The sequence below is a fragment of the Rhizobium sp. YS-1r genome, from assembly GCF_000757525.1.
Classification (GTDB): domain Bacteria; phylum Pseudomonadota; class Alphaproteobacteria; order Rhizobiales; family Rhizobiaceae; genus Neorhizobium; species Neorhizobium petrolearium.
The window spans coordinates 580,656-635,963 of record NZ_JPYQ01000056.1; the positions used below are offsets into that span (position 1 = coordinate 580,656).

The following is a 55,308-nucleotide window of genomic DNA, read 5'->3' on the forward strand; positions in this document are numbered from 1 at the left end:
GAGCGAATAGGAAACGCCGCTGGTGGCTGTCGCGCCGGCCGAGAAGTCGTAACCTTCGGTCGTGTAGACGGCATCGATGTAAGCACCGCCGACCTTGATGAGGTAGGTGCCGCTTGCGCCGGTCGTGAAGACGCCGTTGGTGTCGCCCTTCATGAAGACGCCGCCGCCAACATCCTTCCACTGAGCGGTGGTGTCGTAGATGGCCGTCGTGTTGACGGTACCGTAGTACTGGACGGAGTTGGTCGTGCCATCGTCATAGTCGATCGCGCGCATACCCTTCATCATGTTCGCGTCGAGAAGACCGGCATTGCCGCCCGAAAGGTCGAACAGGACGTTCGATTCATCGAGTTCGACGTCGACAGTCTTGACCGCGACATTGCCGTCGGCATCGCGCGTGAAGGAACCAACGATCTGCTTGGTGATCGCGCTGCCGGCTTCGACGACGCCGGTGGTCGCGTTGGCGGCGCCGCCGATTTCGGCCTGCAGCCAGTTTTCGCCGGAGAAGGAGGCGGAGGAAGCAATGCTCTTCAGCTGATCCTGGAGCTGCGTGATTTCTTCCTGGATCTTGGCCTTGTCGGCGCTGCCTTCGGCAGCCGTAACGAGCTTGTTCTTGATTTCCTGAACAACGTCGATAGCAGCTTCCATGCCGGAATAGGCCGTATCGACCTTGGCTGCGCCGAGGCCCATCGCGTCCTGGACGGACGAAAGAGACGCGTTGTCGGAACGCATGGTGGTTGCGATCGACCAGTAGGCAGCGTTGTCGGAAGCGGTGCCGACGCGCATGCCGGTCGAAATACGGTCCTGCGTCGTCTCCATGTCGGAGCTGATGGTCCGCAGCGTCTGGAGAGCCGCCATCGCGTTGATGTTGGTAAGAATGCTAGCCATGATTTGATTGTCCCTTTGAACGAAATACTTTTGGGGGGACATACCGGACTGGATGTTTTACCGGTCACTTCGGTCCGGCATCATGCCAACTCGGTTCCTTCGCTCGGAAGGGATACCAAACCCGTCGTGTGCGGAAAATCTCGCAGCCAATCCTTGCCAAGTCCTTTAAGCGAGACCGGTACGAAGAGCGTGTTGGCGGACGTAGTTAATCATTGGTTTATGTCGACGGGAATTTGCCGAAGTCGGCTTCATGCAAGCTTGGCCTGCCACGATGGGTGGAAAGCGGGCCTGTCGCGATGCCCGGCACAGCTATGATTTGGAGTGGGACGGTTGAACAGCATTAAGTTGAAACGGCAGTATCTCAATGCCCAGAAACATTTTGACAAAGCCCAATATCATGATGTCCTGGCCATTCTGAACAGGCTGCTGGATGTTCAAAAGGACCCAAGGCACTACGCGCTATTGGGTGCAACGCTCGTAAAGCTCAAGATGAAGGCCGAAGCTGCCCAGGCGTTTCAGCTTGCCGGAGAACAGAATTCTCCCCATCGGATCAAGTACCTGCGTGAAGCCATGAGACTTCATCTGTCGAACGGCGACGACATAAGCCTGCTTCGCCTCGGCAAACGAATTCTCAATGAAGCGCTCGCCGATCCGGACATGGCGCTCATGATGTCGGCCGCGCTGATGCGACAAAACCTGGAAGGGACGGAAGCCTTCCGGAAGACTCTCGGTGAAAGCACGGAACGGCCCCACCGGCAGCTTGCGGTGCGCTCGATCAAGCTCCAGGATCGCAGCGACGAGGAAAATCAGTTCATTCTGGATGTCTTCGCAAAGGACCGTGACGACAAGATCGTCCGCAATTTCTATCTCTCTGTCATTCGCGACAGCCTTAACTACGACGTGCTCGCGGAATATGACCCGATCCTCAAGCAGGAGATTGCGGCCGGCGACTTTGAAGCGATCCTGGACGAGGTTTCGCTCTACAACATCCGCTGGTGCGATGACGAAAAGGCAAACTCCATGGCGGGCGCCGGTCGCGGCGAAAGAAAGCCGTGGCATGGGTCTGCGAAAAGGCTCTCAATGCCTCACAAGTGGGGCGACAAGCTCCGCATCGGCTATCTCTCTGCCGACCTTTGGACAGAACACGCGGTTATGAAAGCCTTCCGCGGCGTTCTCGAAGCGCATGACAGGGACCGTTTCGAGATCACGATCTTCTGCAATGCCGACCCGGAGCATCTTCGCGACCATAACAAGGCCAATCGCGACGAATGGGGCAAGATCGTCAGAATTCGCGACATGACGGACGACGAGGCAGCCGACGCCGTCAAGGCCGAGAATATCGATATCCTCGTCGACCTGCACGGCCATACGGCCGAGAACCGGGTGTGGGTGATGAACCGCTTCACCGCGCCTGTGCATGCCACCTGGCTCGGCTACCCCGGCACCGTCTGCAATGTCGATATCGACTATCTGATCTGCGACCACACGGTGGTGCCCGAAACCTCGATCCCCAACTACTATGAAAAGCTCTGCTGGATGCCGGAGACCTTCTTTCCGAACGATGCGATCCATCGGCCGCTTCCGCGGTCGATCGATCGGGCAATCTGCAAGATGCCGAAGGATGCTTTCATCTACTCATGCTTCCACAGCCATTGGAAGTTCACTCCCGCGACCGTCCAACTTTGGATACGTATCCTGACGGAGGCTCCCGAGAGCTATCTTTTCCTCATCTGCCGGGAAAGGTTCGGGGCACGCAAGAATTTGCTCAAGGCGTTCACCGACGCAGGCATTTCCGCCGATCGCATCCTCTTCGGGGATCGTGTTCACGACTACGCTGCGTATCTCGATCGCGTGGCGGTTACAGATCTCGGCCTGGATACCTATCCTTACAACGGTCACACGACGACCTCGGAAAAGCTATGGGCCGGCCTGCCGATGCTCACCCACAAGGGCGTCAACTTCGCTTCCCGCGTCAGCGAAAGCCTGTTGAATGCCCTGGGCCTGCCGGAAATGATCGCCGACGACGCCGACGACTATGTCCGCCGCGCAGTTCATTATTACAACAACAGGGAAGAACTCGCACAGATCAGAAAGCGGCTGGAAGCCAACCGCTTCACGCATCCGCTTTTCGATGCCGAGCGCTTCTGCCGCCACCTCGAAACGGCCTACACAAGGATGGCGGACCGCGCGAAGGCAAAGTTGCCGCCCGATCACTTCGACGTACCCGTCTTGCCACCGCGGAACGGCCCGTTCATCTCGCGCGAAGCCTGACGCAAGCTCGAAACGGCCGGGAACCACCCGGCCGTTTCCTTTCGAAGGACCTTGCGGTCAGTTGAATGAGCGAATCAGGCTGCCGACCAGCAGATTCCAGCCGTCGATCAGCACAAAGAAAAGAATCTTGAAGGGCAATGAGATCGACGTCGGCGGCAGCATCATCATCCCCATCGCCATGGTGATCGCCGCAACGATCATGTCGATCACCAGGAACGGCAAGATGATCAGAAAGCCGATTTCGAACCCGCGACGGATCTCCGACAGCATGAAAGCCGGGATCAATACTCGATAGTCGATCGCTTCAGGCGTTCCGACGGATTGACTACGCTCGCGGGCAATCTCGACAAAGAGTTCCAGATCCTTGTCACGGGTATTCGCAGACATGAAGGCACGGAAAGGTTCGGCAATCCGCTGCACGGCCTCAGCCTCCGTCACCTGGTTTTGCAGAAGCGGCTGAACGCCTTCATTCCAGGCGCGATCGAAGGTTGGTGACATGACATAAAAAGTCATGAACAGCGCCATCGAGACCAGCACCATGTTGGAAGGCGCCGTCGCAAGCCCCATGCCGGATCGAAGAATTGAAAAGGCGATCACGAAGCGTGGAAAGCTTGTAACCATGATCAGGATGCCCGGAGCGACCGACAGGACTGTCAGCAGGCCGAAAGTGCGAATGATCCACGCGGCAGCGGAGCCGTCGACCGGCAGATTGAGAAGGTCCGCAGGCGATTGCTGGGCAAGCGCAAGCCCGGGTGCCGCGATCAACGCGACGAATAGATAGATCAACCGAATCATGCGATCACGAAGGTCCTCGATGTCATCTTCGATAGCCACCCTCGCGGACGCAGGTCAACACTCAAAGGCCGGACGCGGAAGGTCGTGAACAGGAAGATGGTCCTGTCTGCGCTTCCCCTGCTGAGCGCACCGTCTCCATTCGCATTGGCCGAACATGCGCTTCAGTTTTGCGCAAGTCTCAACCGTTAGCGTCAGCTCAATAATCTCACAATGGCGCCGGGAGCCTGAATGCGAGCAACACGTGGTGCATCTGGACAAACGACTTTGCCGGGAGGGACGCCGGCACCGGAGGAACCTGCATCGCATCAACATGGCCGAGTTGCTCTCGACGAGTGCAAGCCGTGCCGCCTGGCAAACTCCTGTCGAAGGAAATATCAGTGAATTCGATCAAGCTCAGCATCTGCATTCCGACGTATAACCGAGCTCAGCATCTCCGCTCGTGTCTGGAACGCATCAAGGGGTTCGATTTCGAATTCCCTTACGAGATTGTTATCTCCGACAACGCGTCAACGGATAACACCGCCGAAATCGCCCGGGAATTCGCCTCGCAACTTCCGATCAACTATTATGTAAGAGCCGAAAATCATGGCGCGGTCGTCAACGTGAACGCCGTCTTTCGGCGAGCGCGCGGCGAGTATGCCGTCTACCTGGCCGACGATGATCGCCTCGTTCACGAGGGCCTCCTCAACGCCATGAAATTTCTCGATGAACACCCGAATGTGCTTGTCTGCCATGCTCCCTGGTATCTCTATGACGGCATTCTGGAGGCCGATACCGGGAAATTCTACGACATAAAGGAAGACGTCGTCTTCGAACGCCGGAGTTTTGGCCAAGTCTTCAACTTCATGGTCAAAGGGCATATTTTCCCGGAGATCGCCATCTTCCGCACCCAGGCATTAAGGACGACATGGGTGCCGCGCGATGTCTGCTTCTATGCTTTCCCCATGCTGGCGCATCTGCTCGACCAGGGGGACGTCGCGTTCCTGAAAGAGCCTTTCTACAAGCAGGTCGGCCGGTCCGAGCATGGCCGGGACAGGCGCCAGGGGGGCCACGACATTGCGATGTCCGGTTGGGACCAGTATCGCGGCGGGCTGGAATATTTCCTCTATTTCGGCATGAAACGAGGTCAGATTTCGCGCGACGCCGAGGACCGAGCGACGCAGGAACAGATGTGTCGAACGTTCACTTTGTTGCGCATGACGGTCGCGTTGCGATTGCTCATCAGCTTCAGAGAATTCGTCAAGGCCTACGAGGTATATACACGATTGTGCTTTGGCGGCTTCGATGATTTTCCGGAAGTCGTTGCGGCACGGGAAGGGTTGCTGATTGCAGCCGCTCTCGAAACGCTGGCCTGGCAGGTCAATGCCGCGGCGGAAATCGATCACCTCATCGTTCACGGCTTTCCAGACCCGCAAACCGTTAAAGAGCGTATCGCCAAGGTCAATTTCCCTGAACGAATCAAAGTCATCGACGAACCAGTCGAGCATACGCCGGATTTTGCAAACAAGACGGCAGTCCTCGTCGCACTGCCCAAACAGCGCGAGCAGTTTCTGGAGCTCGGCTATCCCCCGAATCTCGTTTTTGCCCAGGATGACCTCATACAGACCATCCTGCTGTAGGACTGCAAATCATCCCAATAGATGGGATAGGGACAATATGGGACTCCAAGACACGAGACCCGCCCCTGAGGGCTGAGAGAGAAAGAAGTGAAAGCTGTTATTCTGGCCGGCGGGCTCGGGACCCGCATCTCCGAGGAAACCCATCTGAGGCCGAAGCCGATGATCGAGATCGGCGGCCGACCGATCCTCTGGCATATCATGAAGCTCTATTCCGCCCACGGCGTGAACGAGTTCATCATCTGCTGCGGATACAAGGGCTATGTCATCAAGGAGTATTTCGCGAACTACTTCCTGCATATGTCGGATATCACCTTCGACATGGCCTATAACGAGATGCAGGTTCACCGCCGCACGGCCGAGCCGTGGAAGGTCACGCTGATCGATACCGGCGAAGCCACGATGACCGGCGGCCGCCTAAGACGCGTCGCAGATTATCTGCGCTACGAGGATTGCTTCTGCTTCACCTATGGCGACGGGTTGAGCGATGTGAACATTACCGAAGTGATCAAGTTCCATCGCGCCCATGGCAGGCTGGCAACGGTAACGGCCGTTCATCCGCCTGGCCGCTACGGTGCCCTGGAGCGTGACGGCAGCCAGGTCACCGGCTTCGTGGAAAAGCCGCGTGGTGACGGCGGCATGATCAACGGCGGCTTTTTCGTCCTGTCTCCCAAGTCCATCGATCTCATCGACGCCGACAGCACGCCGTGGGAAGCCGCGCCGATGACATCTCTCGCCGCCATGAGCGAGCTGATGGCCTACGAGCACGAGGGCTTCTGGCAGCCGATGGACACGTTGCGCGAAAAGAACCTGCTCGAGGATCTCTGGGCATCGGGACAAGCACCGTGGAAGATCTGGCCGTGACAGCTTGTGTTCGGCCAAACTCCGATTTCTGGGCGGGCAAGCGTGTTCTGCTGACCGGACATACCGGCTTCAAGGGAACCTGGCTCTCCATCTGGCTTGCGCGACTCGGCGCAAGCGTCACCGGCATTTCGCTGCCGCCGGAAACCGAGCCGAACCTGTTTACGCTCGCACGGCCGGAACTTGCGGCAAGCCATTTCCAGGATATCCGCGACGCGGCAAGGCTGGCCGAACTCGTCCGGATGGCCTCGCCCGAGATCGTGCTGCATCTTGCCGCGCAGGCCCTGGTGCGGCCGAGTTATCAGGACCCGCTCGGCACGTTCGCGACGAATGTGCTCGGCACGGCGAACCTGCTTGAAGCCATTCGTTCGGTCCCGTCGGCGCGCGTCGTCGTGGCAATCACGACGGACAAGGTCTACCGGAACCTCGAACATGCCTTCCCTTATCGGGAAACGGACCAGATCGGCGGTCATGATCCCTACAGCGCCAGCAAGGCGGCGGCAGAGATCACCATTTCAAGCTATCGCGACTCCTTTCTGCGCGAGCAAGGCGTCGCTGTCGCCAGCGCCCGAGCCGGCAACGTGATCGGCGGCGGCGACTGGTCTATGGACCGGCTGCTGCCGGATGCGGCGCGCGCATGGCAGTCCGGCAAGGTCCTGCATGTCCGGCGGCCGGAGGCTAAAGGCCCGTGGCAGCATGTGCTGGAGCCCCTTTCAGCCTATCTCGTGCTCGCGGAACGACTCTACGACGATCCGACCCTTGCTCAGGCATATAACTTCGGACCGGTGAGCCACGAGGCGGCATCCGTGCGTCAGGTGATCGAGATCGCCCGAGCCTCCTACGGCTCAGGAGACGTCCAATATGGCGATGGCACCGAGGGACCGCACGAGGCGCGCTGGCTTGCGCTGGAAACGGCCAAGGCGCGGCACATGTTGAATATCGAGCCGCGTTGGCTGCTTAAGGAAGCCGTCGACCGGACCATGACATGGTATCGCGCACAGCACGGCGGCGCCGATGCACGTGCGCTCTGCGAAGCCGAAATCACCGACTACGAGGCATGTCCTTGAGCCGCTTCGCAACTACCGATCTGCCGCTTGCCGGCCTGAAGCTCATCGAACGCCAGAACCTTGGCGATTCACGTGGCTTCCTGTCGCGCATGTTCTGTGCCGAGGAGCTCGCTGCGGCAGGCTGGGCCAAGCCGGTCGCGCAGATCAACCTGACGATGACCGCGCGCAAAGGCACGGTGCGCGGCATGCATTTTCAGCATCCGCCACATTCCGAAATGAAGCTGGTCAACTGCATCCGCGGCGCTGTCTGGGATGTCGCCGTCGATCTGAGGGCCGATTCGTCAACCTACCTCAAATGGCATGCGGAAGAGCTTTCCGCAGACAATCGCCGGTCGCTGCTGATACCCGAGGGCTTTGCGCACGGTTTTCAGACGCTTACCGGTGATTGCGAACTCCTCTATCTGCATTCGGTGCCCTACGTGCCAGGCGCAGAAGGAGCACTGAATTCGCAGGATGCGGCGCTTGGCATCAACTGGCCGCTGGAGATCACCGAAATGTCCGAGCGGGATCGTCGCCATCCATACCTGACAGAAAAATTTACGGGACTGACGCCATGAAATGCCGGCATTGCGGCAGCGCTCTTCGCTGCAACTTCCTCGACCTTGGCTTCGCGCCACCGTCCAACGCCTATCTCACCGCTGCGGACCTCTCCAAGCCGGAAGTCTATTTCCCGCTGAGGCTGAAGGTCTGCGAGGAATGCTGGCTCGTACAGACAGAGGATTACGCCTCCGCGGAATCGCTTTTCAGTGCCGAATATGCCTACTTCTCCAGCGCATCGAGGAGCTGGCTCGCCCATGCGGCCCGCTATGTCGAGACGATTACCACACGGCTTGGCCTTGGTCAGCAAAGCATGGTCATCGAAGTCGCCTCGAACGACGGTTACCTTCTGAAGAATTTCGTCGCCGCCAACATTCCCTGCCTCGGGATCGAGCCGACAGCAAGCACGGCCGAGGCTGCAGAGGCATTGGGTATCCCGGTGCTCCGGGAATTCTTCGGTGAAGCCCTCGGCAAGACGCTTGCCGATGAAGGCAGGAGCGCCGACCTCATTCTCGGCAACAATGTCTATGCCCATGTTCCGGACATCAATGATTTCACACGGGGCCTGAAGGCGGTGCTCAAGCCCGGCGGTACGATCACACTGGAATTCCCGCATCTCATGCGGCTGATCGAGCAGAACCAGTTCGACACCGTCTATCACGAACACTTCTCCTACCTCTCCCTGTTCACCGTCGGACGGATCTTCGAAAGCGCGGGCTTGCGCGTTTTCGACGTCGAAGAATTGCCGACCCATGGCGGAAGCCTGCGGGTTTACGGCTGCCACACGGATGATCCGAGGCAGACGACCGATGCGGTCGGTCTGCTGCTCACCGAGGAGGAATATCGCGGCCTGCGGACAGCCGCGACTTATGCTCAATTCCAGGTCAAGGCGGAGCAGGTCAAGAACGACGCGCTTGCCTTCCTGCTGCAGGCGAGACGCGAGGGAAAAACAGTGGCAGCCTATGGAGCTGCGGCCAAGGGCAACACGCTCCTGAACTTCGCGGGCGTCAAGCCCGATCTCCTGTCCTTCGTCTGCGATGCCGCTGCCGCCAAACGGGACAAGTTCATGCCCGGGAGCCATATTCCCATCCTGCACCCGGACGTCATTTTCGAGCGCCGGCCGGATTATGTAATGATCCTGCCCTGGAACATCGCAGCAGAAGTCCGTCAGCAGCTCGCCTCTTTGTCCGAGCAAGGAACGAAGTTCGTGACTGCGGTTCCGCATTTGGAAATCAGATAATGTGAGCTGCGATCGCGGTCGAAGGCCCCTCAAGAGGCCATGCGGTGCATTTTGCTATTCCATGCGGAAGAAAATTGGCTGCGGCTTAGCCGGCCGCGTGAGCCCAGGGATAAAGTCGACGGAAGCGTTCTGCCGATATCTCCATCCGCAGGTAGTCGAAACCGGCCGCCGAGCCGTGGTCGGCCTGCGTGGTGTAGCGGATCATATCCGGCTCATCGATGCGCCGGAGCGGCGTGCGCTCGACCTCTTCGAATCCCAGACGGTCATAGAGCCTGATCGCTCCCGTATTGAGCGAGAGCACGCACAGTTGCGTAACCGGCACCCGAAGCGTTCCGAATATCCAGGCGATGAGCGCCACGCTGCTATAGAACATCATGCGCCTTTCGCCGGAACGGCGCCCGCGCATGACGTTGTCGATCTCGGCCTTTTCGTCGGAGATGTTGCTGATCCCGATATGACCGATGCGTTCGCCGCCGGTGCTTCTGACGATAAACAGGATACGATCGGGAGCAGCGAGAACGACATTCCGGAGCCATGTGGCCGTTCTATCAGGCCTTGCCTCGAACTGCGTCAGGAATGACGTTCTGGCGGCGTTGCGCCAATCCGTCAGATCCTCGACCAGGCCGGTCTCGCTTGCCAGCGCTTTGTCCAGACATTGCAACTCTCCGAGCTGCCGGCCCGTCTCGTCGTGGATAGCAATGGCAAGCCGTGTGCTCGGATCGGCATTGTCCTTGAACAGAAGCATATCGGAAAGCACCATCCGACGATGTCCTTCTGGCCGGAGAGGCCTCTTTCGCCTTACTTCGCGCTCTTGCGGACGCAATAGCCACCCGGCGAAGAGGACAGGACAAGTTTGCCGTTCAGCACCGGATCGACTTCGAAGAGGTCGTTTTCGGCCATGTAGTCCTTGAGTGCCTGCAATGGCTCATCACCCTGCAGCCAGACCTTCGAGCGCTTCGTGAAGGCCTGTTCGGGCGTCAGATGACCAATAAGCGTATCGGCCACGACCAGATAACATCCCTCCGTCACCAGCGGGCCGTAAGCGCGGCACTCAGCGAGAACATGATTACGCGAATGGTCGCTATCCAGAACCACCATCACGCGCGCGCCGGCAGGAATTTCGGCTTTCACCGCCTCGAGGATATCCGCATCCACCGAACCGCCCTGGATCATCGTGATGTGGCGGGAAAGCGGATGGGATTCGATCGCTTCGCGATTATGCGCGCGAATGTCTATATCGACGCCGATCACCTTTCCGTCGGTTTTGCCCATCGCCGCGAAGAGCGACGCCATGAAGATCAGTGAACCGCCGCGGGCAATGCCGGTCTCGATGATCACATCCGGCTTGGTGTTCCAGATCACTTCCTGGGTCGCCATGATATCCGCCGGCGTCTGGATGATCGGCAGTCCCATCCAGGACCACAGATAGAAGTAATCGTGTTTGTCGAGCGTGATGAGAGTATCCAGCGACTGCCGGAAAGCGGCTTCGTCCTTGCCCAAAGCCAGAGACATCTGCCTCTTGTGCTCTTCAAATTCGAGGCGATCATCCTTGGTGGTCATTTGATTCCGAAGCCCTGTCTTTAGGTGGATTATTCATTTCTTTCCGGCAACTGACCGGGATTGGCGGTCGTGGACCGCGAGGAGATCAAGAAGCGTGTTCGCCACTCGGTTGAGGTCGTCTTCCGTCATGTCATGGTAGCTGGGAAGATTGATGGCACGCTGCGGAATACTCCAGGCGTTCACATTATAGACATTCCCTTCGTGCCGCTGTTCCTCGAACATCGGCAAGCTCGACAGAGGGTGAAAGAAGACGCGCGCGTCGATATCCGCGGCGTGGAAGGCCTTCTGCAGATCCTCGCTGGTTATTCCCCATGTCTCGGAGAATACGACCGTCGGCATCCAGGCGCCGTTGACGGTCCCTTCGTGTTCCGGATTGAGCGCGATGCCGGAAATGCCGGAGAGCTTCGCCTTGTATATCTTCAGGATGTCACGCTTGCGCGCGGTCAGTTCCTCTATGCGTTCGAGCTGCCCGCAGCCTATGGCGGCCTGAACATTCGACATCTTGTACTTGAAGCCGATCATATCCGGCCAGAACTGCCTGGTCTGGCCTCGTGCCCTGCCGTGATTGCTGAGGGTGAGGACACGTTCGTAAAGATCGGCATCATTGGTGACGAACATGCCGCCCTCGCCGGTCGTCACCGTTTTCGTGCCATGGAAGGAAAAGGTACCGAAGCGGCCCATCGAACCGGCCCGCCTGCCGTTTATGGCCGAGCCCAACGCCTCCGCCGCATCCTCGATGACCGCGACACCATGTCTTTCCCCGATCGCGAGCAGCGCCTCCATATCACACAGATTGCCGTAGATATGGGTTGCAACGATCGCCTTCGTCCGGGGTGTGATATGCCGTTCGACCTGAACCGGATCCAGACACCAGGTGTCGGGGAGAATATCGGCAAACACAGGCGTGGCGCCGAGATGTACGATCGGCGCTGCGGTTGCGATCCAGTTCGTATCGGCCAAGATCACCTCGTCGCCCGGGCCGACATCCAGCGCCGCAAGGCCCATATGCATGGCGCCGGTGCAGCTCGATGTCGCGATCGCGTAGCGCACGCCTAGATGTTCGCAAAAAGTCCGCTCGAACCGGTTAATGTAGTCGTAGCACTTCGCACCCCAGCCGGTTGCGACCGCATCCGCCGCATAGCGCATTTCCAGCTCGGTGATGGAAGGCTTTGTGTAGAAGATTCTGGCGGTCATCTTGCGGCACGGTTCCGGAGTTTCAGGGCTGAACTAAGCAGCACACACTTGCACGGGGCTTGTGGTGTTCATATGACTTTCCGTCCCAGCGACCGAATACGGCTGACATGCCCAGTTGCGCTTTCCCGGACTGACGAAACGGCAACCATCATTCGATCACGAACGTTCGGAACATCACCTTGGCAACCTTACCCTGCGAGCGCAGGTCGATGCGCTCCTGGATATCGTCCTTGAGGTACTGAAAGCCGCGCGGCCCCTCGATCTGCTGCAGCGAAACGGTACGCATATAGGCAAGGATATCCTGATGGATATTCTCCGCGAGGGGCAGTTCCGGCGGCCCCTTGAAAGCAAGCGCCACTTCAAGCCGTATCCAGTTTTCCGACGGATAGGCGAGATTGGTCGTGATCGGCTCCAGAAGAACGACGCCATTCTCCGGCGTGGAGATATGCGGAAGCCCTTCGTCCTTCTTGCCTTCGCCATGCTCGCCGCCTGCAGCAGCGGCCTCCTGCTGAGGCTCGGGGGCCGGTTCCTTCGGCGCGATCATTCCGCCGACAACCCAGCCGCCGCCGGCGCCAACCAGCGTCAGGATCGCGACACCCGCAAGCACCATCACGGTATTCTTCTTGCTGCCGGCTTCGGCTGCCTGTGTTTCTTCCGCCATGGTCTTCAAACCTTCAAATCAAGAGACCCCATCCGCACTCATCAGAAGGGCGAGAACAGATCGACGACCTGCTGCCCCACCGGAGGTTGCTGGACCTCCATCAGGCGACCGCGGCCACCGTAAGAGATGCGGGCTTCGGCGATTTTCTCATAAGAGATCATGTTGTTGGAATCGACATCCTGGGGGCGAACGATACCGGCGACGTTCAGAATGCGGATTTCGTGATTGACACGGACCTCCTGAGAGCCGCTGATCAGCAGATTGCCGTTCTCAAGGATGCCGGTGACGACCGCAGCCACGAGCAGCTTCAGCCGTTCGGAACGTTCCGTCGAGCCCTTGCCGTGTGAATCCGTATTGGAATCGGAACCGAGATCACCGGTCGCCTCCGCCTCCGGCGTCCAGCCGAAAAGGTTGCTTACGCCCAGTTGCCAGGAGAGGCCGGTGGAATTCTCACGGGTGCGCTCCGTCTCGTTGTCGAAGGAGGCACGGTCGTTGATCTGGATATCGACGGTCAGGATATCGCCGACGTTCAGCGCGCGGGCATCCTTGAAGAGCGCTGCCTGGCTGTCACTCCAAAGCGAATAACCGCTTGCAAGGTGACGCGGCTGCTTCGGATAGGAGGACATCTGCGGCGTCTGTGCATATTGCAGGCCGCTGCCGATCGGGCTCATCGCCGGCGCATTGCCGATCTCCTTGATGGTCTGGCTGTTGCAGCCTGCAAGAAGGAGACAAGCCATGATGGCGGGAATGCGTTTCGTCATGAGGGCGCTTTCGGAGTATTGGGAGGTGTTTTCGACGTATTTGGATCGGAAGCGCTGGAAATGATCGTCGAGATCATGCCGGCCTTTTGCGGGTCCATCTCGCTCAGGAACAGGGCGGACTGGCGCGCCGGAAGCTGCATGATGATCGCCGCGGCGATCTCCATCCGCATCTCCTCGAGCTGCGGCGCGGCGGCGTCCGGTTTCATCGTCTTGAAGATGTCGACCAGACCGGCCTCGGCGCGTGCCAGGAAATCGTTGCGGCGCTTCAGCCAGTCCTGATATTCAGCCGTGCGGTCTTCAAGCGTCCTGATACGCTCGTCGACATCCGACTGCAGCTTCTCAAGCTCCTGCTTCTGCAGGAGGTAGCGCTGGTCGCGCGCCGCATCTGCAATATTGGTGCAGAATTTCTGGATCTCGTCGCCGGTCGAGGTTTCGGAAATCATCGCCGGCTGTTGTGCTCCCACCTGAGAGACCAGCGTCAGGACAGCCGCGGCGGCAAGAACGCGGCGAGCCAGCGTTTTTGATATGGAAACGGTGAACAGGGTCTCGGTCATTGCAGGACGAGCTCCGCTTGAAGGGCGCCAGCGGACTTGATGCCCTGCAGGATGGCGATGATGCCGTCCGGCTTGACGCCGATGCTGTTGAGGCCCGCGACAAGCGTGCGCAGATCCGGTCCGTTCAGGATCGCGACCTGACCACCGTCCTTCATGGCCATGATATCCGTTTGAGGCTGTACCGCCGTCTGACCACGGGAAAACGGCTCCGGCTGGATCACCTGCGGCGTCTCGGTGACCTGCACAGTCAGCGTGCCGTAGCTCACTGCGACGCGCGATATCTTCACGTCCGAACCGATGACGATCGTACCGGTGCGCTCGTTGACGACGACCTTGGCCGGGGTATCGGTTTCGACCACCAGATTTTCAATCTCGGCCATCAGCCGGGTGAGGTCGGCGGTCTTCGGCTTGGCGATGATTACCTCCTGGCTATCGCGCGGGTCGGCAATCGGTCCGCCATAACGGCGGGCCGCAAAAGCATTGACGGCATCGGACACCCGCACCGCCGTCGAGAAGTCCGGATTGCGAAGCTGCAGAACCAGGTTGACGGAATCCTTGAACCTGGAAGGCAGCTCGCGTTCGATGATGGCGCCGTTCGGAACCCGGCCTGCGGTCGTGACACCTTCCGTCAGCGTCGCCGCCTGGCCCTGCGCCGAGAAACCCGACACGACCAGCGCACCCTGGGCCACCGCATAGATCTGCCCGTCCGCACCCGAAAGTGAAGTCATGACCAAGGTGCCGCCGCGCAGCGACGTCGCGTCACCGAGCGAACTGGCAGTTACGTCGATGCGGCTGCCCGGGCTCGCGAAAGGCGGCAAGTTGGCCGTGACCATGACAGCCGCGACGTTCTTGGCATTCGACTGGCTGCCCTGCATCGAAATGCCGAGGTTCTGAAGCATGGCCCGCATGGACTGGTCGGTGAAAGGCGACGAGCGCAAGCTGTCGCCGGTGCCTTGCAGGCCGACGACAAGACCATAGCCGATGAGCTGGTTGTCGCGGCCGGATTGCAGCGATGCGATGTCCTTGATGCGCGCGGCGATGGGTGCGTTCTGGCCCGCAGCCGGTACGGCGCCCAAAAGAGAGCCGACGAGGGCAAGAATGGCGAGGAAGCAGTTCTTTCTCATTTCGCCATCACCTGTATCGTACCGTCGGCCATAACGGTGCCGCTCACCGTGACGCCCGAATCGATGTTGCGAACGCGGATGACATCACCAATCGCAGCGTTCTCGAGCGGCGTCCCGGAAGCGGAAATGTTCAAGTTGCCGATCGTAAACACGAGCCGGACAGATGAGCCCCGGGTCACAGCAAAGGCTTCGCGAAGTGCCGATGGCGGAATGGTGCGGCCGGGCAGCAGGGTCCGCTTCGCCACCATGCCGACGACTTCCCTGGACTCTCGCGCATATTCGCCGGAGAGATTCGGATTGGTGACATCGACCTCTTCGACGCTGCCCCTGCCGATCTCTTCGCCGGGATAAATGGTCCGGATCGGCACGACGGCCGTGCCCATCTGGGCCAGGACCGGTGTCCCCGCCCCGGCAAGGAGTGCGGCCAGAATGGGCGCAGCCAACCCGGCGCCAATCGCATTTTTCCGGCGAAACCTCATGTCTGCCTGCCTCCTGTTTTATTTCAGGTTCTTGCTGACGATCTGCGCCATCTCATCTGCGGTAGTGATGACCTTGGAATTCATCTCGTAAGCACGCTGGGCGGAGATCAGATCGGTGATCTCCTTGACCGCGTCGACGTTGGAGCTTTCCAGATAACCCTGCTTCAGGTAACCGAAGCCCGGATCCTCGGGCACAGCAACGATCGGCTCGCCGGATGCGGCAGTCTGCGCGAACAGGTTGTCGCCGAGCGGCTGGAGGCCAGCCTCGTTGACAAAATTGGCGACGGTGAGCTGACCGATTTCGGTGAAATCCGTGGAATTGCCGATGCGAACCATGACCTGGCCCGTGCGGGTGATCTGCGTTTCGCTCACATCCGCGGGGAAGGTAATGTTGGGAACGACCGCATAACCGTCGATCGTGACCAGTTGGCCCTCGGCATTCTTGTTGAAGGCGCCGGCGCGGCTGTAGAGCGTCGTGCCATCCGGAGCCTGGATCTGATACCAGCCGCGACCGACGATTGCGACGTCCAGATCGTTTTCAGTGTGCGCCAGTTCACCCTGTGTATGGATGTTGCGTACCGCAGACGTCTGCACACCGAGACCGATATTGGCGCCTTCCGGCACGATCGCCTGATTGGCGCGGTTCGGCACGCCCTGCGCGCGCTCGCTTTGATAGAGCAGATCGGAGAACTCTGCGCGAGCACGCTTGTAGCCCGTCGTATTGATGTTGGCGATATTGTTCGCAATGACTTCGAGATTGGTCTGCTGGGCATCCATGCCCGTTGCGGCGACGGAAAGCGCTCTCATGTCTTCGTCCTCAAAGCGTTAAATCGGCATTTTCGTGATTTCGAGATAGGCGGAGACGATCTTGTCCCGCAGCGCCATGGCCGTCTGCAGCGACTGCTGGGCCTCCAGCACCGCATCCACGACCTCACGCGTATTCGCCTTGCCCTGGATCGCCTTGAAGGACATCGCTTCGGCACCCTTCAGGCTGTTCATCGTGTCGGTTGCCATATCGCCAAGGACTTGTGCGAAGTTCATGCCGGTGTTCTGACCAGGCGTGAGCGCGGTCGATCCGAGCACGGAACTCTTCTCGGAAGAGATATCCTCAATCCCGTTGGAGAGCGAAAGGGAGCTTACGTTCTGAATCTTATCGATCATTGTCCGGCCTTCAGAAGATCAATCGTCGCGGCGATCAGCTCACGCGTCTGCTTGATGGTCTGGAGATTGGCGTCATAGGAGCGGTTCGCTTCCCGCATATCGGCCATCTCGATGAGCATGTTGACGTTTGGCAGCTTGACCATGCCCTTCTCGTCGGCGGCCGGATGGTCAGGATCATATTCCTCGACGAATTTGGACTGGTCGACGCCCAACTTCTTGACCTCGACCACGTCTACGCCGCTCGCCCGGTCCAGTTCGGCACCGAAGGTGATGAGCTTGCGACGGTAGGGGTCCGCACCCGGCGTATCGCCGGTGGAGCGGGCATTGGCGATGTTTTCGGAAACGATGCGCAGGCGCGTGGCCTGGGCCTCCATTCCCGATCCAGCGATCTTCAGGGAGGCTGAAAGCGGATCCATTTGCTTACCTCTTTACTGTCAGCAGCATCATGCTGTGAAACGACTTCACCAGACCTGTGCTCAGTTCGTATTGACGCTTGATTTCGCCCGTCTTCGACAGCTCTTCCGCAAGCGAGACGGTATTGCCGGATTCCTGCACGCCGATTTCTTCGTTCAGTTCCGATTCCTTGAGCTCGACCTCTTCGCTGAGATTGTTCGAGGCGATATGGCCGGGATGGGTGCGGGCCATGGGAATATATGCCTTGTCCAGAACGGCCTCGAACGGCGTTACGTCCATCGCCTTGTATTTGGGCGTGTTGGCATTGGCGATGTTGCCCGCAACAACTTCCTGGCGCACCGAGAGCCAATCGGCCTGACGTGCTGCCATTTCGAACAGTTGAATCGGTTGCATAGGCTTCTCTCCATCTTTTATCCGAAGCCTAGGCCGGTAACCTTGCGTCGGACTTACGGACCGGCCGCGCTTGTGTCCTGATAGACGTCTCCTGTGGACGTGATGATCACCCAGCGGCCGTCGCGCTGCTCCAGCGCGGCAAGCTTGCTATTGTCGGGCAGGCTCGAACCGACCCGAACCATGTACATACCGGAACCGTCCTCGATCAGCGCTCGACCGTTGGCTACATGCAGCAGCCGGAAACCACCCCTTCCGGGAAGCGGCTGTTCCTCTCGAAAGGTTCCGTTTTCGCGAGTCTCACCCAGCGAGGACGTGGTGGCCGTGGTCAGCGCATCAGCCGGCCCGATCGGAACAGGCCAGTCATCCTTGGAGCTGTCGGTCATGGCAAGTGGCGAGACGCTGACCACCGGCCGCCCTATGCCCGGAGGCAGGTCACGCGTGCGGCCAAGCGATTCCGTCCGGATTCCGAATTTGTCCGCGTTCAGGAAAACGTACCAGGGAAAGAAGGCGGACGCTGCAGCAAGTGCGATACCCGTCGCGGCCAGCATCCTGTCGCCCGTCCGCGACGACGATCCTGCTGTTTCCCTGTTCCTGTCACCGCTCATCATATCACCTTCTTGCTATGGCGGAGGGCGGATTGCCCTGCCCTGCCGCAGCCCTGAGCGCGGTTGCGAGATCCGTATAGGCGTCGAGAGCGGGCTTCTCTCCCGGTGTCTGCTTCAGGACCTCATAGATGACCGGGACCTGCTTGATCGCCATGTCCAGGTCAGGATCGCTGCCGGCCCGATAACCGCCGATCAGACGCAGGTCGCGCGTTTCCTCGTAGCGATGCACCAGCGACTTCAGCCGCGACACCAGCTTTTCCTGGTCGTCCGTCCAGGCCTTGCGGGCAAGACGCGAGATCGAGGCGAGCGGATTGATCGGCGGATAGCGCCCTTCCTCGGCAAGCGAGCGGTCGAGGACGATATGCCCGTCCAGAATGCCGCGCGTCGAATCGGCGATCGGATCGTTGTGGTTATCGCCGTCGACGAGGATCGAGATGATTGCCGTGATCGTGCCGGTGCCTTCGACGCCCGGACCGGCCCGTTCAAGCAGGCGCGGCAATTCGGTAAACACGGAAGCGGGATAGCCGCGGGCGATCGGCGGCTCGCCGGATGCGACCGCCACCTCGCGGATCGCATGGGCAAAGCGGGTGATGCTGTCGGCGATGAAGAGGACATTGTCCCCCTGGTCGCGGAAATGTTCTGCGATGGTGATTGCCACCAGCGGCGCCATCTTGCGCAGCATCGGACTCTCATCGCTGGTCGCGACGACCGCGATCGACTTCGCCATGTTGTCGCCCAGCGTATCCTCGATGAATTCGCGAACTTCGCGACCGCGTTCGCCAACCAGCGCGATCACCACCTTGTCGAAGGCGTCGGCCCTGGCGAGCATCGACAGAAGCGTCGACTTGCCGACGCCGGAGCCGGCAAAAATGCCAAGACGCTGGCCGAGGCAGAGTGGCGAAAATATATCGACCGCCCTCACCCCGGTCTTGAAGCCCTTTTCGACGCGGCTGCGCGACATGGACGGCGGCGCGGTATTGGCGATCGAACGCGGAGCGAGACCGCGCGCAAGCGGCCCCTTTCCATCAATCGGCTCCCCGAGCGAATTGATCGTCCGGCCGCACCAGCTATTGTCCGGTGCAACGCGAAACGCGCCCTTGCGGATGACCGTGTCGCCGATGCCGATCGGCTCTCCCGGTTCGATCGGGCAGACGAAGACCACGTCCGGCTCGACGCGCACCACCTCGCCCAGGTGAATGCCGGTCGCGCTGCGGTGCGCGACGAATTCCCCAAGCCGCACATGTTTCGAAAGGCCTGCAACCGTGTAATGTCCCGCCGCGATGGTCCTGACATGACCACCATGGGCGACGGAGAACACAGGATCTGCATAACGCGCGGAAAGGCCCGCAAGCTGTGCCAGCTTGCCGCCGTTGACCGCATTGAGGATAGCCGCTTCCATCATGGCGGGCCCATTTCCCTGTTGTTAGCTGTTGGAGCCGCCGAGCGTCCTGATGGCATCGTTCATCGAAGACTCGCTGTCGCGCATCAGTGCCGAGATGCTCTCGAAAGCCCGGTTGACCTGGATGAGTTCCGTCATCTCGCCGATACCGTTGACGTTGGACTGTTCGACATAGCCCTGGACCACCGAGTTCTCCATGCCTTCCAGAACCGGCTGCGGGGTATCTACGAAGATGATGCCTGAATTCTCGTAACGGTTGAAACCCTTGGAAAGGTCGGCCGTGAAGAGACCAACGGTGGCAACCGGCTGGTCGTTCTGCATGATGATGCCATCCGCACCCACCGTCGGCGGGCCGGCTTCGCGGTTGAGCTGGATCGGTGCGCCCCCCGCATCGAGAACCGGAAAACCCTGGCTGGAGCGAAGCTGCCCGGTCTCATCCATGGTGAAGCGACCGTCGCGGGTCAGTACTTGGCCGGCCGGGGTGTCGATCGCGAACCAGGCATTGCCCTTGATGGCGAAATCCAGCGGATTGCCTGTTCTCTGGAGTTCACCGGTGCGGGTCGACAGATAATCGTTGCCCTGGGTGACGAAGGCGATCTTCGCGCTGATATCGTTCTGGGTTTTGCTCAAGACCTCGTCGAACTTGACTTCCGTCGAACGGAAACCAACGGTGTTCATGTTGGCCATGTTGTCGGCGATCGTGTTCAAGCGGCGCTCGAGCGCGATTTGTGAAGAAATGCCGACATAAAGTCCGGACTGCATATCATTTGCCTCCGAGTTTCAGGTTATTGATCGAGATCAGAAGGTCCGTTGAAATCCCGTTCGAGGGAGCATTGAATGGCGCCAGGGGGTCAGACGCGTCGGACGGATTTTCGAGTTCCCACATGGCGGTGAAACGCTCCAGGAATTTGCCGACCTTGGCCGGATCCTGAAAATCCTCGATGCTGACGGCATCTTCGATATACTCGGCCTGACGGTCGAGATCGGCGCCGATGATCTCGTCCGGGAGTTGCAATGTGGTGCGCACGACTTCCGAGAGCGCGTCGTCGGCGAGGATTTCCATGCCCGACTTGATCGTCGGCGCCATGCGTTCAAAATAAAGGGCAAGGCGAACGCCCATGTTGTCCTCGCCCGCCTCCTCTTCCAGCGTCTGGCGCTGGAACTTGTCGACAACGCCTTTCTGCGCTTTGTCAAAGGATGTGGCTGTCGATCCGTAGGCGGCGAAATTCAGAGATTCGACCAGCGACGCATAGCGGCTGTCGGAGAGCTTGTTGGCAAAGGCGTTCTCATCGGCGGTGCCTTCCGTCAAGGCCTTGCGGATGAAGGCCTTGGCGTAGGCCATGTCCTCGAGGCCATGAGCCTTCAGCGCGTAGTTGTAGACGCGCGTGTCGGCCATGAAATCGTCGATCGTCTTGATGCTCCCGATCCTGGAAAGGTAATACTCCGTCTCACGCGCAACATCCGGCTTCTCTGCAATGCGGGCCAGCGACTTCGGCAAGTCGCGGCTGATCATCGTATAGCTGGTATAGGTCGTGATCACGATGGCTCTCTACCCCAGGTCCGCGGGGCGGCGGACGGCGCTGCGGAGCGGGCAATCCGATCCGATCATGGCGAGAACTATGCGCGAAGACTTGTGCGAAGCTGTTCCTGTCCTCTTCGAATTTGCGATTCCTCAACCAGCCTCACGCAAGCCAGAAGCCGTATCCCGAGACCATACGAAAACGATCGGGCACAGGTACGCGATGAATATTATTATCGGATTTGTCATCTCCGTTGGCTGTATTCTCGGTGGCTTCATGGCCATGGGCGGCCATGTCGACGTGCTTGTTCAGCCCTTCGAGCTCATGATCATCGGCGGCGCAGGCGTAGGCGCCTTCATCATGGGCAATCCGATGAAGGTGGTGAAGGATTCCGGCAAGGCGATGGGGGAAGCCTTCAAGAACGCCGTTCCCAAAGAGCGCGATTACCTCGACGTTCTCGGCGTACTCTATTCCTTGATGCGCGACCTGAGGACCAAGTCGCGCAACGAAATCGAAGCACATATCGACAATCCGGACGAATCTTCGATCTTCCAGACCGCCCCGACCGTGCTGAAAAACAAGGAACTCACCGCATTCATCTGCGACTATGTGCGGCTGATCATCATCGGCAACGCTCGCTCCCACGAGATCGAGGCCCTGATGGACGAGGAGCTCGACACGATGCTCCAGGACAAGATGAAGCCCTATCACGCGATCATCGCAATCGGAGATTCCTTCCCGGCCATCGGTATCATCGCGGCCGTCCTCGGCGTCATCAAAGCAATGAGCAAGATCAATGAATCGCCTGAAGTCCTCGGCGGCCTCATCGGCGCGGCGCTCGTCGGCACCATGCTCGGCATCTTCCTGTCCTACTGCGTCTGCAACCCGCTTTGCTCGCAGATCAAGATCGTCCGCAACAAGCAGCAGCGGCTCTACATCATCGTCAAGCAGACCCTGCTTGCCTACATGAACGGCTCCGTACCGCAGGTCGCGCTCGAATACGGACGCAAGACGATTTCCAACAAGGAACGACCCTCGATCGACTCGGTCGAGCAGGAAATGATGAATCCTGGTGGTGAAAAGGCGGCATGATGACGACCAATCAAACGACCCAGCCAACTGCGCCGGGGATGGACCTGGCGCTTCTCGCAAAGCTGACCGGCGGCCTCGGCGACAAGAAGACGATCGAAAGCATCAGCAGCGAATTCGCACAACTGTATATGGAGTTCCTGCCGGACGTCTTTCACAGCGAAACCGGCATACGGATCGGCGTCTCCTACGTGAGCTGCACGTCGGGCCTGATGAACGACCTGATTGCCGATCTCGGCGACGGTTTCGCCCTATCCGATGGGAGCCTTCGCAACTGGTCTCCGAATTTTGTACTCGCCTGCGGCAACAGTTTCGTCATCGCGCTGATGGAATTGATGCTGGGTGCCGCCGCCGACACGGTCACGCAGCCCATAGACCGCCCGCTCTCCGATATCGAACTCGATCTTGCCGTGATGGTTTTCGAACGGATCGCCAATGTGCTTCGTTCGGGCGTCAACGCGCCGGGCGGTTTCGAAGCCAGCCTGGAGCGCCCCCACAACGCAGAAGACAGACCGAAGCCTGAAGAAATTGACCGTCCCGAGTTCGGCGTGGCGATCCGCATGGCACTCGAACTTGGAGCAATTACCTCGGAATTCGCGCTCATCATCCCGCAGAGCGCATTTCTCAAGACAAAGGTTGTGGCACCGAAAGCCAGGGCGCAGGTGTCGAAGGCCAGGCAGGAGTGGGCGGATCGCATGAACGAGCAGGTTCGCCGCTCGCATGTGACCCTCGAGGCCCGCATCCGCCTGCAGAAGCTGACGCTTGGCACGATCGCGCGGCTCGCTGCCGGCGACGTGATCGCCTTCCAGGACAAGGGGGATGTCCGTGCCCAGGTCAGCGCCAACGGCAAAGATATGTATTCGTGCGAATTTGGACGATCCGGCGAGCGTTATACAGTCCGTGTAAAGGATAATATCAGTACCGACGATGAAATTTTAAGGCACCTGATAGGCTAGACCCGGTTCCGTCCGCGCCATGACAAGGCAGGCTGACGCAAGTTTCAACAGGAATAATGATCGCATGGCTACGAAGAAGACATCTTTCACCGACGACCCGCTGATGCCTGTCGGCAATGAGGCCGAACTGGATCAAGCAATCGATGATCTGCGCGGCGTCCTGAAATCTGACGCCGACGGCGAAGTGCCGGGCTTCGATGCCGATTTCAGCGCGTCCGGCACCAGCGATTTTTCAGCCGATGCTCCATCGTTTGGTGGCGGTTTCGAAACCCAGGCTGCAAGTTTCGGCGAAGATGCGGATTTCGGCAGCGGCGATTTCGGCGGCAACGAGTTCGGCAACTCATCAACCGGTGCCACCTATCAGGAGCCGGGCAGTGCCCTTGATGCCAACCTCGACCTGATCATGGATATCCCGATCGACGTTGAAATCGTGCTCGGAACAAGCCGCATGCAGGTCTCCGGACTGATGAGCCTTGAAGAAGGCGCCACGATCGCACTCGACAAGAAGATCGGCGAGCCTGTGGAAATCGTGGTCAATGGCCGCCGCATCGGCAAGGGCGAAATCACCATCCTGGAGAATGATGACACCCGCTTTGGCGTGAGGCTGACGGAAGTGCTGAGCACGAGAAGAACCTGATCCCTGTTCGGGACAGAGAAGGAAGACCATGATGGACTTTGAGGATTTCGGCGGTAGCGCACTTTCTACGACACCGCTGTCCCAAGCCGAAAAAGCGGCTGCAATTCTTCTCGCCATGGGCAAGGGCGTCGCCGGCAAGCTTCTCAAATATTTCACCCAGAGCGAGTTGCAGAATATCATTGCTTCGGCACAGGCGCTCCGCGCGATCCCGCCCGATGAACTTCTTCAGGTCGTGAACGAGTTCGAGGACCTTTTCACCGAGGGAACCGGCCTCATGGACAATGCGGCAGCGATCGAGGGCATTCTCGAAGCTGGCCTGACCCCGGAAGAGGTGGATGGGCTGCTCGGCCGTCGCGCCGCCTTCGAGGCCTACCAGGCCAATATCTGGGACCGGCTGCAAGATGCCGAGCCTGCGTTCGTGGGCAAGTTCCTGTCGCGCGAACATCCGCAGACAATTGCCTACATCCTTTCGCAGATGCCCTCCAGTTTCGGTGCGAAAGTCCTGCTTCAGCTCCCCGAGAGCCGTCGTGCCGACATTATGAACCGTGCCGTCAACATGAAGGAAGTCAGCCCCAAGGCGGCGCAGATCATCGAAAACCGGGTGATCGAGCTGATCGCCGCAATCGACGCCGAGCGCAACGCCAACGGCTCGAACAAGGTTGCCGAGCTCATGAACGAACTCGAGAAGAACCAGGTCGATACCCTGCTCAACTCGCTCGAAACGATCAGCAAGGAATCGGTCAACAAGGTCCGCCCGAAAATCTTCCTCTTCGAAGACCTCCTGTACATGCCGCAACGCAGCCGCGTCATGCTGCTCAACGATGTGGCGGCAGACATTCTCACCATGGCACTGCGCGGCTCGAACAACGAGATCAGGGAATGCGTACTTTCGGCGATCAGCCCGCGCCAGCGCCGCATGATCGAAAGCGATCTCGCCGTCCAGGCTCCGAACCTCAATCCGCGCGAAGTGGCGATCGCCCGCCGCGCCGTCGCACAGGAAGCAATCCGGCTCGCCAACTCCGGCCAGATTCTTCTCAAGGAAGAAAAGAAGGACGAAGAAAAGCCGGCGGAAGCCGCCTGATACGGAATGATGCACGAGGAAGGGAAACGGGGTGGGGCGATCCTCACTCCGTTTTCGTTGCGGTTGGCGCTGCCATCAATCCCGCAACCCACAGTCTTTTTGTTGACTCGATTAGCGGGTAGCCGGCGATGCGATAACATCGCTGGCGGCGGCGGCCGATTCGTTTGAGCCACGTCCCCGCAACCCAAGGTCGATTGGTCCCGCGCCGTGTCGGATGAAGACAAGGACAGCAAAACAGAAAACCCCACCGCCAAACGAATGACCGAGGCGGCGGAAAAGGGTAACATACCCTTTTCGCGGGAAGTGCCGCTCTTCGCCTCCATCCTTGCCTTTTATGTCTTCCTCGTCTTCTTCCTTCCGTCAGGGATAATGCGGGTCGGCGAAACGCTGAAGGACCTTTTCGAGCAACCGGATCAATGGCGGCTGGAGAACACGCCGGACGTCGTCTCGCTTGGTGTCCACCTTGCCTGGGCGATCGCGGCCTTGCTGGTTCCGGCCATGCTGCTCTTTATTGTATTCGGGCTGGCTTCGTCGTTTGCGCAGAACATGCCGTCGTTGGTGCTCGAACGTGTGCGGCCACAAATTTCACGGCTTTCGCCGATGAAGGGCTTTAGCCGGATCTACAGCATTCCGGGGCTGGTGGAGTTCGGCAAGTCGCTCTTCAAGATCCTGATTGTCTCGATCATCATGTATTTCGCATTGCGGGGCGAGTTTTTCGCCTCGCTGGATGCGATGTTCTCCGATCCTCAGGTCATTCTCGTCAAGCTGGACACGATTATCAGAAAGATGGTGATCGTCGTCATCCTTTCCGCCGGCTTCCTGGCGGTCGTCGACGTCCTGTGGACCCGTCATCACTGGTACAACCAACTCAAGATGACCAAACAAGAGGTCAAGGACGAATATAAGCAGGCGCAGGGCGACCCGATCGTCAAGTCACGTCAGAAATCGGTGGCTCGCGACCGAGCACGCCGCCGCATGATCAACAATGTGCCTCGCGCCACGCTCGTCATCGCCAACCCGACTCACTATGCCGTTGCCTTGCGATACGTGCGCGAGGAGAACGATGCGCCCGTGGTCGTGGCCAAGGGGCAGGACCTGATTGCCCTTAAGATCCGTGAAATAGCCGAAGCCAACGGCATCCCTGTTTTCGAAGATCCGCCCCTGGCACGCTCCATGTTTGCGCAAGTCTCAGTGGATAGTGTCATTCCACCAGCCTTCTACAAGGCTGTGGCAGAACTTGTGCACCGGGTCTACGCATCCCGGTCTCTGAAAAAACGGGCACGCTGAGCGTCATGAAAAAATGCACCTATTCCATCGAACGGGAAAAAATCGTCGCACAAGCAATCAGTCCGGTGGCTTCCGAGCTTCGCCTGCTCGATGCAGGCGACCTCATCTCGCTTTTACGCCTGGAGTGCTACGGCAGCCTTGCCGATCTCGTATCGTCTGCTGCCGAACTTTATTTTCATCCCGGTACGGTGAGCTTTGGCGCTGGTGGCGATTACAAGCTCGAATGGGACGGTGCGCCGGAGGTCGTCCTTGATCTCGAAATCAAGCCGCGCGGCGTTTCGGTTTACGCGCGCCTGACGCTAGCCTACAGCAAGGCCGGCCTGGAGATCGACCACATCTCCTTCCAGGAGCCCATGGACAATCCGGACGACAACACCGCGTTCCTGGCGAGAAGCCTGCAGGAAGCCAAGTTTGCGAGAACCGGCGCATCCTCCATGTAAGGAACGTTACGGGGCGGCATCCGGGCCGCGCTTCTGTTTCCGGAAAATCAGTGGATATAACCGAGCCGAATAGCCTTGGCGATCGCCTGGATACGATTGACCGAATCGAGCTTTATGGTCGCCGAACCCAGATAGGCATTGACGGTATGGACGGACAGGCCGAGCTTCTCGGCGATCTCCTCGCTGATCCGGCCGTCGCCAGCGAGCTGAAGGCAGGCAATCTCGCGTTCGCTCAATGACTCGGCCGGCACGCTGCGGCGCTCATCGAGCGCCAGCAGATCCATCATGACCTGGCAGCTTCTGACATGCTGATCAATGATGGCATCACTCGAGAACTCCATGGATGTGGCGACAAATGTCACATATCCGTTGCCGAGAGCTCCAAGTCGCACCGGAAACGCAATTCCCGAAAAGGGCACGACATCGGAAGGCAGCCGGCGCGTCAGTGGGGAAAATTCCCCCGCGTCGGCAAAACTGGTGTTCTCCGATCCATTCCAAATCAGCGGCAGCAGGGAAATTTCGATATGGTCGAGCAGGATTTCCCCATAACCGCTGATCAGCTGGTTGCCGCTTTCGACCATGCCGGCCGCCCAGTTGTCCAATTCGCAGACGAGCTTGCGCTTGTTGGGCAGACCGGCGCCGGCGATGCGGAAAACCGCAAAATTGCGCGCCTTGAGATTCTTCTGCATGGCGGTGAGCTTGGGAAAGATATCCGACCGGCTCGAAGCGCGTTGGAGGCGCAGATACTGGATGCTTCCAGGTCCGTCTGCCGTACCGCTGCGCGAATAACCCATTGAAAATCAGCCCCTACACCAGATTGTTCCGTACCGCGTAGGCAATCGCCTCGGAACGGGTTTTTGTTGCGGTCTTGCGCATCACGCTTGTGATGTAGTTGTTGATGGTGTTGCGCGATATGCCCAGGATCACGGCAATCTCGTCACTGGTCTTTCCCTCTGCGATCCAGAAAAGACACTCCAGTTCCCGCTCCGTCAACTCGAAATCCCGCTCGGTCCTGACGTCAGCACTCTCGGCAAAACTCGCGCCATAAGCGGCCAGCAGCCCCACTTCCCTCAGACGCTCCTGCGACAGGATGGTGCCTTCCAGGAAAAGCAGCATCAGCGAGAACCGCGTTCTGCCAACGCAGAACGTCAATGAGCAGTATTGGCGACTGATGTCGTCAGGCGGTGTCACATCGTCCGGTAAAAGCGCGAAACTCGGCGTCAGCAGGGAAAGGCATTTCTCAAGCTCGGTGGAGCGCGCGTAACCGCTGGCGAGTTCCGAGCCCAGACGCCGAACGAGATCGAACGGCCAATTCGACGTGACGATAAAATCGAGGCCCTGTTCCTGGATCAAATCATAGCGGGCAAGAAGGAAGTGGGAAGCGCCGACATAATCCGCCAGCAGGCGCATCACCCCTTGAACATTGTTCGAACTCGTCACCACTGCGAGGCGGCGAGCCAGTTGCTCACGCGACAGGACCCTGGAGACGGCAGCCTCTCTCAGGGAGAGCCCTTCCGTTGTCTTGTCTACCCCCGATAACTCCATCCGTTATCTACTCCCCGCCACGCCACGCATTTCCTGATGAATACGCGCATCGCGGCATTTCTGACTGACGCACAACCGTCCCAACGCCGAAACGATCCCGAATTTCCGGACGAATCACCCAAAGGGGCCTTGTTCATAGCCGCTTCTGCTTCTCGCCCGTAGCTGGATAGCGCGGCAGGTCCACCCTCCTCGGACCCTCAGAACTCACCGTGCGAATCATGGTCATTGTAGGAGAGACGTTATCAATTACCATCATCCGAAGGCAGGATTTCCCCAGTTGCCCTCCTCCTCCACTGATTCGCGGTTCAGAAGAATTGGCCAAGTGTGTGGCACCACTGAAAAGAAAGGGGCCGGAATGTATCCGGCCCCGCACGATCATATTTTCGTGATAGGTTGTCAGGCGGCTTTTTCGATGGCCCATTTGCGAAGAATCTTTGCGGCGCGCTCTTCGGAAATCTCGACCATCCGGGCAAGACGTTTCTCCGGGCCTTCCTTGACGCGACGGTTGAAGCCTTCGCCTTCGCCGCTGCCCAGAATATCGTCCGAACTGTCGAAGCCGAAATCTGCGCCGAACCCTTCCATAAGCGACGGACTGCCGCCGGCCGGAGAGAAATCCGGCAATTCGAGCCCGGCGCCTTCGGTCGCAACTTCGCCCGCCACGCCGGTGCCGCTGACGGTGCGGATGAGCGGGCGCAGACCGAGCCAGACCACCAGGAAGGCAACGAGGACAAAGGCGAGCGAATTGATGATGCCACCCACGTTGCGTGTCAGCGTCTCCATGAAACCCGGGCCGCTGGCAGCCTCTTCCAGAAGCTGATTCTCAAGGAAGTCCATAGCAGTCAACGTTACGACGTCGCCGCGCTCTGAACTGATGCCGGCAGCCGAAGAGACGATCTTCTGCATTTCGGCGAGATAGGCATCGATCTTGGCCTGATCGACCGGTTCGCCGACCATCCTCTCGATGCGCCCCTTGTTGACCACGACTGCCACCGAGACCTTTTCGATCTGATAGCTGTTGCGCGTCGTGGCGACGGTCCTCTGATTGATCTCGTAGTTGGTCTGCTCTTCCCGCTTGTCGGACTGATCGGAAGATTGCGGTCCTGCTGGACCTCCCTGCTCAGGAGCCGCCTGCGGCACGTTCTGCTCAACGGTTGCGGCGTTGTCATTCTGCATCTGCTGCGACTTCGCCGCTTCCTTGGTGGTGCGGACCGAACGCTCGACCCGGGAATTCGGATCATAGATCGTTTCCTGGATCTGCTGGCTGTCCGTGTTGAGCGTGGCCGTCACGCTGGAGCGGAAATTGTCCATGCCGAGGAAAGGAGCAAGCGCCTTGTCGATACTGTTTTCAATTTCCTGCTGCACATTCTGGACGATGCCCAGCGACTTGTTCAGCTCGCCGCCGGTCTCGTCACCGGAAGCAAGCAGCTGACCAGTGGAATCAAGAATGGTCACGTCATCCACATCGAGGCCGGGGACCGCAGATGCGACGAGATGACGAATCGATGAAGCGGCCTTGCGGCCGGCCGTTGCGCTCGCCCGGATCATCACCGAGGCGGTCGGCTTCTGCTCACCTCTGCGGAAGTTTCCGACATCCGGCATTACGATATGAACACGGGCGGCGGTAACGCCGTTGATCTGCTGGATCGAGCGAGAGATCTCCCCTTCAAGGGCACGAACGCGAGTCACCTCCTGCATGAAGGAGGTGAGGCCCAACGAACCAACGTTGTCGAAGAGTTCATAGCCGGCATTGGTGCTGTTGGGCAGGCCACGTTCGGCGAGCAGCAACCGGGCTTTGCTTGTGCTGCCGACCGGAACCTGGATGCTCGAGCCATCCGTGCCGACTTCGAACGCCATGTTCGCTTCAGCCAACGCCATGCTGACCTGATTCAGGTCGGCGGTGTCCAGGTTGACATACAGCGTCTCGTAGGCGGGCTTGTTCACAAAGATGGCCGCAGCAAGAACGATCGCAATCGAAACGACGCCGACGGCGCCTAAAGCAATAAGTCGAGTCTGGCCGAGATTGGCCAGATTTTTAAAGACTTGTGAAAATTGAGCTAACAGATTCATTCTGTTCCCACATCGCCAAACACGGATATAGAGCTTCTGCCCAGGCGCACCCTAGAAAGCGAAGCTTGTGCGAGCGTTTCGCAGGCAAGAAGCCTTTGACGATTACGGATGGGATTTAAAGAAGGCTTCCGAGCTTCGATAGCCGGAAGAAAATGCGTCAGAAGAAATCGAAATCTCCAGCCGCCTTGCTCAGCGGCTGAGAATGACCGTGACGCAGGCCGTTTGCCAGTGCCTTCTGCATGTCGGCAAGCTTGACGAGGCTGAGCGCGGTGGAAACATCGACTGTCCAGTTGTCCGGAATCGTGCCGGTGATCGTGTCGATGAATTCGGCGATGCCGCGGGTCTTCTGGACCGCAAGGTCGATGCCCTGGAGAACCTTCATGCTGTCCGGCGACTGCAGGATGCCCTGACCGCCGATCTCTATCAGCTGAGGTTCGACCCGCTCGATCAGATAGGCGATGTCATGGAGTTCCGACACCAGCCGCATCAGGATTTCGGGAAGGGATTCCTCGAGGGAAGCAATAGACGGCGTGGCGATATCGTTCATAGCTTCCTCGTGATCAAAAGAATTCGATAGAGCTTTCGACCGGCTTTGGCGGCATGCGTATGGGACGCTCTTCCATAGCCACGGTCCTTTGGGTTTCAGCACCCGTCAGCGGATATTGACGAGCCCGGCCGCTGACTGGCCAGAACTCGAGCTTGCGCCCGTGCTCCCCGCCCGTTGAGGACCCGACCACGGGGATGCCTTCGTCCTTGAGAAACTGCATGGCGAATGCGGCATTCTGTTCGCCGACATTCGAGAAACTGGCAATCGTCTTGGCACCGCCGAAAATCTTCGCTTCCAAGCGGTCCCGCCGCGCCCCTTGCTTCAGAAGGCCGTTGATCAAAAGTTCCATCAGATGCACGCCGTAGCGTGTCGCATCACCGCCCGATGCCGTGGAACCTCCCGAGCCCGGAAGCAGGAAGTGGTTCATGCCGCCCACACCGGCGACAGGATCGCGAAGACAGGCAGCCACGCATGAGCCCAGGATCGTTGACAGGACGACGTTCGGATCGTTTACGACCTTGTACTCTCCCTGAATAATATGGACACGCCTGGCTGCAGCCGCGTCATTCATTTCAATGCTCCAAACACCGCTTCGATGGCGGCCTTCATCTTTTCGATGGTGAACGGCTTGGCGAGAACGTTGTTCGCGCCGAGCTGAGCCGCTTTCTGAACCAGGGCACGGTCGCCCTGGGCCGTCAGGATGATGAAAGCGGCCTTCTTGGTGTTCGGATTGCTGCGAACGGCCTGCAGGAAGCCGATGCCGTCCATCTTCGGCATGTTGAAGTCCGAAATCACCAGATGATGGGGCTGTTCGGCCATGATCTTCATGCCCTGCTCGCCGTCGCCGGCCGCAGTGATCTGTTTGAAGCCGAGCTGTGTCAGAGCATCGCTGAGCAGCAGGCGGCTGGTCACCTGATCATCGACGATCAGAACTTTGATTTTTTCAGCGAGAGACATTATTCGGTACCTTCTTTTCGGGCGGCAGTTAACTTCAACACTTCTTCTCCAATGGAGCCCAGCGGCAGTTGCTGCTCGACGGCCCCCATTTCATGGGCGACCCTCGGCATGCCGTAGACCACACAGGTCTTTTCGTTCTGTCCGATGGTGCGCGCACCTGCGCTACGCATCTTCAGCAGTCCGGCGGCTCCGTCGCGTCCCATGCCGGTCAGGATAACCCCGACCGCATTGCGGCCCGCCAGATCCGCGACTGAATCGAAAAGGACATCCACTGAGGGCCTATGGCCGTTCACGGGTTCCTTTTCGATCAGTCGGCAACAAGGCGCCGACGGATTGACTACCTGCAGATGCCGGTCACCACCGGGCGCGAGATAGATCCTGCCGATCTCCAGCCGCGCGCCATCGGTTGCTTCCTGCACCACAGGAGCGCAGATACGATTAAGCCTGTCGGCAAAACTTTTCGTAAACGTCGACGGCATATGTTGAGTAATCACCGTCGGCGGGCAATTTTTCGGGAACTTTTGCAGTACCGCGATGAGAGCCTCCACGCCCCCGGTCGATGATCCGATCGCCACGACCTTGCGGCCGACGCGATATTCGGCTGTAGGAGCAGCAACCGGAGCCGCTGCAGCGCCGTTCCTGCGGTGACCGGACCGGGCAGCAGCCTTCACCTTTTCGGCGAGATCCATGAAGGGACGCACGTCCCCGGGAGCCGGCTTGCCGACACAATCGAAGGCGCCGATCTCCAGCGCCGCGAGCGTCGCGTTGGCTCCCTGATGGGTCATGGCCGAGACCATGATGACCGGCATCGGACGCAGGCGCATGATCTTTTCGAGGAAGTCCAGCCCGTTCATGTTGGGCATTTCGATGTCGAGCGTGACGACATCGGGGTTGAGCTGCTTGATCGCCGCACGCGCCTCCAGTGCGTCGCCGGCCTGCCCTACGACACTGACCTCCGGATCGGAATTCAGGACGGCCGTGATCAATCCCCGCATGGTGGGCGAATCGTCGACGACCAGGACTCGTGCCGGAGCGCTCATGCTTTCCTCCCCGCGTTCTGACCGGCATATCGATAAGTTGTTATGCCGATGTTATCGAACAGGTTTTTCGCGTCGCCAGAGACGCGTTCGGAATGGCCGATATAAAGATGTCCGCCTTCGGCCAGCAGCGAGGCGAACCGCGACCAGATCTTCATCTGCGTCGGCTCATCGAAATAGATGACCACGTTGCGGCAGAAGATGACATCGAAATTACCCTTGAATGGCCACTGCGCCATCAGGTTCAATTCGTTGAAAGTGATGAGTTTCTTGACGCGCTCATCGATCTGGAACTTGCGGCGGCCGTTCACCTCGATTTCGCGGAACCATTGCTTGCGCATGGCCGGCGTCATGGTTTCCAGCGCATTCTCGTCGTATATGCCGGCCTTGGCTGCTGCGAGGATTTTCGGATCTATATCCGTCGCGAGAATACGGAAGTCGTAATCCGCGGCATTGGGCAAGAGCGAGAGCACTGTGAGCGCGATCGAATAGGGCTCCTGACCGTCCGAACAGGCGGCCGACCAGATGCGCACGCGGCCGCCGCTCTTGGCGCGATTGATCAGCCCCGGCAGGACCTCGTCGCGCAGATGCTCGAAATGGTGGTTTTCCCGGAAGAAGCGGGTGAAATTGGTCGTCAGGTGCGAAAGCATCTCGCGGCGGGCGACGGCACCGTCCGGCGAAGCCACCAGTGCGCAATAATCCCTGAAGCCGCGCAACCCGAGCGCCCGGATATGCTTCGACAGACGCGAATAGACAAGCGAAGCCTTGGAATCGTTGAGATAGATTCCGGCATCCGCATAGATCATCGCCGCAATTTCGGACAGGTCGCGGCGCGTCAGCGGATATTCTCCGCTCGCGAGCACGTCGTCCGGCGACTGCCGGCTTTCTACGGCGCCCAAAGGCTTCATGCAGCTTCGCTTTCCTTTTCCGGGAAGAGGGCATCAAGCTCGATCATGCAGATCATCCGCTTTTCGATCGCGAGAATTCCTCGGGCATATTGTTTCTCAAGGTCGGAAGAGACTTCCGGCACCGGCTGGATATTCTCGTCGGTAATCGTAAGAATATCGGAAACGGCTTCGACGAGCAGACCAACAACGCGAGTCTTCACCTGTGCCACGATGATCACGTGGCGTGCGGTGGGCTCCGCGTCCTTCATGCCCAGCCGGGCCGACAGGTCGACAATCGGCAGAACCGCACCGCGCAGATTGATGACGCCCATCACGTAGGGCGGCGCATGCGGCATCGGTGTTGCCGGCGTCCAGCCGCGGATTTCGCGGACGGACATGATGTTCACGCAGAATTCCTGATCACCGATACGGAAGGCGATCAATTCCCGACTTTTCTGAGTCAGGTTCTTCACGGCATACGACATAACCAACTGACCCGTCTTAACCCGTGGCTGCGAGTGACATTTCAGGCTTCAGTGCCATTTCTGGTTTAAGAGATTGGCCTCGCGAGGCCGCGACGACCGCATCGACATCGAGGATGAGCGCGACGCGACCATCACCCAGGATGGTGGCTGCGGCGATACCTGGTACATGGGTGTAGTTCGCTTCGAGCGACTTGATGACCACCTGGCGCTGGCCCTGGATCGCGTCCACCATCAGGGCGCGCTGACCGCCTCCTTCCGATTCCACCAATAGCGCGACACCGTCGACCGGGTTCGCCTGGATGGCGCGGAAGTTCAGGATGCGGCCGACATCGACCAGCGGGCAGAAGGAGTTGCGGATCGAAATGAGCCGCTGGTTCGCACCGAAGGAATGGATGGCGGACGCTTCCGGCTGCAGCGTCTCGACGATTGCGGTGAGCGGCACGACCAGGGTCTGGCCGGCGACCGTCACGACCATGCCATCGAGAACCGCGAGCGTCAGCGGCAGGCTCATCGTGAACGTGGACCCGTGGCCGGGCCTCGATGAGATCGAGATGCGGCCACCGAGCGCCTGGATCGACCGTTTCACCACATCCATGCCGACGCCGCGGCCGGAGATGTCGGAGATCTTGTCGGCGGTCGAGAAGCCCGGCATGAAGATCAGATTGTCGATCTCATCATCCGAGAGATTGGCATCGGCGGCAATGAGATCGTTGTCGATCGCCTTCTGGCGAACACGTTCGCGATTGATGCCGGCGCCGTCGTCCTGAAGCTCGATGAGGATGCGGCCCGACCGGTGTTTCGCCGACAGCTTGACGGTGCCTTCCGGATTCTTGCCGGCGGCTTCGCGCTTCTCGGGTGTCTCGATGCCATGATCGACCGCGTTGCGGATCATGTGAGTCAGCGGCTCGGCAAGCTTGTCGATGACCGTCTTGTCGACTTCGGTATTTTCACCCTCGGTGACCAGGCGGATCTGCTTGCCGACCATGTCGGCCACTTCGCGGACGATACGCGACATGCGCTGGAAAACCGGCTTCACCGGCTGCGCGCGGATCGCCATGACCGAGTCCTGGATCTCGCGGGTGAGCTGCTGCAGCTCTTCGAGGCCCATGTTGATCGAGGACGTGCCGTTCGTGTCGTTTTCGATGACGCTTTGGGACAGCATCGCCTGGTTGATGACGAGCTCGCCCACCAGGTTGATCAGGCGGTCGACGCGATCGAGATCGACACGGATCGTCTGACCGGCTGCAGCGGCAGCCGCAGCAGCGTTGTTCTGGGTTGCAGCAGCGGCGGAAGAGGCAGCATCCTTCTTTTCGGCGACGCGAGCGGCCGCGTCGGCGGCCTTCATGATGCCTGTCGCCACCTTGGCAGCCGAGACAGCCGCAGCCGCGGTTTCTTCGACAGCAGACGGCTCCACGGCCTTGTCCTCTTCCTCGGCGGCAGAGCCGTCATCGAGGATCGACAGATCGAACGGAACCGGGATCATCGGCAGTTCTTCATCCGTCGATGCTTCCTCGGCAAGCTTCACTTCGAGATCGCAATCCCACTCGGCAAATTCGAAGACCGTGCGGATGTCGTCCTCGCCCTTGTTGGTCTTCAGCGAAATCTTCCAGCTGAAATAGGAGGCTTCCGGATCCATCTTGTCGAGAGCCGGCAGGTCGTCCATATCGCAGGCGATGCTCATCTCGCCGAGACGGGACAGATCGCGCAGCAGGAGCGCCGCCTCATTGCCCTTGGAATAGAGTTCGCGGCGCGGCTTGAAGGTCACTTCGTAGATCGAGCCTTCGAACGCCGGCTCCTCATCGTCGAAACCATCAAAGGAGAAGGGGATCGGCTGGAAACCGCTCTCATCCGTAGGCTTGGGAGTTTCCTCCTGCGGGGCGGCGGACGCGGCCTTCGCAGCCGGCTTCGGTGCCTCGTGACCTGATGCGGAGGGCAGCTCGCCGTTGGCAAGCGCTTCAAGTTCCTTGACCAGGCCACGGGTTCTCGACGCGTCGACGCTGCCACCGTCGCGCGAAGCGCTGACGAGGTCGGCGAGCACGTCCGCCGATTTCAGCATGACCTTCAGCACATCCTGGCCGGGCTCCAGCTTGCCGGAGCGCACACAGTCGAGGGTTGTCTCGAAAACGTGGGCGAAGGAAACCAGATCGTCCAGACCGAAGGCGCCAGCGCCCCCCTTGATGGAATGAACGGCACGGAAAACGGCGTTCACCGTTTCGGGGTCGCGGTCCCCGTCGTTCAGCTTGAGAAGACCCGACTCCAGTTCAGCGAGTTGCTCTTCGCATTCCTGAAAGAAAATCTCTTTGATTTCGTTCATATCCATCGGAGAAATTCCCGGCTCAGGCAGTTACACGCTCGATCGCATCAATCAGTTTGGCAGGATCGAAGGGCTTGACGATCCAACCCGTCGCACCGGCCTGCCGGGCCCGATTCTTCTTTTCCTGATCGCTTTCCGTCGTCAGGACGAGGATCGGAACGGCGCGATATTTTTCGTTGCGGCGGACGCCTTCGATGAAGCCAAAGCCATCGAGACGCGGCATGTTGATATCGGTGACGATGACATCCGGATTGGCGTCTTCGAGAACTTCGAGCCCTTCGACGCCGTCTTCCGCCTGAATGGTCTCGAAACCCGCATTGTTCAGGGTCACCAGCAGCATGTTCCGGATCGTCCGTGAATCATCCACGGTCAGCACTTTCTTCTTCATTGCTAGATCTCCTTAACAATCAAATTATCGGTCTCGATGCCGATGAGTTGCATCGTCTTCTGAAATGCGTCCGAAGCCTTTTCGACAATGAAGGATTTTTTGTCCTCCTTCCAGGCCGTGACACCGGCGACGAGAACCTGCGCGCACTGCACGCCGACCCGCTCAACGCCCGAAGCATCGATGACGAGATCGCTGCCGCGCATGGACATCAGCTTTCCGTGCAGAACCGAAGCCTCGTTGAGGTCCAGCACTGCCGACAGCTTCAAACTCCCGGGTCCAGCCTTCTTTGCTGCCATCAGCTTATTCCTCGCCGTTTCTGAATGAGGTATTCGTTATAGGCTGCCGGTTCTGCAACTGCCGGCACCGAGACGGGCGCTGACTGGCTGCGTGGCGGCGCCGGGTGACGCTTTTCCGGATAACGGCTCTGCCGCTCGATCCGGAACTGGCGGACCGTGCGGCCGAGTTCCAGAATCACGGTATGAAGTTCATCGGCTCCCTCGCCGGCCCGGCTTGCCAGGCTCGCGTTCGAAGCCACGCGCTCGCTTACAGAGCCGATCTCGGCGGTCAGCCGATCAAGGCCATGAGCGTGGTCGCCGGTATCGCGGGCTATGCCGGCGATCGCGTCATTGATTTCAGAGACCTGCCGGACGATGCCGCCGATCGCATCCTGTGTGCGGTGGACCATCTCGACACCCGCATCCACCTGCGATTTCGTGCCGGTGACCAGCGTCTTGATCTCGCGGGCGGCTTCGGCGGAACGCTGGGCAAGTGCGCGCACTTCCTGCGCGACGACGGCGAAGCCGCGGCCTGTCTCGCCGGCGCGGGCGGCCTCGATGCCGGCATTCAGGGCCAGAAGATTGGTCTGGAAGGCAATGTCGTCGATAACGCCGATGATCTGGCCGATCTTCTCGGCCGAAGATTCGATATCGGCCATGGCGCTGATCGCGCGGCCGACAACCTCGCCGCTTGCCTCGACCGAACGGCGTGTCTCGGCAGCAGCCTTTTCGGCCTCAGTCGTTCCGGCGGCGGTTTCCTTGACCTTCGTGGCAATGTCGACAAGCGCCCGCATCGCGTCCTGAAGACGCTCTGATTGCTCCCCGGAGGTGGTTGCAAAGGAACGCGCGTCTTCGGAAAGTGAGTGCGTCAGCGCGCCGGCCTTCTCGCGATGGGCATCGGCGGTCTCGACCGAGGAACGCATGCCTGCGATTGCCCGGTTCAGAAGATCGGCGAGGTCGCGATAAGCCTCCGGCACGTCTGCCGGGAGACAAGCCGTCAGGTCGTGATCGGCAAGCGCCGCTATGACATCCGAGAACGTCTCGACGGCCTCGGCATGATCGGCTTCGCGCTGCTCGGCGAGCGCCCGCTGATGCCGCTGGCGCAATTCGTTGAAACGCAGCGAAACGGCAATCTCGGCATCAACCATCACGAGGCGCACGATCGCGCCAACCAGGTCGAGCAGTTCCTGCTCGCGCTTGCGACCGCCCGGCAGCAGCGGTTTCGGAGCAAGGTCGGCGATCGCACCCGCGATCAGGTGTTCCAGCATCACCGCATGGCCGGCAATATGCCAGCGCGGATCGAGACCCATGCGGCTCTCGGTATCGGAGAGCAGTTTCACCCGCTCGGCATAGAGCGCATCGAAACGGGCATCCGTCAGCACGCCCCAATGGGAGGCTTGCAGGTCATGCAGCCGCTCGATCTGCTGCTCGCTCTCGAAATTGCGGGCGGCTTCGGGAAAGGATTGAAAGCGATGGAAGAGGTCACGCAGGCCGGTCTTCAAATGCCGGTCGAGCTGCGGACGGCAGCGGCGCAGAAGATCGCGCAGTTCGCCGTCAAGGCCGGCGAATGCCAGTCTCTCGCCCAGGCTGCCCGCCTGGCCCCGTCGCGCCTGATCCGATGGCGTTTCCTGCACCAAAACCGTCCCCAAAATTCATCTTACCAATCCTCAAAGATTGGCGGCATGCGGCTCCTGTCCGCCAGGCACCGGAGATGAATAGGAGATGCTCGCCAGAGCGGATCAATATCCGTCGGCACGGGCAACACGGTCACCACAGGCTATCCTGGATTTTCATGAGCGGATACCGGACTGTCACCGGTACGGCTTTGCGGCTTCATGCCTGGTGGGAGACCCCGGTCATCCCATTTCGCCGTGCATTCCAATATGTATGGTTAATTCCTTGCCCGAAGGTTAATAGAAGGTGCAGGAACACCGGTTTTAGTTTGGATAAGACACAGGTTACGCAGTTGGGTGGGAGCGAGCTTAATCCGGCCGGTCCGCCCTGCGGTTTTGCCCCAGCGCCCTCAGCGGCTGGGCCCGGAAGCTGCAAATGACCTTGTGGCCTATACGGCAAGGCCGCCTTTTCCGGCGAATTTCCTGCTGACATGCAGTGAACCGGACAGCCCGAAACGCCACGGCAGATCGACCGCCTGCGAAATGCCGATCCGCCGGCCGGTGACGACCAGTGGCGGCGTTTGCGGACGTGCCAACCCGAACGGCGGCTGGCGCAAGGGCAAGCCGTTGTGCTCGATGGTTACACCGAGAGCCTGACAGACGCGGCCCGGACCGGAACATAGAAGCAGCGGATCAGAACGACCGCGACGTCTTTCCATTTCATCAATGCCTCTGACGGGCTGCAACGCCCTGATCAGCACGGCGCTGCCTGGCCGACAGACAAAATTCAGGCACCAGTGAATGCCGTATGAGCGATAGACATAGGCATGCCCCGGCGGTCCGAACATGACCGCATTCCTGGGCGTAGGTCCCCGAAAGCTGTGGGAAGCAGGATCATCCGGCTCATAAGCCTCGGTCTCGACGATGACGCCGCCAACGCCCTCGACATCAAACTCGACGCCGATCAGATCGCGTGCGACCTCGACCGCGCTTCTGTCGAAAAACTGCTGGTCCATACGGATATCCCGAGTCGACTGACAAAATTGCCGGCAAATCCATAAAGGCCGCATTGGGATTTGTCTCCCCGCCTGCCTTGCCGGCGGCCGTGCCACATCGACCCAAAACCTGGCGCTACCGATCATTATTCAGCAATTTAAAGGGATTAATGGTGCCCGGAGGCGGATTTGAACCACCGACACGCGGATTTTCAATCCGCTGCTCTACCAACTGAGCTATCCGGGCATCGAGGCTTCATCAAAGCCTTCCGGCGGAGGCCGGCGGGGGTCATGCCCCCGGAAGCGAGCGGGGTTATAACATCTTGTTCGGCCATGTCCAGCGCTACGGTCCACTTTTTTGACAGGTTTGCGAAAATCGCAAATTCCCGAACAAAAACAGCAAGGCAAGCGGCCCGATAGCTCGGCTCCCTTATTCGCGCTCGTCTGAGCGGTCCGCCCTGGTTTCATCTTCCGCCGCAGGAATGGCGTAAGAGCCGTTCAACCAGCGCGACAGGTCAAGCGTCCGGCAACGGTCGGAGCAGAAGGGATAATGTTCGCGCGAGGACGGCTTGCCGCATTCCGGGCAGGGTCTCGCCTTCCTGAGCGGCTCAACCTTGCCGCCGGTCTTGATCGGTTCGGATGCCATTGTGTTGCAACACTCCTGTATCTTGCGCGGAACCGCCAGCGCAAAAGCCGGCCTCCGACACATCCGCCGAAGGCCTCAGCCCTCCGGCCAGGTCGCCGCTACGTCGAAACCTTCCCCCGCAAGCAGCGCCGTCACTTCGTAAAGCGGCAGTCCGACGACATTCGTATAGGAGCCGACAAGCTTCTGTACAAAGGCGCCGGCAATGCCCTGGATCGCATAGGCTCCCGCCTTGCCGCGCCACTCGCCCGAGGCGATATAGTTCTCGATTTCGCGGGTGGAAAGGCGCTTGAAGCGCACTTTGGTCTGCACGACCTTCTGGCGGAACTGGCCGCCGGGGGTCACCAGGCAGATGCCGGTATAGACCCAATGGCCGCGCCCCGAGAGCAGATGCAGGGCGGAAGACGCCTCTTCCGTGTATTCGGTCTTCTCCAGAATGCGGCGCCCGACCGCCACCACCGTATCGGCCGAGAGAATGTAGCTATGCCGCCAGGCCGGATCGCCCTTGACGGCAGCGAAGGCCGCTTCGGCCTTCTCCGTCGAGAGCCTGCGGGCAAGCGAACGCGGATGCTCGGATTTCTTCGGCGCCTCATCGATATCCATCGGCATCAGCCGCACAGGCTTGATACCGGCCTGATTGAGAAGATCGAGACGGCGCGGAGAACCGGAGGCCAGTATCAGCTTTTGTTCCAGCGCCATGAGAGACCACCGCGGAGTAAGAACAATTATTTGAAGCGGTAGGTGATGCGGCCCTTGGTGAGGTCGTAGGGCGTCATTTCGACCAGCACCTTGTCGCCGGCAAGAACACGGATACGGTTCTTGCGCATGCGGCCGGCGGTGTGGGCAATGATCTCGTGTTCGTTTTCAAGCTTCACGCGGAATGTCGCGTTGGGCAGAAGCTCGGTCACGACGCCCGGGAATTCGAGGACTTCTTCTTTGGCCATCTATAGGTTTTCTTCCTGCTGTTGAATTCGGGCTGCGGCAAAATGTGCGCTCACCCGGAAATGTGCGCGGAACCTACACAATCATGTCCGCTTTGTGAACCTCGCTTGAAAGCGATTCTCAATGTCTTTCAGGCCGTCTCGGCCGGATGCCGGCTCATTCCCGAAAGGCGTTCATCGATCAGCCGCCAGAGATGATCGCGAACCTCCCGATAGGCGTGAAGCTTTTGCTCGCGCGTACCCGTCGCAGCGGTCGGATCCATGGTCGGCCAATAGACGACGTCAACGGCGTTGGCGCGGGTGAGTTCCAGTGCGGCATGATGGGCTTCGGGCGTCAGGGTGACGATCAGATCGAAGAAATCATCCTCGAGTTCCTCCAGCGTCCGAGGCTGATGCCGGCCGAGCGACAGCCCGACCTCTTGCAGCACCACATCCACGAAAGAATCCCGCTCGCCGGAGCGCACCCCCGCCGATTTGACATAGATATCGGGTGGCAGCAGCCGTTTTGCAATGGCTTCGGCCATCGGCGAGCGGATGACGTTCCAGCCGCACAGGAAGAGGATGGCACCCGGTCGTTTGACACTTGTCTCGGGCAAGGTGGCGCTTTCCATGATCAGCCACGCCAATAGAGCACGCAGACCAGGGTGAAAAGCCGTCGCGCCGTATCGAAATCGACACGGATCTTGCCATTCAGCCGATCCATGAGCGTCTGGGAACCCTCGTTGTGGATGCCGCGACGGCCCATGTCGATCGCCTCGATCCTGCTCGGGGAGGAGGAACGGATCGCTTCGTAATAGCTCTCGCAGATCATGAAATAGTCCTTGATGATCCGCCGAAAGGGGGTGAGCGAGAGGATATGGGTGGCGACTTCCTCGCCCTTTTCCGTGGTGATGCCGAGCACGAGCTTGGAATCGACCAGAGAGAGCCTGAGCTTGTAGGGACCGCCGGCATGGCCTACCGGCTCGAAGGAATTTTCCTCGACGAGATCGAAGATGGCGACCGCCCGCTCATGTTCCACATCCGGCGTCGAGCGCCCGATCGAGTCGTCCAGAACGACATCCGAGAGCCGGAAGTCCCCTCGCCCCATCCGTCAGCCCCCATCATTGAGAGGCATGGCGTTCAGGCGGATCGAGACGGACCTGGCATGGGCGTCGAGCCCTTCGGAATGGGCAAGCGTGATTGCGGCTGGCGCGAGTTGACCAAGCTGATCCGGCCCTAAACGCAGGATCGAGGTTCGCTTGACGAAATCGAGCACCGAGAGGCCCGAGGAAAAGCGCGCCGAACGCGCCGTCGGCAACACGTGGTTGGATCCGCCGACATAATCGCCGATCACTTCCGGCGTATGGCGGCCGATGAAGATCGCGCCGGCATTGCGGATGCCCGGCATCAACGCGTCGGGATCGGCGACGGCGAGTTCCAGATGCTCGGCAGCAATACGATTTGCGAGCGGCAGGGCGGCTTTCAGATCCGGCACGAGGATGATCGCGCCGAAATCCCGCCAGCTTGCAGCAGCGGTTTCCGAACGCGACAGGGTTTTGAGCTGCCGCTCGACGGCCGCTTCCACCGCCTTGCCGAGGCCGGCATCGTCGGTAATGAGAATCGACTGGGCACCGGGATCGTGCTCCGCCTGGGCAAGCAGATCGGCAGCCAGCCAGGCCGGATCGTTTTCCCCGTCGGCGATGACGAGAACCTCGGAAGGACCCGCGATCATGTCGATGCCGACCGTGCCGAAGACCTGGCGCTTGGCCGCCGCGACATAGGCATTGCCGGGACCGACGATCTTGGCAACCGGCGCAATGGTCTCGGTACCATAGGCAAGTGCAGCTACGGCCTGGGCGCCGCCGATCCGGTAAATCTCCGTGACGCCGGCGATGCGGGCCGCTGCCAGTACGGCCGGATTGATCTTCCCGCCGCTCGCCGGCACGACCATCACGAGGCGCGGCACGCCTGCGACCCTGGCCGGCACGGCATTCATCAGCACAGAGCTCGGATAGCTCGCCGTGCCGCCCGGTACATAAAGGCCGACCGCCTCGATCGCCGTCCAGCGGGAGCCGAGGCCGACACCGATCGCATCCTCGTAGATATCGTCCTTCGGCATCTGTCGGGCATGGTGTCTTTCGATACGCTCGGCAGCGAACTTCAGCGCGTCGAAAACCCTGGGATCGGTCTCGGCGACGGCAGCGTCGATATCCGCATCGCTCACGCGGATGCCGGCCTTGGCGAGATCAATGCCGTCGAAACGGGCGGAATAGTCGATCAGCGCCGCATCACCGCGGGCACGCACATCATCGATGATGGCACGCACCACCGCGTTCACATCTTCCGAAACCTCGCGTTTGGTCGAGAGAAAAGCGGAAAACCTCGCCTCAAAATCCTGCGATGCCTGCTCCAGCCAGATTGCCAAGCGGATATTCCTTCCAACTCAAGATGATGTTCTATCTCAATCAGGGCGGTCCCGATCAGGGATGGCGGGGCCTCACCGCCGTTTCCCACGCGCCGCCGATATCCGCAAGAGCAACTTCGATGCATTCGACATCAAGCGCAATCGTGGCCGTGCCGGAAAGCACCAGTTCCACCGTGCCTTCCGGCCCCTCGCCCTTGCGTGTGAAGGTGATCGCGAGCAGCGAGAGCACATCGTCCGTCCTGTTGCGGTCGATGCCGGTGGAACGCACCGCTTCAACGCGTTTGAACACCAGGGCGGCGCGGTGCCGCTCGAAACCCTTGCGCTTCTCGCCGGCCTTCTCCCAGACGAAACGGTTGGCGGCGAGGGAAAAATTCCTTTCCGGCGGCGACCAGCGGACGTCACCTACCTTGAAGACGGCGTCCTGCATATGGGCGGAAATGATGCCTAAATCGTCCGTGTCGAGGGCAAGCAGCTTCAGCTCGGTCATCGCTTTCAAATATCCACTCAAAGGTTGCGTTTTCACGCGAAAGTTTCTTGTCTGGAGATAGGATGTGAAAGCGAAAGAAGCAACTGGCCGCTATTGCGGGAAATCCGCGCCGAGGCTGATATCCTTGAGAGCCTCGATCTGGGACCGGCGCTCGCCGAGCTTCCGCGTGATATTGTCATAGGCAAAAGCGCCCAACACGAGATGCCGCGGCGCATTCTCCGTCTGCGTGACACGGATCATCGCCTCGCCTGCTCTGACAGGATCGCCCGGCTGCCTGCCGCTATATCCGGATGTCGTGGCCATTCGCGCACCCGCGGTTTCGGCATAGTCGGCGATCCTGCTCGGCGTCTGCCTCAATGAACGGCCTGCCCAATCGGTACGGAAAGGGCCGGGTTCGACGCAGGTCACCTTGATACCGAGCGGAGCCGTTTCCAAGGCGAGCGCATCGGAGAAACCCTCGACCGCATGCTTGGTGGCCGCGTAATAACCGGAGCCCGGCAATCCCATGAAGCCGGCGAGCGAGGTGATGTTGAGGATGTGGCCCTTGCGGCGTGCACGCATGCCCGGAAGCACGGCGCGCGTCATGGCAAAGAGGCCGAAGACATTGGCATCGAACATGGCGCGGATCTCGTCTTCCTCGCCCTCCTCGATCGCCGCCTGGTAACCGTAGCCGGCATTGTTCACCAGCACGTCGATGCGGCCGAACTTTTCCTCCGCAGCCTTCACGGCGGCGATGATCTGGCCGGTATCGGTGACGTCGAGATCGAGCGCCAGCGCATTGTCCCTGCCATCGGCCAGATCGGCGACGCGGCTTTTGTCGCGAGCAGTCACGACCGTCGGCCAACCGCGATCGAGGGTGAGCTTGGCAAGCTCGTGGCCGAAGCCGGTCGAGCAGCCGGTAATGAACCATACGGGAGCGGAAACATCAGCCATGGGAAATCTCCATAAGATGCTGGATCAGAAATATGAGGCGGGGAAGAACACAGGATACCTCCGACACATAGGGATGCAAAAAAGGACGGCAAGGGCAGTACCCTTGCCGTCCTTCATCACGTTTTCGATTCCTGGAACCCGGTCAGTCGCTGACGCGTTCGACCACAGCGCCACAGCGGGTGAGTTTTTCCTCCAGCCGCTCGAAGCCCCGATCGAGATGATAGACACGATTGACCGTGGTTTCTCCTTCCGCAGCAAGGCCGGCAATCACCAGCGAAACGGAAGCGCGCAGGTCGGTCGCCATGACAGGCGCGCCCTTCAGACGGGGGACACCTTCCACCCTCGCCGTCTGGCCGGAAAGCGAGATTTTCGCGCCCAGGCGTGCAAGCTCCTGCACATGCATGAAACGGTTTTCGAAAATCGTCTCGGTGATGTTGGAAACGCCCGATGACCGCGTCATCAGCGCCATGAACTGCGCCTGCAGGTCGGTCGGGAAACCCGGGAACGGCTCGGTCGTCACGTCGACCGGCTGAATGCCGTTGCCGTTGCGCACGACCCGAAGGCCGCTCTCCGTCTCGGTGATATGGGCACCCGCCATGCGCAGCGTGTCCAATGCGTTTTCAAGCAGCGCGGCCTGCGTGCCTTCGAGGATCACGTCGCCGCCGGTCATGGCGACCGCCATGGCGTAGGTGCCGGTCTCAATACGGTCGGGCAGGACGCGGTGGCGGGCGCCGGACAGCGAGGTGACGCCTTCGACGGTGATAGTCCTGGTGCCGGCGCCGGAGATCTTCGCGCCCATGGCGTTAAGGCATTTCGCCAGGTCGGCGATTTCCGGTTCGCGGGCCGCGTTCTCGATGACCGTCGTGCCCTTGGCAAGCGTCGCGGCCATCATCATGACATGCGTGGCGCCGACCGAAACCTTCGGGAAAACGTAGCGGGCGCCGACGAGGCCGCCCTTCGGCGCCGTGACGTTGACGTAGCCGCCATCGATCTCGATCTCCGCGCCGAGCGCCTGCAGGGCTTCGAGGAAGAGGTCGACCGGCCGCGTACCGATGGCGCAGCCGCCCGGCAGCGAGACGCGGGCCCTGCCCTCGCGGGCGACGAGCGGGCCGATCACCCAGAAACTGGCGCGCATCTTGGAGACCAGCTCATATGGGGCGGTCGTATCAACAATGGTGCGACAGGTGAAATGGATGGTGCGGGAATAGCCGTCCTCCTGCCGTTCGCGCCGTCCGTTGACGGCGATATCGACGCCGTGATTGCCCAAAATGCGCATCAGGAGCTCGACATCGGCAAGATGCGGCACATTTTCGAGCGTCAGCGTATCGCTCGTCAAAAGGGACGCGATCATCAAAGGCAGCGCGGCGTTCTTTGCCCCGGAAATCGGAATGGTGCCCCTGAGCTCGTTGCCGCCGGAGATTCTGATGCGATCCATAAGTTGTCACTCTTCCTTCTTAGAGCGCGAAAGGACGCGTCCTTAAACGAGATCCGCCGCCGCTTCAATGTCTGCTGAAATTGCCAAAGCCCGTCCGCCCAGCATAGATCAGGATGATTCGTCCGTTTTTGCGGCAGACAATCCATGGGTGGGATCAGCCTCGCCGGCCCGGCGTGCGCGCGCCTGTGACTTGCGGCGCATCAAATTTTCCCGAAGCTTGGCGGCTGCGCGCGCTTTCCGCTTGGCAACCCGCTCATCTGCCGCCGCACGCGCGCGGTCGCCGCGGGTTTCCTTCGTCTCTCCGGCCTGCGAATCGGGCAATTCTTGGTCATTCGCCATGGTTCTCCATAACCAAAAAGCCGGTTCAACAAAAGCAAAAGCAATGTTTTCCCTCCATACCGACGAAAGAACTTGGAATTTGCGGCTTGCGCTCCCGGTGAAGCTATGGCAATAGGCCCCTCGCCGACGACGCGATGATTTTGCGGCGGCTACAAGCTGCTATAGCTCAGGGGTAGAGCACTCCCTTGGTAAGGGAGAGGCCGAGAGTTCAAATCTCTCTAGCAGCACCATTCTTCTTCCGGAAAACATAACCTCCGCCGATTGTCGTACCGGCATTCCCACGACTTGTCTCGTCCGTGTGTCTCGCCACAGCTACGCCACGGAATATTCTCACGCTGATGCAACGAGTTGGCACCCTCATGCGTTGCCGGGCATCCGCTCGCACTGTGCGAGCTTTGGGAACAACTAATTGACGCCTGTTTGATGCCACTTCGCGGAATTCTCGATCGCTGGAACAATCAATCGCTTGCCCGGCAGTTCCTGATCGCCGGCGGGCTGGTTTCGCTTGCAGCCATGATGCTCGTCGGAGCGTATGTGACGACGCTCATCGAAGCTGCGGTCACCCGCAATTCCGCAGCATCGACTGCGCTCTACGTCGACAGCATCATCGCGCCGCTGCTCCCCGACATGAAGACCAGCCAGCGGCTCGACGACGTCACGACCCGAGCGCTCGACGAAACCTTCGGCCAGGGTGCGCTCGGCGGCAAGGTCGTCTCATTCAGGCTCTGGCGGAAGGATGGAACCGTCCTCTACGCCACTCCCGACAAGAGCATGGTGGGCAAGCGGCTCGATCCAGGCGAGGACCTCCTGACGGCGTTCTCCGGACAGATGGTCGCGCAGTTCGGCTTTGCGGATCCGCAAGACGCGTCCGAACGATCGAGGGACGATCCGCTCCTCGAAATCTACAACCCCATCCTGCAACCCTGGTCGGGCGAGGTTGTCGCGGTCTCGGAATTCTATGAAGTCGCAGACGAATTCCAGCAGAGCCTCCACCAGGCGCAGCTTAGAAGCTGGCTTGCGGTTTTCGGTGTCACGCTTGCTTTTTTTCTGCTTCTGTCGGCAATCGTCTTCCGCGGCAGCCGCATCATCGACCATCAGCAGCAGGCGCTGACCCAGCGTGTTACCGAACTCTCCGAACTGCTCTCGCAGAACAAGGCGCTGCATGCCAAGGCCCAGCGTGCCTCGCTGCGCGCGACGGCGCTTAACGAAAGCTATCTGCGCCGGCTCGGCGCCGACCTGCATGACGGCCCGGCCCAGCTCGTCGCCTATGCCGCCCTGCGCGTGGACAGCCGGCTCCTTACGGATCCCCGCACGCCGCACCAGGCGCGCGAGAAGGAAGTCTCCACGATCAAAGCCCGATTGGACGAGGCGATGGACGAGATCCGCAGCATATGCAGCGGGCTCGTGCTGCCGCAGATCGAAACCGCCGAACTCCCGGATGTCCTGAAGCGCGCCGTCGACGCCCATCGTCAGCGAACGGGACTCGATGTCGCGTTGTCGATGACCAACGGTTCCAAACCTCTCCCTCCTTCCGCCAAGATCTGCATCTACCGCTTCGTACAGGAAGCCCTCAACAACGGTTTCCGGCATGGTGGCGGCGTAGACCAGAGCGTCCGCCAGACTTTCGACAATGGCAATGTCGTGATTGAAGTGGCCGACCACGGACCGGGTTTCGATCCCGCTTCGGTTGGTCCGGACGGCCTGGGGCTTGCCGGGCTCAGGGAACGGATCGAGAGCCTTGGCGGCACATTCAATATTTTCACATCGAAAAGCGGAACCACGGTCAGGATGTCTCTGAACGTGCAGGAAATGGAGCAGGCCTAATGACAGCAGTCAAAATCGCGGTCGTTGATGATCACCCCTTGTTCCGGGAGGGCGTTACGCGCAGCTTCAGCGAGATCGAGGATTTCGAGATTGTCGGGGAAGGCGGATCGCGGGACGATGCGATCCGCATCGCGCGGGAATTCTGCCCGGATGTCATGCTGATCGACATCTCGATGCCTGGAAGCGGTCTCGAAACCATAACCGATGCACTCGAATACTGTCCCACTCTGAAGATCGTCATGTTGACCGTCTCGGAAGCGAGCGACGACATCACCAAGGCGCTCAAGCTCGGCGCGAAAGGCTATGTTCTCAAGGGGATCGGTTCGAGAGGACTTGCAGAAGTCGTCAGGACCATTGCCGCCGGGGGGAGTTATGTCTCGCCGGCCCTTTCGGCCCAGTTGATCGCCGGACTTTCAGCATCCGCTGAAGCCGTCGAACAGCCCGATCCGATGGCAGAACTCACCGATCGGGAACAGGAGGTGCTGAACCTCGTCGCATCGGGCCTCAGCAACAAACGTGTGGCACGGGAACTCGATCTTCACGAAAAGACGGTCAAGCACCACATGACCCGCATCTTCTCGAAGCTGAAGGTCTCCAACCGTACGGAAGCGGCGCTGGCCCTTCGCGACGCCACCGTCCAACGCTCAACGACCGAACGACCGCAATCGTGACGTGTCGGAAGGAGTGGCCTGCCGATTGACGATCGTGCGCGACCGCGAGTCGCGCATCTCGTAGCGCCCCTGGGAGATCCGTTCCGTCGCGCCGTTACCGTGGCGTACGGTAATCGAATTTCCCCGAACGTCGACTTTGACATCCGATTTGGAACGGGCCGCCGGTGTCGCCGGCTGCGTTGGCGAACGCTGCCCCGCTGTCTGGCTGTTGGCAGCAGGTTTATCGGCCTTGTCCGAAGCGCTCTTGCCTGTAGAAGGGCTCTTGCCTGTACTTGTACCGGCGCCAGTGCCAGTGCCGGAACCGCTGCCGGTGCTGCCGTCATTTTGTGATTTGCCAGCAGTGCCAGAAGCGGAGTTGCCGGCATCCGTGCTGCTGTCGTTCGCGCCGTCGCCCGCGTCACCGTCGTCGGCAGCGCCTTCGCCGACGCTGCCGGCATCATTCCCTTCATTGCCTTTGCCGGAGCTGTTTCCGCTCCCGCCGCTGCCAGCGCCCCCATTATCACCATTGCCCGCGCTGTCATTATCACCGCCGTTGCCACTGTCGCTGTCACCGCTGTCGCTGTCACTGTCCTTTGCTGCGGCGGACGAGGCAGCGAGGCAAGGCACGCCATTCGCGTCAACGGCCAGCTTGAAGGGCATGGCTGCTGCAAAGATCGCAGCGAGCGCCCCACTTAAAACAAACAATCTACGCGTAGACATGTTCGACTCCCGGTTTCATCGTTCCCTGCATTCGCGGCATCGGCCCTCCTCAAGGAAACCGAACATCTCTCCCGATGGTTCCGCCTCGGTCAAAGGACCCGCCGACCGCGCACGGCGATCGGCGGGCAAGGTTCTGCGCTGAAAGGGACCGATGATCGCGCAGGAATCCGGCTTCCATAAGTCATTGGCCGCGAACGTTTCGGTGGCAGCAATGAAGTCCTCTGCCGCGGACATCAAAACCTCCGTGCCTGGCCCTGTGTCTGTGACGGAACCTCCTGAAAAAGCTTCAGGATCAACCGCATTCTACGAGCACGGTTCCGCGATTTCAGCCCCCTTGGACCTTTGCGTCAACCTATCGGACCAAAGACCTAAACCACATCGGGACTGAAGTCCGACCTTAGGGCCGACTGAAGCCCAAAAGGCGGAACGCACAGTCCCAGACCTCGTTGGAAAAAGGCATTGCGGCTCATGCAGAGCCTCGCAGGCGACATGAAAACAATAGAGGAAACACCCATGAAACCGTTGATAAAGCATACGCTCGCAATGGCGCTCCTTGCTGGGTCCACGCTCTCTGCGGTGCCGGCAATCGCACAAACTGAATCTCCCTCCGCAGGACAGAGCGGCGGAGGTTCCGGTGCCCCCATCCTGCCCCGCCGAGGGACTTCCGGCGACAAGGGCTCGTCCGGCACGATGACGCCGGGCGCTCCAAGCCAGGCGCAACCATCGCAGGGCATGCAAGGCTCCGCGCAGCAGCAGCCTAAGCCGGGTACGGACAACGGTTCGACAAATGCCCAAAGCCAGGGTACGGATCAGCGCCCGAACACGCAGGGCAGCGATACCGCACAACAGCCGACAGACCAGCCTGGCGAGACGGATGGCTCGACAACGGCCAGGAGCGGCTCCGGTTCGGAAACCCGCACGCCTGCAACGAGCGATAGCGCTGGCCAGAACGACGGCGCGGAACAGCAGGACCCGGATCGAGCTGCCACCGATCGCCCGTCAAGCGAAACCACCGGCAGCATCGACATCTCGACCGAACAGAAAACCGAGATCCGTAATGTCCTCGTTGAGAACAGGGTCGAACCTGCTGATATCGACGTCGATGTGAGTGTCGGGGTGGCCGTGCCGCAGACCGTGGAACTCCATCCGCTGCCGCCGCGCATCGTGGAAATCGTCCCGGCTTACCGCGGCTACGAATATTTCGTTCTCGCCGATGGCCGGATCATCATCGTGGAACCCGCAACCCATGAGGTTGTCTACATCCTGACCGGCTGACGCCCGGGATTCACGGGAGAAGGACCATGAATGACGGAGAACCGGCAGCGATCCACACAAGTAGCGTGAGCCTGCCAAGGATCGAGACACCCGACCCCGTCACGAAACAACCGGTCTCGACCAAACCCGGAGACTGAGCGCGAATCGCGGTCGTCTCCCCAAACTCAAAGGAGAATACCATGAACACCAAGATCATCGTTCTTTCCGCCGCGGTACTGGCTATCCTCGCCCCTGCCGCATCCGCCCAGCAGGGTACCGTCAATGGTGCGGCGGGCGGCGCCGTCACCGGCGCGATCGTGGGCGGCCCGGTTGGCGCTGCTGTCGGCGGGGTCGTAGGGGCGATTGCCGGCACGGCCATCGATCCGCCGCCGCCGCGTGTCGTCACCTATGTCGAACAGGCACCAATTCCGGCAGATCCGGTCGTCATCCAGGAGAAGATCGTGGTCGGCAAGCCCATCCCGCAGACCGTTGTCCTCACTCCGGTCCCGGATGCGCCGCAGTATGCGTACGCAGTCGTCAACCAGGAACGCGTGATCGTCGATCCGCAGACGCGCACGGTCGTCCAGGTAATCCGCTGATCCGGATCACGGACAGCCGAAATCAGGGAGGGCTGGGAACAGCCCTCCCCTTTTGCTTATCCCGGATCGGTTCAGCGATCCGGCATCTGCAACACATGACCATCCCGCGATCCTGAGCCCATCACTGCGTCGTATCGTCGTCGCCGATGTCATCCACGTCCGAAAGGCGCACGAACTCCACACCTTTCCGCTTGAGTGCAAGAAGCGCACGGGCCACGCCCTCACCCGCCGCATGAGTCGGCTGGTTGATATGGGCGATCACGACATCGCCATCCTTTGCCGCAGCGATACGCTTTTCGGCGGCGGCGGCGCCAAGCAGCGATCCGTCATCGCCGTTCACCGAATAACCGGCAATCCTGTATCCCATGCCGCGGATCTGACGGATCGCGGAGAGATCGTATTTCGCGGTCGAACCACGGAACCATTTGGGCGCAGGCAAGCCGGCGGCCAGCATGGCTTCGGCGCCGCCGAGCACTTCCCCCCGGACGGCCTCCGGCGAGCCGGCAGCAGCAATGCCATAGATCAAAGCGGGCGTATCGACTGCCGGTACGTGGTTCTGGCCGTGGTTCGCCAGTTCGAAGAGATCGAGGTTCTGCAGGAAGATGCCGACCGCCTGCGGGTTTTTCTTGAGCCAGCGAGCCGTGACGAAAATCGTCGCCGGAATTCTCTCACGAACGAGTACCGAAAGAATCCGCTCGTCCGCCTGTCCCATGCAGGCATCGAAGGTCAAGGCTATCCTTGCGCGGTTCAAATTGCCCGAACGCGCCAGATGCAGATGCGGCTCGACCAGTTTGGTACCGTGCATGCCGTTCCTGTGCCGGGGGACGTCTTCGGCCCAGGCTGCAAAAGGAAGGAGTACACAAAGAGCGGAGAGGAGGAGGCGTCGCATGGAATACCTGTGTGGGGACGCGCTCCGCTTATCCCCAATACCTCGATAACGCCATGCGACCGATTGGCCGGTGCCGAAGCCTCAGAACCGGGCTGATGCAAGACGGTGCTGCAGCGACCGCAGATCGCCGGCCTTGCGCGCGGCCAACCCCTTTTCCCAGGCAATGGCCGTCTCAACGATGAGATCGAGATCGTCATGGCGTGGCTTCCAGTCGAGCAACCGGCGCGCCAGCGTCGAATTGGCGACAACGCTTGCCGCATCGCCCGGCCGGCGAGGCCCGTAGCGGATCTCAAACTTGCGGCCGCCGGCACGCATGACCGCTTCCAGCACTTCGAGAACGGAATAACCCCGGCCGTAGCCGCAATTGGCGATCAGCGGCTCCCCGCCGCGGCGCAGGTAGCTCAGCGCCTTCAGGTGCGCGTCCACCAGATCGGAGACGTGGATATAGTCGCGAATGCCGGTCCCGTCCGGCGTGGGATAATCGGTTCCGTAGATATCGACGCCACGCCGCTTGCCGAGTTCCGCCTCGCAGGCGATCTTGATGAGATGTGTTGCGCCCTCGGTCGACAGGCCTGCCCGCCCCAGCGGGTCTGCCCCGGCAACGTTGAAGTAGCGCAGCGCCACGAAACGGAAGTCATGCGCGGCTGCGGCATCCCGAAGCATCATCTCGGACATCAGCTTTGACTGGCCGTAGGGGTTCTTCGGATTGAGCGGCGCGTTTTCCAGCACCGGTGTGTCGTCCCTCTGGTCGCCATAGACGGCAGCGGTCGAAGAGAAGACGAAGTGGCGGATGCCGGCCTCGACCGCCGCCGCCGCCAGCAGGCGCGTGTTGCCGGTATTGTTTTCGTAATAGTCCAGCGGATGGGCTACCGACTGCGGCACGACGATCGAGCCCGCGAAATGCAGAATGGCGTCGATATCATTCTCGGCAAAGATCTGTCTGAGGATGGCGCGATCGCCGACATCGCCGAGATAGAACCGCGCGTCAGCAGGGACTGCCCAGCGGAAGCCCGTCGAAAGCCGGTCGAGGACGACGACGTCCTCCCCGGCGTCGAGCAAAGCCCAAACCATGTGGCTGCCGATATAACCTGCACCGCCCGTTACCAGAACCGCCATGCTCTTCTTCCCTGCCTTTTATCTTTGGCAGGAGCAAACCATGGCCGATCTTCAACAATGCTTACCCGGCGATAGGCCTGCCGGGTTTATCTTCCATCAGGGCAAATCCACCCTTGAGCAATTCGCTCGAATTTTAACGAACTGTCTCAGAGGCGCTTGATGTAATCGGAAAGGCGCGCAGCGGCCTCCTCGATCTGCCTCGGATCGCGCAGGAAGCAGGCGCGCAGGAAAAGCTCCCCGCCCTTGCCGAAGGCCGAGCCCGGCGCCAGCGCCACGCCGATCTTGTCGACGATGTCGAGCGCCGCCTTGCGGCTGTCGGTAATGCCGTCCACCTTCACGAAGGCATAGAGCGCGCCATCGGGCTTCAGGGTCTCGACCCGGTTGGTGGCGATCAGGGCATCGCAGAGGATATCGCGCGCCTTGGTCGCCCGGTCGATATTCGCCTGGACGAACTCGTCGCCCTCATTGAGCGCCACGACCGCGCCGCGTTGCAGGAACTGCGCGACGCCGGAATTGGAATACTGCACCAGGTTCTCGATGACCTGGCCCATTTCCGGCGGGGCCACCAGCCAGCCGACGCGCCAGCCGGTCATCGACCAGTTCTTGGAAAAGGAATTGGCGAAGATGATCCGGTCACCCTCTTCCATGATGTCGAGGAAAGACGGAGCACGGGCCGCGCCGCCATAATAGTAGCGGGCATAGATCTCGTCGGCGATGATCCAGAGCCCATGCCTGCGGGCGAGCGCCAGGATGTTTTTCAGATCTTCGAGCGTCGCGGTCCAGCCGGTCGGGTTGGCGGGCGTGTTGATGAAGAGGCCCCTGGTCTTCGGCGTGATCCTCGCTTCCAGCTTGGCAAGATCGAGCGACCAGCGGCCGCCCGCGAAGTCGAGCGGCAAGCCGACCGAATGCGCGCCGGAAATATCGATCGCCGAGATGATGTTCGGCCAGGTCGGCGAGAGGTAGATCACTTCGTCGCCCGGCGACGCGATGGCCTGGACTGCAAGCATGATCGCATGCATGCCGGAACCGGTCACATAGAAATGCTCGATCGGCAGCGAGACGGAGAAATGCCGGGCATAATAGTCCGACAGCGCCTGGCGAAGCTCGGGAATGCCCCGCTGCCAGGTATAGAAGGTCTCGCCGGCCATCAGCGCTTCGGTTGCCGCCCGGTTGATGAAGTCCGGGCTCGGCAGATCCCCTTCGCCGGCCCAGAGCGGAATCAGACCTTCGCGGCCGCGAGCATGATTGATGATCTCGACGATCCCGCTTTCAGGCGCGGAGACGGCGCGAGGACTGAGACTGGCAATGATCGACATCGGATTTCCTTGACCTGTTTCCCCTTCTCTAACTCAGGGAGGCCAGAAAATCCCATGATAA

62 protein-coding genes and 2 tRNA genes are annotated in these 55,308 nt (G+C 60.1%); 17 read left to right on the forward strand and 47 right to left on the reverse strand.

The features are described 5' to 3' along the window. Positions 1-885 (reverse strand): flagellar hook associated protein (locus JL39_RS28415; RefSeq protein WP_244446978.1); only part of this gene is annotated, 885 nt, incomplete at its 3' end. Positions 886-1,215: 330 nt separating this feature from the next. Here JL39_RS28415 and JL39_RS28420 point away from each other — a divergent pair. Further along, positions 1,216-3,156, forward strand: coding sequence for a glycosyl transferase (locus JL39_RS28420; RefSeq protein WP_152601294.1), 1,941 nt, complete (start codon positions 1,216-1,218; stop codon positions 3,154-3,156). Positions 3,157-3,213: 57 nt separating this feature from the next. Here JL39_RS28420 and fliP read toward each other — a convergent pair whose 3' ends face one another. Then, positions 3,214-3,951 (reverse strand): flagellar type III secretion system pore protein FliP, encoded by a 738-nt coding sequence (gene fliP, locus JL39_RS28425; protein WP_037159943.1) that lies wholly within the window; start codon positions 3,949-3,951, stop codon positions 3,214-3,216. A 377-nt stretch (positions 3,952-4,328) separates the two neighbouring features. Here fliP and JL39_RS28430 point away from each other — a divergent pair, with 377 nt between their 5' ends. From JL39_RS28430 to JL39_RS28450, 5 genes are all read left to right on the forward strand, one after another. After that, positions 4,329-5,570 carry a glycosyltransferase family 2 protein gene (locus JL39_RS28430; protein WP_037158742.1) on the forward strand — a complete coding sequence of 414 codons (1,242 nt, stop codon included), beginning with the start codon at positions 4,329-4,331 and terminating at the stop codon, positions 5,568-5,570. 87 nt (positions 5,571-5,657) lie between these two features. Then, the gene (gene rfbF / locus JL39_RS28435; RefSeq protein ID WP_037158745.1) at positions 5,658-6,431 is read left to right on the forward strand and encodes a glucose-1-phosphate cytidylyltransferase; all 774 of its coding nucleotides are present in this window, start codon (positions 5,658-5,660) and stop codon (positions 6,429-6,431) included. Then, the gene (rfbG, locus tag JL39_RS28440; protein ID WP_081953027.1) at positions 6,413-7,495 is read left to right on the forward strand and encodes a CDP-glucose 4,6-dehydratase; all 1,083 of its coding nucleotides are present in this window, start codon (positions 6,413-6,415) and stop codon (positions 7,493-7,495) included. Before rfbF ends, rfbG begins: the two co-directional genes overlap by 19 nt. Next, positions 7,486-8,052, forward strand: coding sequence for a dTDP-4-dehydrorhamnose 3,5-epimerase family protein (locus JL39_RS28445; protein WP_200884020.1), 567 nt, complete (start codon positions 7,486-7,488; stop codon positions 8,050-8,052). Before rfbG ends, JL39_RS28445 begins: the two co-directional genes overlap by 10 nt. Continuing rightward, the gene (locus JL39_RS28450; protein ID WP_037158748.1) at positions 8,049-9,272 is read left to right on the forward strand and encodes a class I SAM-dependent methyltransferase; all 1,224 of its coding nucleotides are present in this window, start codon (positions 8,049-8,051) and stop codon (positions 9,270-9,272) included. The genes JL39_RS28445 and JL39_RS28450 overlap by 4 nt, the downstream gene beginning before the upstream one ends. An 85-nt stretch (positions 9,273-9,357) precedes the next feature. On the opposite strand, the gene JL39_RS28455 is transcribed toward JL39_RS28450, so the two are convergent. The 16 genes from JL39_RS28455 to JL39_RS28530 all read right to left on the reverse strand — a co-directional run bounded on the left by JL39_RS28455 (position 9,358) and on the right by JL39_RS28530 (position 21,117). Further along, positions 9,358-10,032 (reverse strand): GNAT family N-acetyltransferase, encoded by a 675-nt coding sequence (locus JL39_RS28455; protein ID WP_037158750.1) that lies wholly within the window; start codon positions 10,030-10,032, stop codon positions 9,358-9,360. A 38-nt stretch (positions 10,033-10,070) separates the two neighbouring features. Beyond that, positions 10,071-10,832, reverse strand: coding sequence for a CmcI family methyltransferase (locus JL39_RS28460; RefSeq protein ID WP_037158753.1), 762 nt, complete (start codon positions 10,830-10,832; stop codon positions 10,071-10,073). 33 nt (positions 10,833-10,865) lie between these two features. Beyond that, positions 10,866-12,026, reverse strand: coding sequence for a DegT/DnrJ/EryC1/StrS family aminotransferase (locus tag JL39_RS28465; RefSeq protein WP_037158756.1), 1,161 nt, complete (start codon positions 12,024-12,026; stop codon positions 10,866-10,868). Positions 12,027-12,174: 148 nt separating this feature from the next. Further along, positions 12,175-12,687, reverse strand: coding sequence for a flagellar basal body-associated FliL family protein (locus JL39_RS28470; RefSeq protein WP_037158759.1), 513 nt, complete (start codon positions 12,685-12,687; stop codon positions 12,175-12,177). 41 nt (positions 12,688-12,728) lie between these two features. After that, positions 12,729-13,448 carry a flagellar basal body L-ring protein FlgH gene (gene flgH, locus JL39_RS28475; protein WP_037158762.1) on the reverse strand — a complete coding sequence of 240 codons (720 nt, stop codon included), beginning with the start codon at positions 13,446-13,448 and terminating at the stop codon, positions 12,729-12,731. Next, complete coding sequence (locus tag JL39_RS28480; protein WP_052183160.1) at positions 13,445-14,002, reverse strand: MotE family protein; 558 nt, start codon at positions 14,000-14,002, stop codon at positions 13,445-13,447. Before JL39_RS28480 ends, flgH begins: the two co-directional genes overlap by 4 nt. Continuing rightward, complete coding sequence (locus tag JL39_RS28485) at positions 13,999-15,126, reverse strand: flagellar basal body P-ring protein FlgI (protein WP_037158765.1); 1,128 nt, start codon at positions 15,124-15,126, stop codon at positions 13,999-14,001. Before JL39_RS28485 ends, JL39_RS28480 begins: the two co-directional genes overlap by 4 nt. Further along, positions 15,123-15,509, reverse strand: coding sequence for a flagellar basal body P-ring formation chaperone FlgA (flgA, locus tag JL39_RS28490; RefSeq protein WP_244446988.1), 387 nt, complete (start codon positions 15,507-15,509; stop codon positions 15,123-15,125). The genes JL39_RS28485 and flgA overlap by 4 nt, the downstream gene beginning before the upstream one ends. A gap of 114 nt (positions 15,510-15,623) precedes the next feature. Next, positions 15,624-16,412 carry a flagellar basal-body rod protein FlgG gene (flgG, locus tag JL39_RS28495; protein ID WP_037158771.1) on the reverse strand — a complete coding sequence of 263 codons (789 nt, stop codon included), beginning with the start codon at positions 16,410-16,412 and terminating at the stop codon, positions 15,624-15,626. Between the two features lie 18 nt (positions 16,413-16,430). Next, complete coding sequence (locus JL39_RS28500) at positions 16,431-16,766, reverse strand: flagellar hook-basal body complex protein FliE (protein WP_037158774.1); 336 nt, start codon at positions 16,764-16,766, stop codon at positions 16,431-16,433. Then, positions 16,763-17,182: a flagellar basal body rod protein FlgC gene (flgC, locus tag JL39_RS28505; RefSeq protein WP_037158777.1), complete on the reverse strand. Its 420-nt coding sequence runs from the start codon at positions 17,180-17,182 to the stop codon at positions 16,763-16,765. Before flgC ends, JL39_RS28500 begins: the two co-directional genes overlap by 4 nt. A 4-nt stretch (positions 17,183-17,186) precedes the next feature. Next, on the reverse strand, positions 17,187-17,573 hold the full coding sequence (flgB, locus tag JL39_RS28510; protein ID WP_037158780.1) for a flagellar basal body rod protein FlgB: 387 nt from the start codon (positions 17,571-17,573) through the stop codon (positions 17,187-17,189). Positions 17,574-17,626: 53 nt separating this feature from the next. Next, positions 17,627-18,181, reverse strand: a complete 555-nt coding sequence (locus JL39_RS28515; protein ID WP_152601295.1) for a flagellar protein — start codon at positions 18,179-18,181, stop codon at positions 17,627-17,629. Between the two features lies 1 nt (position 18,182). Continuing rightward, positions 18,183-19,580, reverse strand: coding sequence for a flagellar protein export ATPase FliI (gene fliI, locus JL39_RS28520; protein WP_152601296.1), 1,398 nt, complete (start codon positions 19,578-19,580; stop codon positions 18,183-18,185). A 21-nt stretch (positions 19,581-19,601) separates the two neighbouring features. Beyond that, entirely contained in the window at positions 19,602-20,339 is a 738-nt protein-coding gene (flgF, locus tag JL39_RS28525) for a flagellar basal-body rod protein FlgF (protein ID WP_037158783.1), read from the reverse strand. A 1-nt stretch (position 20,340) separates the two neighbouring features. Beyond that, on the reverse strand, positions 20,341-21,117 hold the full coding sequence (locus JL39_RS28530; RefSeq protein ID WP_037158787.1) for a DUF1217 domain-containing protein: 777 nt from the start codon (positions 21,115-21,117) through the stop codon (positions 20,341-20,343). Between the two features lie 202 nt (positions 21,118-21,319). On the opposite strand from JL39_RS28530, the gene motA reads away from it, so the two are divergent. The 6 genes from motA (at position 21,320) to JL39_RS28560 (ending at position 26,587) form a co-directional block, all read left to right on the forward strand. Then, complete coding sequence (gene motA, locus JL39_RS28535) at positions 21,320-22,189, forward strand: flagellar motor stator protein MotA (RefSeq protein WP_037158790.1); 870 nt, start codon at positions 21,320-21,322, stop codon at positions 22,187-22,189. After that, the gene (locus JL39_RS28540; RefSeq protein ID WP_037159960.1) at positions 22,189-23,142 is read left to right on the forward strand and encodes a FliM/FliN family flagellar motor switch protein; all 954 of its coding nucleotides are present in this window, start codon (positions 22,189-22,191) and stop codon (positions 23,140-23,142) included. Before motA ends, JL39_RS28540 begins: the two co-directional genes overlap by 1 nt. A gap of 64 nt (positions 23,143-23,206) precedes the next feature. Next, positions 23,207-23,779, forward strand: coding sequence for a flagellar motor switch protein FliN (gene fliN / locus JL39_RS28545; RefSeq protein WP_037158793.1), 573 nt, complete (start codon positions 23,207-23,209; stop codon positions 23,777-23,779). A gap of 28 nt (positions 23,780-23,807) precedes the next feature. Continuing rightward, on the forward strand, positions 23,808-24,860 hold the full coding sequence (gene fliG, locus JL39_RS28550) for a flagellar motor switch protein FliG (RefSeq protein ID WP_037158796.1): 1,053 nt from the start codon (positions 23,808-23,810) through the stop codon (positions 24,858-24,860). A gap of 207 nt (positions 24,861-25,067) precedes the next feature. Continuing rightward, complete coding sequence (gene flhB / locus JL39_RS28555) at positions 25,068-26,147, forward strand: flagellar biosynthesis protein FlhB (RefSeq protein WP_037158799.1); 1,080 nt, start codon at positions 25,068-25,070, stop codon at positions 26,145-26,147. A 5-nt stretch (positions 26,148-26,152) separates the two neighbouring features. After that, complete coding sequence (locus tag JL39_RS28560) at positions 26,153-26,587, forward strand: hypothetical protein (RefSeq protein ID WP_037158801.1); 435 nt, start codon at positions 26,153-26,155, stop codon at positions 26,585-26,587. A 47-nt stretch (positions 26,588-26,634) separates the two neighbouring features. Here the strand turns inward: JL39_RS28560 and JL39_RS28565 are convergent, their stop codons facing one another. From JL39_RS28565 to JL39_RS28685, 25 genes are all read right to left on the reverse strand, one after another. Next, positions 26,635-27,381, reverse strand: coding sequence for a helix-turn-helix transcriptional regulator (locus JL39_RS28565; protein WP_037158804.1), 747 nt, complete (start codon positions 27,379-27,381; stop codon positions 26,635-26,637). A 13-nt stretch (positions 27,382-27,394) separates the two neighbouring features. Next, positions 27,395-28,132 carry a helix-turn-helix transcriptional regulator gene (locus JL39_RS28570; protein WP_037158806.1) on the reverse strand — a complete coding sequence of 246 codons (738 nt, stop codon included), beginning with the start codon at positions 28,130-28,132 and terminating at the stop codon, positions 27,395-27,397. Positions 28,133-28,528: 396 nt separating this feature from the next. Continuing rightward, a complete protein-coding gene (fliF, locus tag JL39_RS28575) occupies positions 28,529-30,199 on the reverse strand; it encodes a flagellar basal-body MS-ring/collar protein FliF (RefSeq protein ID WP_037158810.1) in 1,671 nt (556 codons plus the stop codon). Between the two features lie 157 nt (positions 30,200-30,356). Further along, a complete protein-coding gene (locus tag JL39_RS28580; protein WP_052183161.1) occupies positions 30,357-30,746 on the reverse strand; it encodes a hypothetical protein in 390 nt (129 codons plus the stop codon). 13 nt (positions 30,747-30,759) lie between these two features. Beyond that, positions 30,760-31,317 carry a chemoreceptor glutamine deamidase CheD gene (gene cheD / locus JL39_RS28585; protein ID WP_037158813.1) on the reverse strand — a complete coding sequence of 186 codons (558 nt, stop codon included), beginning with the start codon at positions 31,315-31,317 and terminating at the stop codon, positions 30,760-30,762. Beyond that, the gene (locus JL39_RS28590) at positions 31,314-31,703 is read right to left on the reverse strand and encodes a response regulator (protein ID WP_037158816.1); all 390 of its coding nucleotides are present in this window, start codon (positions 31,701-31,703) and stop codon (positions 31,314-31,316) included. The genes cheD and JL39_RS28590 overlap by 4 nt, the downstream gene beginning before the upstream one ends. Continuing rightward, a complete protein-coding gene (gene cheB, locus JL39_RS28595; protein ID WP_037158819.1) occupies positions 31,703-32,743 on the reverse strand; it encodes a protein-glutamate O-methylesterase CheB in 1,041 nt (346 codons plus the stop codon). The genes JL39_RS28590 and cheB overlap by 1 nt, the downstream gene beginning before the upstream one ends. Further along, a complete protein-coding gene (cheR, locus tag JL39_RS28600; protein WP_037158823.1) occupies positions 32,740-33,648 on the reverse strand; it encodes a protein-glutamate O-methyltransferase CheR in 909 nt (302 codons plus the stop codon). The genes cheB and cheR overlap by 4 nt, the downstream gene beginning before the upstream one ends. Next, complete coding sequence (locus tag JL39_RS28605) at positions 33,645-34,112, reverse strand: chemotaxis protein CheW (RefSeq protein ID WP_037158826.1); 468 nt, start codon at positions 34,110-34,112, stop codon at positions 33,645-33,647. Before JL39_RS28605 ends, cheR begins: the two co-directional genes overlap by 4 nt. A 16-nt stretch (positions 34,113-34,128) precedes the next feature. Next, complete coding sequence (locus JL39_RS28610) at positions 34,129-36,432, reverse strand: chemotaxis protein CheA (protein ID WP_037158830.1); 2,304 nt, start codon at positions 36,430-36,432, stop codon at positions 34,129-34,131. Positions 36,433-36,448: 16 nt separating this feature from the next. Next, the gene (gene cheY1, locus JL39_RS28615; RefSeq protein ID WP_037158833.1) at positions 36,449-36,814 is read right to left on the reverse strand and encodes a chemotaxis response regulator CheY1; all 366 of its coding nucleotides are present in this window, start codon (positions 36,812-36,814) and stop codon (positions 36,449-36,451) included. A gap of 2 nt (positions 36,815-36,816) precedes the next feature. Then, a complete protein-coding gene (locus JL39_RS28620; RefSeq protein ID WP_037158835.1) occupies positions 36,817-37,110 on the reverse strand; it encodes an STAS domain-containing protein in 294 nt (97 codons plus the stop codon). Then, positions 37,110-38,726 carry a globin-coupled sensor protein gene (locus JL39_RS28625; RefSeq protein WP_052183162.1) on the reverse strand — a complete coding sequence of 539 codons (1,617 nt, stop codon included), beginning with the start codon at positions 38,724-38,726 and terminating at the stop codon, positions 37,110-37,112. Before JL39_RS28625 ends, JL39_RS28620 begins: the two co-directional genes overlap by 1 nt. A gap of 425 nt (positions 38,727-39,151) precedes the next feature. Then, entirely contained in the window at positions 39,152-39,718 is a 567-nt protein-coding gene (locus JL39_RS28630; protein WP_037158838.1) for a DNA-3-methyladenine glycosylase, read from the reverse strand. A gap of 150 nt (positions 39,719-39,868) precedes the next feature. Then, positions 39,869-39,944: transfer RNA gene (locus tag JL39_RS28635), tRNA-Phe, on the reverse strand. Positions 39,945-40,127: 183 nt separating this feature from the next. Continuing rightward, the gene (gene yacG, locus JL39_RS28640; protein ID WP_037158841.1) at positions 40,128-40,343 is read right to left on the reverse strand and encodes a DNA gyrase inhibitor YacG; all 216 of its coding nucleotides are present in this window, start codon (positions 40,341-40,343) and stop codon (positions 40,128-40,130) included. 75 nt (positions 40,344-40,418) lie between these two features. After that, a complete protein-coding gene (locus JL39_RS28645) occupies positions 40,419-41,039 on the reverse strand; it encodes a Maf-like protein (protein WP_037158844.1) in 621 nt (206 codons plus the stop codon). Positions 41,040-41,065: 26 nt separating this feature from the next. Then, positions 41,066-41,284, reverse strand: coding sequence for a translation initiation factor IF-1 (gene infA, locus JL39_RS28650; RefSeq protein WP_004435948.1), 219 nt, complete (start codon positions 41,282-41,284; stop codon positions 41,066-41,068). Between the two features lie 128 nt (positions 41,285-41,412). Beyond that, positions 41,413-41,892 carry a low molecular weight phosphatase family protein gene (locus JL39_RS28655; protein WP_037158847.1) on the reverse strand — a complete coding sequence of 160 codons (480 nt, stop codon included), beginning with the start codon at positions 41,890-41,892 and terminating at the stop codon, positions 41,413-41,415. Positions 41,893-41,894: 2 nt separating this feature from the next. After that, positions 41,895-42,368, reverse strand: a complete 474-nt coding sequence (locus JL39_RS28660; RefSeq protein WP_037158850.1) for a UPF0262 family protein — start codon at positions 42,366-42,368, stop codon at positions 41,895-41,897. 3 nt (positions 42,369-42,371) lie between these two features. After that, positions 42,372-43,685 (reverse strand): histidinol dehydrogenase, encoded by a 1,314-nt coding sequence (hisD, locus tag JL39_RS28665; protein WP_037158852.1) that lies wholly within the window; start codon positions 43,683-43,685, stop codon positions 42,372-42,374. Positions 43,686-43,740: 55 nt separating this feature from the next. After that, entirely contained in the window at positions 43,741-44,172 is a 432-nt protein-coding gene (locus JL39_RS28670) for a DUF2948 family protein (protein ID WP_037158855.1), read from the reverse strand. A gap of 90 nt (positions 44,173-44,262) precedes the next feature. Then, on the reverse strand, positions 44,263-45,105 hold the full coding sequence (locus JL39_RS28675; RefSeq protein ID WP_037158858.1) for an oxidoreductase: 843 nt from the start codon (positions 45,103-45,105) through the stop codon (positions 44,263-44,265). Between the two features lie 142 nt (positions 45,106-45,247). Continuing rightward, positions 45,248-46,540, reverse strand: a complete 1,293-nt coding sequence (gene murA, locus JL39_RS28680; protein ID WP_037158860.1) for a UDP-N-acetylglucosamine 1-carboxyvinyltransferase — start codon at positions 46,538-46,540, stop codon at positions 45,248-45,250. Positions 46,541-46,648: 108 nt separating this feature from the next. Next, positions 46,649-46,879 carry a hypothetical protein gene (locus JL39_RS28685; RefSeq protein WP_052183163.1) on the reverse strand — a complete coding sequence of 77 codons (231 nt, stop codon included), beginning with the start codon at positions 46,877-46,879 and terminating at the stop codon, positions 46,649-46,651. A 155-nt stretch (positions 46,880-47,034) separates the two neighbouring features. Between JL39_RS28685 and JL39_RS28690 the strand changes: the two genes are divergently transcribed. The 3 genes from JL39_RS28690 to JL39_RS28700 all read left to right on the forward strand — a co-directional run bounded on the left by JL39_RS28690 (position 47,035) and on the right by JL39_RS28700 (position 49,374). Continuing rightward, positions 47,035-47,109 (forward strand) — tRNA-Thr (locus JL39_RS28690). A gap of 193 nt (positions 47,110-47,302) precedes the next feature. Continuing rightward, positions 47,303-48,703, forward strand: coding sequence for a sensor histidine kinase (locus tag JL39_RS28695; protein WP_037158863.1), 1,401 nt, complete (start codon positions 47,303-47,305; stop codon positions 48,701-48,703). Next, complete coding sequence (locus JL39_RS28700) at positions 48,703-49,374, forward strand: response regulator transcription factor (protein ID WP_037158866.1); 672 nt, start codon at positions 48,703-48,705, stop codon at positions 49,372-49,374. The genes JL39_RS28695 and JL39_RS28700 overlap by 1 nt, the downstream gene beginning before the upstream one ends. Here JL39_RS28700 and JL39_RS28705 read toward each other — a convergent pair. Next, a complete protein-coding gene (locus tag JL39_RS28705; protein ID WP_152601298.1) occupies positions 49,348-50,073 on the reverse strand; it encodes a hypothetical protein in 726 nt (241 codons plus the stop codon). The two genes, JL39_RS28700 and JL39_RS28705, sit on opposite strands and share 27 nt — an antisense overlap. 513 nt (positions 50,074-50,586) lie before the next feature. Between JL39_RS28705 and JL39_RS28715 the strand changes: the two genes are divergently transcribed. Together JL39_RS28715 and JL39_RS28720 are read left to right on the forward strand one after the other, a co-directional pair. Then, entirely contained in the window at positions 50,587-51,348 is a 762-nt protein-coding gene (locus tag JL39_RS28715) for a DUF1236 domain-containing protein (RefSeq protein ID WP_037159972.1), read from the forward strand. Positions 51,349-51,527: 179 nt separating this feature from the next. Continuing rightward, positions 51,528-51,926, forward strand: a complete 399-nt coding sequence (locus JL39_RS28720; RefSeq protein ID WP_037158874.1) for a DUF1236 domain-containing protein — start codon at positions 51,528-51,530, stop codon at positions 51,924-51,926. A 121-nt stretch (positions 51,927-52,047) separates the two neighbouring features. Here the strand turns inward: JL39_RS28720 and JL39_RS28725 are convergent, their stop codons facing one another. The 3 genes from JL39_RS28725 to JL39_RS28735 form a co-directional block, all read right to left on the reverse strand. Next, on the reverse strand, positions 52,048-52,815 hold the full coding sequence (locus tag JL39_RS28725) for a polysaccharide deacetylase family protein (RefSeq protein WP_037158877.1): 768 nt from the start codon (positions 52,813-52,815) through the stop codon (positions 52,048-52,050). Positions 52,816-52,896: 81 nt separating this feature from the next. Beyond that, positions 52,897-53,931 (reverse strand): UDP-glucose 4-epimerase GalE, encoded by a 1,035-nt coding sequence (gene galE, locus JL39_RS28730; protein ID WP_037158880.1) that lies wholly within the window; start codon positions 53,929-53,931, stop codon positions 52,897-52,899. A gap of 146 nt (positions 53,932-54,077) precedes the next feature. Next, a complete protein-coding gene (locus JL39_RS28735; RefSeq protein WP_037158883.1) occupies positions 54,078-55,247 on the reverse strand; it encodes a pyridoxal phosphate-dependent aminotransferase in 1,170 nt (389 codons plus the stop codon). Between the last annotated feature and the right edge of the window lie 61 nt (positions 55,248-55,308).

Excerpts from the sequence above, each read along its gene's own strand:
- fliP (WP_037159943.1), bottom strand. The coding sequence starts at position 3,951 with ATGATTCGGTTGATCTATCTATTCGTCGCGTTGATCGCGGCACCCGGG.
- JL39_RS28445 (WP_200884020.1), top strand. The coding sequence starts at position 7,486 with ATGTCCTTGAGCCGCTTCGCAACTACCGATCTGCCGCTTGCCGGCCTG.
- JL39_RS28450 (WP_037158748.1), top strand. The coding sequence starts at position 8,049 with ATGAAATGCCGGCATTGCGGCAGCGCTCTTCGCTGCAACTTCCTCGAC.
- JL39_RS28455 (WP_037158750.1), bottom strand. The coding sequence starts at position 10,032 with ATGGTGCTTTCCGATATGCTTCTGTTCAAGGACAATGCCGATCCGAGC.
- JL39_RS28460 (WP_037158753.1), bottom strand. The coding sequence starts at position 10,832 with ATGACCACCAAGGATGATCGCCTCGAATTTGAAGAGCACAAGAGGCAG.
- JL39_RS28465 (WP_037158756.1), bottom strand. The coding sequence starts at position 12,026 with ATGACCGCCAGAATCTTCTACACAAAGCCTTCCATCACCGAGCTGGAA.
- JL39_RS28470 (WP_037158759.1), bottom strand. The coding sequence starts at position 12,687 with ATGGCGGAAGAAACACAGGCAGCCGAAGCCGGCAGCAAGAAGAATACC.
- flgH (WP_037158762.1), bottom strand. The coding sequence starts at position 13,448 with ATGACGAAACGCATTCCCGCCATCATGGCTTGTCTCCTTCTTGCAGGC.
- JL39_RS28480 (WP_052183160.1), bottom strand. The coding sequence starts at position 14,002 with ATGACCGAGACCCTGTTCACCGTTTCCATATCAAAAACGCTGGCTCGC.
- JL39_RS28485 (WP_037158765.1), bottom strand. The coding sequence starts at position 15,126 with ATGAGAAAGAACTGCTTCCTCGCCATTCTTGCCCTCGTCGGCTCTCTT.
- flgA (WP_244446988.1), bottom strand. The coding sequence starts at position 15,509 with ATGGGCACGGCCGTCGTGCCGATCCGGACCATTTATCCCGGCGAAGAG.
- flgG (WP_037158771.1), bottom strand. The coding sequence starts at position 16,412 with ATGAGAGCGCTTTCCGTCGCCGCAACGGGCATGGATGCCCAGCAGACC.
- JL39_RS28500 (WP_037158774.1), bottom strand. The coding sequence starts at position 16,766 with ATGATCGATAAGATTCAGAACGTAAGCTCCCTTTCGCTCTCCAACGGG.
- flgC (WP_037158777.1), bottom strand. The coding sequence starts at position 17,182 with ATGGATCCGCTTTCAGCCTCCCTGAAGATCGCTGGATCGGGAATGGAG.
- flgB (WP_037158780.1), bottom strand. The coding sequence starts at position 17,573 with ATGCAACCGATTCAACTGTTCGAAATGGCAGCACGTCAGGCCGATTGG.
- JL39_RS28515 (WP_152601295.1), bottom strand. The coding sequence starts at position 18,181 with ATGATGAGCGGTGACAGGAACAGGGAAACAGCAGGATCGTCGTCGCGG.
- fliI (WP_152601296.1), bottom strand. The coding sequence starts at position 19,580 with ATGATGGAAGCGGCTATCCTCAATGCGGTCAACGGCGGCAAGCTGGCA.
- flgF (WP_037158783.1), bottom strand. The coding sequence starts at position 20,339 with ATGCAGTCCGGACTTTATGTCGGCATTTCTTCACAAATCGCGCTCGAG.
- motA (WP_037158790.1), top strand. The coding sequence starts at position 21,320 with ATGAATATTATTATCGGATTTGTCATCTCCGTTGGCTGTATTCTCGGT.
- JL39_RS28540 (WP_037159960.1), top strand. The coding sequence starts at position 22,189 with ATGACGACCAATCAAACGACCCAGCCAACTGCGCCGGGGATGGACCTG.
- fliN (WP_037158793.1), top strand. The coding sequence starts at position 23,207 with ATGGCTACGAAGAAGACATCTTTCACCGACGACCCGCTGATGCCTGTC.
- fliG (WP_037158796.1), top strand. The coding sequence starts at position 23,808 with ATGATGGACTTTGAGGATTTCGGCGGTAGCGCACTTTCTACGACACCG.
- JL39_RS28560 (WP_037158801.1), top strand. The coding sequence starts at position 26,153 with ATGAAAAAATGCACCTATTCCATCGAACGGGAAAAAATCGTCGCACAA.
- JL39_RS28565 (WP_037158804.1), bottom strand. The coding sequence starts at position 27,381 with ATGGGTTATTCGCGCAGCGGTACGGCAGACGGACCTGGAAGCATCCAG.
- JL39_RS28570 (WP_037158806.1), bottom strand. The coding sequence starts at position 28,132 with ATGGAGTTATCGGGGGTAGACAAGACAACGGAAGGGCTCTCCCTGAGA.
- fliF (WP_037158810.1), bottom strand. The coding sequence starts at position 30,199 with ATGAATCTGTTAGCTCAATTTTCACAAGTCTTTAAAAATCTGGCCAAT.
- JL39_RS28580 (WP_052183161.1), bottom strand. The coding sequence starts at position 30,746 with ATGAACGATATCGCCACGCCGTCTATTGCTTCCCTCGAGGAATCCCTT.
- cheD (WP_037158813.1), bottom strand. The coding sequence starts at position 31,317 with ATGAATGACGCGGCTGCAGCCAGGCGTGTCCATATTATTCAGGGAGAG.
- JL39_RS28590 (WP_037158816.1), bottom strand. The coding sequence starts at position 31,703 with ATGTCTCTCGCTGAAAAAATCAAAGTTCTGATCGTCGATGATCAGGTG.
- cheB (WP_037158819.1), bottom strand. The coding sequence starts at position 32,743 with ATGAGCGCTCCGGCACGAGTCCTGGTCGTCGACGATTCGCCCACCATG.
- cheR (WP_037158823.1), bottom strand. The coding sequence starts at position 33,648 with ATGAAGCCTTTGGGCGCCGTAGAAAGCCGGCAGTCGCCGGACGACGTG.
- JL39_RS28605 (WP_037158826.1), bottom strand. The coding sequence starts at position 34,112 with ATGTCGTATGCCGTGAAGAACCTGACTCAGAAAAGTCGGGAATTGATC.
- JL39_RS28610 (WP_037158830.1), bottom strand. The coding sequence starts at position 36,432 with ATGGATATGAACGAAATCAAAGAGATTTTCTTTCAGGAATGCGAAGAG.
- cheY1 (WP_037158833.1), bottom strand. The coding sequence starts at position 36,814 with ATGAAGAAGAAAGTGCTGACCGTGGATGATTCACGGACGATCCGGAAC.
- JL39_RS28620 (WP_037158835.1), bottom strand. The coding sequence starts at position 37,110 with ATGGCAGCAAAGAAGGCTGGACCCGGGAGTTTGAAGCTGTCGGCAGTG.
- JL39_RS28630 (WP_037158838.1), bottom strand. The coding sequence starts at position 39,718 with ATGGACCAGCAGTTTTTCGACAGAAGCGCGGTCGAGGTCGCACGCGAT.
- yacG (WP_037158841.1), bottom strand. The coding sequence starts at position 40,343 with ATGGCATCCGAACCGATCAAGACCGGCGGCAAGGTTGAGCCGCTCAGG.
- JL39_RS28645 (WP_037158844.1), bottom strand. The coding sequence starts at position 41,039 with ATGGCGCTGGAACAAAAGCTGATACTGGCCTCCGGTTCTCCGCGCCGT.
- infA (WP_004435948.1), bottom strand. The coding sequence starts at position 41,284 with ATGGCCAAAGAAGAAGTCCTCGAATTCCCGGGCGTCGTGACCGAGCTT.
- JL39_RS28655 (WP_037158847.1), bottom strand. The coding sequence starts at position 41,892 with ATGGAAAGCGCCACCTTGCCCGAGACAAGTGTCAAACGACCGGGTGCC.
- JL39_RS28660 (WP_037158850.1), bottom strand. The coding sequence starts at position 42,368 with ATGGGGCGAGGGGACTTCCGGCTCTCGGATGTCGTTCTGGACGACTCG.
- JL39_RS28670 (WP_037158855.1), bottom strand. The coding sequence starts at position 44,172 with ATGACCGAGCTGAAGCTGCTTGCCCTCGACACGGACGATTTAGGCATC.
- JL39_RS28675 (WP_037158858.1), bottom strand. The coding sequence starts at position 45,105 with ATGGCTGATGTTTCCGCTCCCGTATGGTTCATTACCGGCTGCTCGACC.
- murA (WP_037158860.1), bottom strand. The coding sequence starts at position 46,540 with ATGGATCGCATCAGAATCTCCGGCGGCAACGAGCTCAGGGGCACCATT.
- JL39_RS28685 (WP_052183163.1), bottom strand. The coding sequence starts at position 46,879 with ATGGCGAATGACCAAGAATTGCCCGATTCGCAGGCCGGAGAGACGAAG.
- JL39_RS28695 (WP_037158863.1), top strand. The coding sequence starts at position 47,303 with ATGCCACTTCGCGGAATTCTCGATCGCTGGAACAATCAATCGCTTGCC.
- JL39_RS28700 (WP_037158866.1), top strand. The coding sequence starts at position 48,703 with ATGACAGCAGTCAAAATCGCGGTCGTTGATGATCACCCCTTGTTCCGG.
- JL39_RS28705 (WP_152601298.1), bottom strand. The coding sequence starts at position 50,073 with ATGTCTACGCGTAGATTGTTTGTTTTAAGTGGGGCGCTCGCTGCGATC.
- JL39_RS28715 (WP_037159972.1), top strand. The coding sequence starts at position 50,587 with ATGAAACCGTTGATAAAGCATACGCTCGCAATGGCGCTCCTTGCTGGG.
- JL39_RS28720 (WP_037158874.1), top strand. The coding sequence starts at position 51,528 with ATGAACACCAAGATCATCGTTCTTTCCGCCGCGGTACTGGCTATCCTC.
- JL39_RS28725 (WP_037158877.1), bottom strand. The coding sequence starts at position 52,815 with ATGCGACGCCTCCTCCTCTCCGCTCTTTGTGTACTCCTTCCTTTTGCA.
- galE (WP_037158880.1), bottom strand. The coding sequence starts at position 53,931 with ATGGCGGTTCTGGTAACGGGCGGTGCAGGTTATATCGGCAGCCACATG.
- JL39_RS28735 (WP_037158883.1), bottom strand. The coding sequence starts at position 55,247 with ATGTCGATCATTGCCAGTCTCAGTCCTCGCGCCGTCTCCGCGCCTGAA.